Raw genomic sequence first — 57671 nt, 5'->3', positions numbered from 1 at the left:
GCGTCGCGGGTCCGGCATCCGAACGTGGTCGAGATCCACGACCTCGGATGCGAGGGCGAGGTCGTGTACCAGGCGATGACGCTCGTCGACGGCGCCTCGCTGGACGAGTGGCTCGCGGGCGCGAGCCTCCCCGTCGCGGTCGCGATCCGGATCGCGCTCGACGTGCTGCGCGGGCTCCACGCCGCGCACGAGGTCCGCGGCGACGACGGCGACGTGCTCGGGCTCGTGCATCGCGACGTCTCGCCGTCGAACATCCTCGTCGGCCTCGACGGCGTCGCGAAGATCTCGGACTTCGGCATCGCGAAGGCGAAGGAGCGGCTCGCGGAGGAGACGCGCGCGGGCGCGATGAAAGGCAAGCGCGCGTACGTCGCGCCGGAGCAGCTCGACGGCTGCGCCGCGACGCGCCGGAGCGACGTCTTCGCCGCCGGCGTCGTGCTCTGGGAGATGCTGACCGGCGAGTACCTCTACGGCAAAGGCGGCCGCGCGTCGCTCGGCCTCGCGCGCCTCGCGGTCCCCGATCCGCACGCCATCCGCGCCGAGGTGCCGGGCTCGATCACGGCGGTCGTCCTCCGCGCGCTGCGCGAGGACCCCGAAGACCGCTACGCCACCGCCCGCGAGATGGCCGACGCGCTCGAGGACGCGGCGCACGCGGAGGACCTCGACGCGTGCCACCAGGACGTCGCGTCGCGCCTCGAGCTCGACCTCGGCCGCACGCTGCAGCGCCGCCGCGCAGCCCTCCGCGACGCCCTCCGCCGCGGCCGCCCCGCCCCTCCGCGCCCGCGCCCCGCCGCCGAGCAAGACGACGAACCAACGACCACGTTCGAGCGCTCGCACACGAGCCCGCATCCCCGCCGCGCCACGCCGAACCGCACCTCCGCGCGCCCACGCACCACCTCGAACACAACACCCCCGAACACGGGCCACGTCGACGCGCGCGCCTCCTCGAGCCCAGCGCACACGAACGCCGCGCGCGCCACGAACCCAGCGCATCCGAACGCAGCTCGCCTCGACTCGCGCGCCTCCTCGAGCCCAACGCACCCGAACGCCGCGCGCGCCACGAACCCCGCGCGCCCGAACGCCGCGCGCCACTCCACCCCAGCGCGCTCGAACGCGGGCGCGATCGCGATGCCGCGGAGCGACTCTGCGCTCCTCGTGCATCCCGCGCGGGCGGCGTGTGCGACGCGTCCGAGCATGGGGGTCGCGTCGCCGCTCGGTCGTGCGCGACGTGCGAGCGTCGAGTGCCTGCCCACCGCGGTGAGCGCGCAGCTGCCGCTCATGATCCCGATGCCGCCGGCGCCTCCCCCGCCGGCGCCGCGTCCGCCGCGGCTCGCGCTGCGCATCGCGGTCGCGCTCTGCGCGTGCCTCGCCGTCGTGAGCATCGGCACCGCCGCGTCGTCCTCGCCCTCGCCGCCCGCGGCGCTCCGCCACTGAGCGCGAGCGTGGCGCACAGCGCCGCCGTGACACGCGAGCGGGACAATGTGCATCGCGTCACGAGCGCGATCGTCCGCGAGCCCGCCTCCCTGCGCGCGATCCCGCCGCGGGACGCGCGCGGTATGGGCGATGCAACCGTCGGTCATCACCATGAAGAACATCTCCAGGATGATGACCAAAAGGAACCTGAACACCGTGCTCAAGGGCGTCATCGCGGCGATGCCTGCGATCCCGTACATCATGAAGCCGAAGAGGACCCCGATCGCCGCGTACGTGGTCGGCGGCATCGGCTTCGCGGCCCTCGGCGGCATCGCGGCGCTCTTCTTCTTCTCGCCGAAGACCCGCGTGAAGGCCCTCAACGTCGCGAAGGAGAGCTACGGCAAGGTCAGCGACAAGATCAGCCACCTCCACCCCGTCCAGAGCCTCCTCGAGTCGTCGAAGTCGAAGTCGGACGAGGGCCAGGTCGCGAACGGCTTCGGCGGCCACTCCGACTTCCAGCCCGCGACCACCGGCCTCTGAGCCGCCGCGACCGAACCCGCCCCCAACGATCCACAGATCCAACGAATATCCCGAATCGCATCGTCATGTCGTCGCCGCCGTCGTCTCGCCTGTCCCCGTCCCTCCTCGCCGAGCTCTACGAGCTGGAGGAGGACGCCTACCGCCTCGCGATCCGGGAGGCGAAGCGCATCGGGAGCGGACCTCCGGCGGCGGCGCTCCGCGCGGTCGCGGCGCACGCGAGCGAGTCGCTCGACGACCTGCGCACGAAGGCGAGGGAGCGACGCGTTCGGATCGGATCGTTGGGGGCGCTCGCGCTCGACACGCTCCACCGCCTCCGCGACGTCGCGGTCGATCCCTTCGTCGACCACGAGCACGCGTACCGCCGCGCGCTCACCGCGCTCCATCGCAGCATCGACCTCGTCCGGGTGGAGGAAGCCGCCGCGCGCGAGGAGGGCGACGACGCCCTCGCGGACTGGTGCATGCGCTGGCTCCGCACCCGCGAGCGGCTCGTCGGCGCAGCGTCCGACGAGCTCGCGTGGTTCGGACGACACCCCTTCTTCGCCCGTCTCGCGCCGACGTGATCGTGATACGAAGAGCGGAGTGAGGCGCCTCTCCCTCGCGGCGTTGGTCATGCTCGCCGGTTGCGCGGCGCCACGCACGCCGCCGCCGCCCGCGAAGCGCCCGGCGACCGCCGCGATGCAGGTGCCCGCCACGACGAAGCCGCGAACGCCGCCGAGCGGGGCGATCGTCTTTCGCGCCCACGGCTTCCCGTCCGTCGACGCCCCCGCGGTGGACGACGCCGTCCTCGACGCCGCCCTCGCGGGCGTGAAGTGGACGCGCGCCTCGACGACGTCGGAGCTCGTCGATCAGCTCCGCTCCCATCCCTACGACGTCCTCGTCCTGCCGTACGGGAGCGCGTTCCCGGTCGACGCGTGGAGCCCGATGCGCGAGTTCCTCGGCGGCGGCGGCGGCCTCGTCGTCCTCGGCGGCGCGCCGTTCCATGCGCCGATCAAGCACGAGAACGGCCGCTGGGTCGCCGCCGCGCGCTCGACCGCGTTCGCGCACGACCTCCACGTCGGCCCCGCCGAGGCGCTGAAGATGCCCGACGGATCGACGACGTGGGCGCTCACCGTGCGCCTCACCGACGAGCGCGAGTTCCCCGACGAGCACGGCAGCGCGGGCCCGCGCGACGCCGTCGTCCGCTCCCTCGCGCCCGTCCTCGACGCCGCCGGCGTCCCGCGCGGCTGCCGCCTCCTCGAGGTCGACCGCCTCCGCGGCGGCTCCGCCGGCGCGCGCTGGCTCTTCGCGACGACGGATCGGAAGCTCGAGGCCGGCGCGATCAAGTCGATGATCGAGCGCGCGCTGCAAGGCGCGACCGAGACGCGCGCGATCCCGATCCGGGCCTCCGTCGCCCCGGGCGAGACGGCCGAGATCGCCGTCACCGCGAGCGGCCCCTTCAAGCTCACCGTCACCGCTCCCACGGGGAAGCCCGTCTTCAGCGTCGTCCGCCCCGGATCCGGCAGCGTGAAGATCGACGCGAAGCTCGAGCCCGGCCTCCACCGCGTCGTGGTCGAGCGCGAGGCCGGCCCCGAGCCGCGCGTCGCGGAGAGCGGCTTCTGGGTGAAGGACGAGAAGCTCCTCGGCAGCGGCCCGAAGATCAACGTCGGCCGCGACTGGCTCACGAAGGACGGCCGACCGTTCCCGATCGTCGGGACGACGTACATGGCGTCGGACGTCCATCGTCACTTCCTCTTCGAGCCGAACCCCCACGTCTGGGACCGCGATTTTTCGGCGATGAAGAAGCACGGCGTCAACTTCGTGCGCACCGGGCTCTGGACGGCGTGGTCGCGCGTGATGTCGGAGCCCACCGGCGGCTCCGGCGCGCGCATCGTCGACGAGCGCGTGCTCGCCGCGGCGGAGGCCTTCGTCGAGACCGCGGCGCTCCACGGCATCGTCGTCTGCTTCAACCTCTTCGCCTTCCTCCCGCCGGCCTACGACGGCGCGAACCCGTACCTCGATCCACGCTCGCTCGAGGGACAGCGGGCGCTCGTCAGCTCGATCGCGCGCCGGTTCGCCGGCGTCTCGTGGGTCCACTGGGACCTCATCAACGAGCCGTCGTACGCGCCGCCCGCGAAGCTCTGGCGAACGCGCCCGATCGGCGACACGCACGAGGCGAAGGCCTGGCACGAGTGGGTCGACGCGCGGCACGGACGGCCGAGCGTCGCCGCGCTGCAGGCGCTCTGGGGCGACGCGACCGCCACGCCGCTCGCGCTCCCGACCGACGACGACTTCGAGGTCGGCGCGATGCAGGTCGGCCGCCATCCGCGCAAGGCGCGCGACTTCCGCGAGCTCACCGAGGACGTCACCGCGCGCTGGGCGGGGAACCTGCGCGCCGCGATCCGCGCCGCCGCCGGAGACGAGCTCGTCACGCTCGGCCAGGACGAGGGCGGCATCTACGAGCGCGCGACGCAGCAGCTCCTCGCGAACACGCTCGACTACACCGCGGTCCACACCTGGTGGAAGAACGACGACCTCCTCTGGGGCGGCGTCCTCACGAAGGTCGCGGGCAAGCCGAACCTCCATCAAGAGACCGGCCTCATGCGCCTCGAGCGGAGCGACGGCACGCCGTGGCGCACGCCCGAGGACGCCGCGCGGCTCCTCGAGCGCAAGCTCGGCTACGCGTTCGCGAGCCGCGGCGCCGGCGTCGTCGAGTGGGTCTGGAACGTGAACCCGTACATGCCGATCGACGAGGAGACCACGATCGGCCTCTTCCGGCCCGACGGCACCGCGAAGCCGGAGCTCGACGCGATGGCGCGCTTCGCGAAGTTCTTCGCCCAGGCGGCGCCGTTCATCGAGGACTTCGAGCCCGATCCCGTCGTCCTCGTCGTCCCGCACGCGCGCGCGTTCCTGGGCCTCCCGGGCCAGATCGACGCGACGAAGCCGGTCGTGCGCGTCCTCGCCGAGCGCTTCGGGATCGCGCCGTCCGCGATGAGCGATCTGCGGCTCGCGGCGAGCAAGCTCGAGGGCGTGAAGCTCGTGATCGTCCCGAACGCCACCGTCCTCGACGAGCCCGCGGCGAAGGTGCTCCTCGACGCGTCGCGCGCCGGCACGAAGGTCCTCTTCACCGGCGCGATCGAGGGCGACTCCTACGGCCGCCGCGCCCCTTCGCTCGACGCGCTCGGGCTCCTCGTGCCGACGCGCCCCGTCGCGATGCACGAGAAGACGGCGTGGAGCCCCAGCGGCAGCGTCGCGTTCGAGGAGCTCGCGCAGGAGAAGGTCCTCCGCGCCGACGTGCCCTCGCTCGGCAAGCTCACCGGCAACGTCTGGCACGAGCCGCTGCCGCTCGAGCTCACCCGCGACCGCGAGGCCCTCGTGCGGCTCCTCCGCGCCGCCCTCGAAGGCGCCCGCGTCCCCGCCGCATTTGCGGGTTCGGCCTCGGGTTCGAGCGAGGCAGGGGTCGCCGGTCGTGTCCTTCTTGCGTCGAAGCACGCGCTCGCCGTGCTGGTGAACGAGCGTCCCGAAGCCGCAAAGCGCACGCTCCTCGTCGACGGGAAACGCGTGGAGATGACGGTGGGCGCACGAGGATCGAGCCTCGCGATCGTCGACCGCGCGGCCGGCCACGTCGTCGTCACGATGCCCTAGCCGAGCCGGCACGCGCGCTGCACGGTCGGGCTCCGTGATGCGAGCTCGGCGCGCCGCTGCGCTTCTTCCCCTGTTCCTCTTTGCCTCCGCCGCGTGCCAGGACGAGCTCGCCCCGAACCGCGCTTCGTCTGCCTCCGATCCTTCGGCGCCGGCGCCGGTCGATCCCGACAATCCGGTCGATCCCTTCACGCCGGCGCCGGCGCTGCCGCCGGGCACTGCCCTGCCCGACGGCGGCGTCGTCCCGCCGCCCGCCGAGCCTCCTTACGTCTACGTGCCTTACGACATCAACCACGTCCTCTCGACGGGCCAGTCGAACTCGGTCGCGAACGACGGAAAGCCGATCCTCTCCACCTCGCAGCCGTATTCGAACCTCATGTTCGACGTCGGCGTCATGACGGCGTCGAAGTGCGGCGGCGACGGCTGCACGCACTACGACGAGCCGGCGGCGTTCGTCCCGCTCGTCGAGGGCGACAGCTTCTTTTACCCGGTCGAGACGATGTCCTCCGGCCTCGCCAATCAAACGACGAAGATGGGGCTCGCCCTCGGCGTCGAGCACACGATGCTCGTGAGCCTCCACGGCCGGAGCGGCAATTCGTATCTCTGTTTGCGAAAAGGCAGCTGCGACTGGTGGCCGACGAAGGGTTACGTTCAGCCCTTCGACGACGGCATGCGGCAGGTCCGCGACGCGAAGCGCCTCGCCGAGGCCGCGGGCAAGTCGTACGTCGTCCGCGCCGTCACCGTCATTCACGGCGAGAATGACCACTACGCGTATTCGGCAGGGAAACCCGCCTTCCCGATGCCGGGGACCGACGGCGTCTCGACGCTCGACGACTACGCCGACGCGCTCCTCGAGTGGCAACGAGACTACGAGACGGGCGTGCAGGAGATCACGGGCCAGACGGTCCCGGTCCCGCTGTTCCTCAACCAGTATTCGCACTGGAACGACGTCCCCACCTCCGTGATCCCTTACATGCAGATGGACGCCCATCTGCGCTCGAGCGGCAAGGTCACGATCGTGGGCCCGACCTACGTATTGCCGTATTCGAACGACTGCCTTCATTTCACCGGTCCGGGCGAGCGCTGGCTCGGCGAATATTTCGCCAAAGCCTATTCTGCGACGGTCCTCGAGGGCAGGCGCTGGGAGCCGCTCCGCCCGATCGCGGTCACGCGCGCCGGCGCGATCGTCACCGCGAAGTTCCACGTCCCTGCCCCGCCCCTCGTCTTCGACACCACCCGCGTGGACGATCCCGGCGACTTCGGATTCGAGTGGTACGACGAGAGCGGCGCGACGCCCGCGATCGCGAAGGTCGAGATCATCGCGACCGACACGGTGCAGGTCACCCTCGCGTCCGCCCCGACGACCGGCGGCCGCCTCCGCTACGCGTACACGTTCGAGGGCTGCGCCGGCTCGCGCACGCTCGCGCGCGGCAACCTCCGCGACTCCGACGCAACCCCTTCGCAGAACGGCCACGAGCTCTTCAACTGGGCAGTCCATTTCGACGCTCCCGTCCCCTGATCCGGAAAGACCATGCGCAATCGACACTCCCTCCTCCTCGGGATCGCGGTGAGCCTCGCGGCTTGCGGCAGCGACGCCGGCGACCCGATCTCCGCCACCGGCGCGAACAGCCCCCGCGGTGGAGGCGGCAGCGGCAGTGGCAGCGACGGTAATGGCGTCGAAGGCGACGGCGACGGCGTCGTGACCGGCAACGGCAGCGTCGACGGCTCGAGCTCGGGCGGCGCGCCGGCGAGCCCATATACCGATTTCGCGATCAACCACGTCCTCGTCACGGGCCAATCGAACTCGGTCGCGAACGGCGGCACGCCGGTGCTCTCGACGGAGCAGCCGTATGGCAATTTGATGTTCGACACGGGGGTCATGCCCGCCCGCGGCTCCAAGAGCGCCCCGAACGGGGTGCCGTGCGACGGCGCGGGCTGCGTGAAGTACGACGTCCCGTCTTCGTTCGTCCCGCTGGTCGAGGGCGATCTCTTTTTCAACTACGGCGTCGAGACCCCGGCGTCGGGACTCGCGAACGAGATCGCGTTCCTCGCCCAAGGCCACTACAAAGGAAAGATCCCCGGCCTCCCGGACAAACACGACGTGCTCGTGAGCCTCCACGGGCGGAGCGGTAATACGTATTGGTGCCTCCGCAAGAACGGCTGCAACTACAAGCCTGGATACAACCATCCCTTCGAGCAAGGGATGCAGGAGGTCGAGAGCGGCAAGTCCCTCGCCGCCGCCGCGGGCAAGTCGTACGTCGTCCGCGCGGTCGCGGCGATCCACGGCGAGAGCGACCACTACTCGTACACCGCCGGCGTCGCGGAGCTCCCGCTCGACGGCACCGACGGCACGCCGGGGAAGATCCAGACCTACGCCGACGCGCTCGTCGAGTGGCAGCACGACTACGAGACGAGCATCCGCGCGATCACGCAGCAGTCGCAGCCGGTGCCGCTCTTCATCTCGCAGATCTCCGGCTGGAACGACGCCAAGACGAGCGAGCTCGCGCAGCACCAGCTCGACGCCCACCTCGCCGCGCCGGGCAAGGTCGTCCTCATCGGCCCGGCCTACGCGTTCGCGTTCGCCTCCGACTGCCGCCACTACACGAACGTCGGCGAGAAGCACCTCGGCGAGATGTTCGGAAAGGTCTACGCAAAGGTCGTCCTCGAGGGCCGCACCTGGGAGCCGGTGCGCCCCCGGCACGTGACCCGCGACGGCGCCGAGGTCACGGTGCAGTTCCACGTCCCCGCGCCGCCGCTCGTGATCGACACCGCCCTCGTCGCGGAGGCCGCGAGCTACGGCTTCGAATACCTCGACGCGGCGGGCGCTCCGAAGCCGATCGCGAAGGTGGAGCTCGCCGGCCCCGACGCCGTGAGGCTCACCCTCGCCGCAGTCCCCACCGGCGCGGGCCGCCTCACGTACGCGCAGAACCAGACCCCGCTCACGTGCATCGGCACTCCCGCGGGCGCGCGCGGCAACCTGCGCGACTCCGACGCGACGCCCTCGCGCTCCGGCCTCCCGCTCTACGACTGGGCCGTGCACTTCGACGTCGCGGTGCCCTGACGCAAGGGTCCTGACGCGCCCTACTTCGCCTTCGGCTTCGTCTTCTGGAGCGGCGTCTTCCAGAGGTAGACGTAGTGCTCGCGGTCCTTCGTGACCTCGCGGTGGTCCTTCGCGATGACGGTCCACCACTTGACCGGCTCGACGCCTTCCATGTCGAAGTCGTGGGCGATGATGCGCGACCCAGGCTTCAGCTTCTCGAGCTGCGGGATGAGGCGCACGTTGAGCTCGGGCAAGAGGTACAGCGTGACGACCGACGCGGGCGTCAGGTCGACGCTGAAGATGTTCTTCTGCTCGAAGCGGACGAGGCTCTCGACGCCGTTCTGCTTCGCGTTCTCGTTCGACTCCTTGATGCGCTGCGGGTCGATGTCGAAGCCGACGGCCTTGATGCCGTACCGCTTCGCGGCCTGAACGACGATGCGCCCGTCCCCGCACCCGAGGTCGTAGAGCACGTCGTTCTTCTGGATCTTGGCGACCTCGAACATCTTGTCGACGACCTGCATCGGCGTCGGAACGAACTCGATGTCGGGCGTGTTCTCGTCGTCGGCCTCCGCGGAGGCGGTGGCGCCCGCGTCGACGACGGCGGGCGGCCCGGCATCCACGACGGTGACGGCCGGCGCCGAGGCCGGCGGCGTCGCGCTGGATGCCGCCGGCGGCGGGTTCTCTTTCGAGCATCCCGCGACCGCGACCGCGCATGTCCCGAGCGCGAGCGCCGAGAGCGCGCGCCTCATTCGTCCGCCTTCGGAGCGAGCTGAGGCAGGCGCTCGGCGAGCCGCGCCGTGAGCTTCTGGAAGTCGTAGCGGTCGGGCCGTCCGCCCTCGGGGAGGCAGGAGATGTCGAACGCGACGGCCTGCGCGCGCTTCCGCAGGCCGTCGGACACGCCGAGGCGATCGCCGAGCGTCCGGAGCACCTCGACCTCATCGGTCGACGCGACGCCGTCGAGCGAGGCGAGCCACGAGGCGAGGGCGTAGGTGAGGACCTGCTCCCACTCGGTCATGGTGCCGAGGTCGAGCTCGTCGAGGTTGGTCTTCTGCTTCGTCGCCCTCTCCACGTCGGCGAGGTCCGCGTCGGAGAGCCCGGCCTCCTTGGCGGCGCGGAGGAGCCCGACGGACTCGACGCGCTGGAGCGACCCGTCCGCCCAACCGATCGCCGCGAGCGCGAGAAATGAGGGTTTCGAGAGCTTCATGGCGCCGTCATACCATGATTTACGAGACCTCGACCGCGGCCAACTTGCGCTACGCCGGCCGAGAACCTATTGTGCGGGCTCACGAACGTCACGTTGGCACTGAGGACGGACACGCTCTCTCGAATTCACGGGGATCGCGGATCGACGACGGCTACGGACACTTTCGAGAGAGACACAGCAAATGAACAATCGTCTTTACGTGGGCAACCTGTCCTATGACACCGACAAGAACGCGCTCCAGACCGCGTTCGCCGAGTGCGGCGTCGTCACCGACACGCACGTGGTGATGGATCGCGACACGGGCCGCGCCCGCGGCTTCGGCTTCGTCACGATGTCGACCGAGGCGGAGGCGCAGAACGCCATCGCCAAGATGAACGGCTCGATGCTCGACGGCCGCTCCCTCCGCGTGAACCTCGCCGAGGAGCGTCGTGGCGGTGGTGGCGGCTTCGGCGGCGGTGGCGGCGGCTTCGGCGGTGGCGGCGGCGGCGGTGGTCGCGGCGGCTTCGGCGGCGGTGGCGGCGGCGGCGGCCGTGGTGGTCGCGGCGGCGGCGGCCGCGGCGGCGGCCGCGACTGGTGACCCGCCTCTGACCCAACGATGACCCAACGAAACGGCCGGCCCTCCCAGAGACGCCGGCCGTTTCCACGTCCACCCGCAAACCCGAGCGCCGCCCGTCGCATCGTCGGCGTGGGCCAAAACGAAGCACACACGCCAGTGTGTAGTTTTCTTGGGCGCGCACGACTCTCCAGCCCGCCGCGACGCCTTCGGTATGCGGCGTCGCGAGGATCTGCCTTTCCGCTACGCATCGCGCCCGCATCATCTTGCGCCGCGGACTGCAAGCGCGATGGTCCAGGCAGCGGAGACAGCGAAGACAGCGGGCAACGCACTGACGACGCCCGCACCGGCCGCCAGGGCGCTCGCGACCGCGACGTGGGTTGACGCGTCCGGCGCACCGGCGACCCCCGTACCGGCCGCCGCGCTCGCGACCGCGTACGGCGTACGGATGACGTCTGTACCGGCCGCTGGGGTGCTCGCATTCACGTCGTGAGTAAGCGTGGCCATATCCGGATTGGCGGTCGCCGGATCGCTTGCGGCCGCCTGCATTGCCGGGTTCGCCGATGTCGTTTCGGCTGGCAAGTCGAGCAAGCTCGGTTGCGCCCTGTGTTCGGCGGCGGCAGTCCGCCCTGCGCGCGCCTCCTCGATCTTGCACGTGATGTGCTCGGCGCCGAAGGTCTGCGCCGCGGCGAGCCGATTGTGCCCGCGGCAAAGGATACGGACGTTCTCGATCGTCCCGTCGCCGCCGAGGGCGCGGGGCTGACGATGATCGACCTCGAGCCACTCTCGGACCGGACAGCGCTCGCCGTCTGCGCTGACGAAGGTGCTGCCCTGCGTCCCGCTCATGGACCTCGCGCAGCGTCTCGCGCGAGACGTCGCTCGGATTCGCACGTCCCTTGCTCCTCCGCGGGCGCTTCGCCTTGCCGAGCTTCGTCTTCTCGAGGTGCAAGAGCAGCCGATCGAGAGCGCGCTCGATCACGACCGCAAGGTCGCCGCTCGGATTCACATGCCGCAGGAGCGCACGCGCCAGCTCGAGCTTGTCGCGCAGCTCCACCGCAGCCGTGAACATGATCTGGAAACGCTCGACCGAGAGCGGCAAGAGCTGCGCACTCGGCGATGGCGACGCGGACGCAGACACCGCTGGTGAAAGGGGCCAACGGCGCACCGGTCACGAGCTCGCGCTGCGACGTTCGCCTCCGTGAAGAGCCCGCGGAGCTGCAGCACGCCGGAGAGATGCATGCGTCCGTCACCGATCGCCTCGACGAGCTCCGGGAAGCGCGCGCCCAGCCGCGCCGCGGCGATCCGGCGGGACGCCTGGTCCTCGCTCAGCCCGAGCTTCCGTGCGCAGAAGTCGTGCATCGACGAGCATGCTTGCTCGAGGTGGAGCCGTCGTTTCTCGACTTCGATGAGGTAGGCAAGCATCGCCGCGACGGCGCTACGCTCATCACCAAGGACGCGCCGAAGCGCCGACAGGAGCTGCTCGTTCGTGAGGTCATCGATGCGCATGACGTCATCTACCACGCCATTTTTCAGCCTCTTCAGCGCCCCGAGGCCGCCCGCGCACGGGCACGGATCCGAAACGAGTCGTCGTCCTTTCGGAACGCGCACCACGTGCCTGCCACGCGCGGCGTGGGGCCATCGAGGAGGGGCCTTGCCTCGTCGTGCGCTCGTCCCCCCAAAATCCGTCAAGCGCCACGAACGAGGCGGATGCATTTCGCTCCCACTCGCGCTCCTCAACGGTTTTGCACATCGACGAACGAGCCCATCGCGCGCACCAGCAGGTTCTGGCAGGACCCATCCATGCAGTCCACCACGCTGGCGGAGCGAGCTCGGCCCTTCGCTGCGTTCCAAACCATCGTGCGCCGCGCGTGCGCGTGCGCGCTGCCTTCTTCGCCGCCGCCGAGCAGACGCAGGACCCTTCGAGCGCTCCTTAGCGAGCCGAGGCAGAGCGCGCAGCCGCGATACGCTTGCGTGACGAGGCGGAGCGCGCGGCGGTACGCTGCGTGACGAGGTCTCTGCCTGACGAGACCGCGCGCGTGCGCCTACGGCGATGCAACTTCCCACGCGCGAGCTACCTCGCGCAACGCCGCGCGCCCGCGCGTGGGCTCGCGGCGACGCGACTCTCCCACGCGAGCACCTCGTGCCCGCTACGCGGCCGACGCGCGCGCTTGCAACGACACGGCTCTCCCACGCGAGCCGCCTCGCGCCCGATGCTCGGCCGGGCGCGCGCGCTTGCTCTCCCACGCGAGCCGCCTCGCGCCCGATGCTCGGCCGGCGCGCGCGCTTGCTCTCCCACGCGAGCCGCCTCGCGCTTCGCGCGTGCTACGCGGCCGACGCGCGGGTGCGGGCGGCCTTCTTTGCGGCCGCTGAACGTGCGCGGGGGCCCTTCGTGCGGGCGGCTTTGCGGGCCGCGGCCGAGCGGGCGGAGGCGGGGCGCTTGCGTGCGGTGCTCTTCGCGTGGCGGGACAGCGCGCGTGGGGTCGCCGCGGCGGTGCCCTCCTTGCGGAGGGCCTTCGTCGTGGCGCGGGAGCGCGTGCGGGAGGGGCGCTTCGCGGCGGCACCCTTCTTCGCGTGGGACGAGTCGCGCTTTGCTTGCTTCTTCGTCGCGGACGAGCCGCGCTTCGGCGTGCCCACCTTCACGCCGGCGCGACGCGCCTTCGAGAGGCCGATCGCCACCGCCTGCTTCGTCGAGCGGGCGCCGTGTTTGCCCTCGCGGATGTGATGCATCTCCTCGCGCACGAGCTCGCCCGCCTGCGTCGAGGGCGACTTGCCCTCCGCCTCGGCCTTGCGCGCTCGCTCCGTCGTCTTCTTCTCCGGCATGGCTGTGTGCCTCCTCTCGGACGCGTGCAGCATGCATCGACGGTGCCGCGGTCACGACGTGTGGCGCGCGATCCCTTCGTGGAAGTGCGCGAGCGCGTGCTCGTACGACGCGAACACCACGTCCGTGTTCGCGCCCGAGGAAAGGCCGCGCTGGATCGACTCGCCCATCGCGAAGTCCTCGTCCGTCGCCCCGTAGAGGATGTCGGCGTTCGCCTTCCAGTAGCCGCGCGCCTTGTCGGACTCCGCGCGCTCCGGGATGAGGAGATACGACGCAACCTGTGCGCGGGTTGGGCCAATCGGCCACACGTTGAGCACCGCCGCGTGATCGGGCTGCACCAGGACGAGCGTGTTCGGGAACAGATGGAAGAGCACGTTCGCGTGCGTGCGCAGCGACCACGTCGACTCGTCCGCGCCCGCGAGCTCGCGGATGCTCCGCTTCGGGAAGACGTTGCGGAGGTGCGGGCCCACCCGATCGACGAGGCCGATGTTGTCGAAGAACATCGGATAGATCGAGTCCTTGTGCGTCGGGCGCAGGTGGTACGTCTCGAGGAAGATGTCGATCGCGAGCTTCCACGAGATGTCGCGGACGACCGCACGGCGATCGCCGTCGTGCGCGACCGCCGAGGCCGTGCCGAAGCCCTCGAGATCGTCCGCGAGCGGACCGAGCCACGCGCGCACGTCGAGCTCGTGGCTCGCCCCCTCCGCGAGCGCCTCCGGCACCGCGAACACGAAGCCGCTCGCGACCCCCGCCGCGACGCGCACGAGGCCGCGCGACGCCTTGTCGATGCACGCGAACCCTCGCTCGTGCGGCACCGTGACGAGCTGCCCGCGCCGGCCGTACGTCCAGCCGTGATACGGGCACGAGAAGGCGCGCTTGTTGCCGCGCGGCGCGTCCTCCACCCGCGTCCCGCGATGACGGCACACGTTGAGGAACGCATCGACGCCGCCGTCGTCGCGCCGCACCACGAGGAGCGGCGTGCCCGACGCTTCGTGCGTGAGGAAGTCGCCCGCGTTCGGCAGGTCCGAGACGTGCGCGATCATCAGCGGCAGCTCGCGGAACAGCGTGCCGATCTCGCGCGTCATGCGCTCGCCGTCGGCGTACGCGCCGATCTCGAGCGTGCGGCCGCTCGGGTCCGCGTCCGTCGTCTTCGCGTCGACGTGCGCGAGCACACGCTTCACGAGCTCGACCTGAAGGCCCTGCTTCACGGCTTCGCCCTCCGCGCCGGCAGCCCGAGCACGCGGCGCGCGAGCGTCATCGCGTCCTCCTCGTAGTCGCGCATCAGCTCCTTCTCGCGCCGCGCGCCGACCATGCGCTTCACCGTCGGCCACGCCGCGACGACGTAGCTCACCGCCCCGACGACATGAAGCACCGCCGTCTCCGGGTTCGGCACCGCGACCTCGGCCGAGAGCCCGGTCAGCACCGGCGCGAGCGGCAGCGCCATCGCGCGCGAGACGCGGGCCGGGTTGTCGAGCAGCTCGCGCACGAGGAGCCGCACCCTGCCGGGATGGGCGAGCGACCACCGCACGAGCGCGCGGAGCGCCGCCTCGAGGCCCGACTCGCCGTCGGCGTGAGCGCGCGCCCTCTCCATGTCGCCGAGGAGGGACGCCGCGATCTCGCCCAGGATCGCCGCGTAGAGCTTCTCCTTCTTCGCGAAGTGATAGACCACGCTCGCGAGCGGCAGGTCCGCCGCCTCCGCGACGTCGCGCATGCTCGTGCCGTGAAAGCCGTCGTCGGCGAACAGCGGCTCGCACGCGCGAAGGATGTGCTCGCGCGCCGCCTTCCCCTTCGGCGTGTGGCTCCGCGCGGGCGCCGAGACTTCCTGGCTCATGACGAAATGAGCCTAGCACAATTTCGGTACACTCGTTCGGAATTTCAGAGCGCGCTCAACGGCGCGTGATCCGGTTCCACACCGCGAGGCGCAGCGCCTCCGCCCTCCCGTCCGCGCGCCACGCCGCGCCCGGCAGCGCCGACGCGGCGGTGAGCCGGCCGATGCGGTGGAGCTCGTAGTCGACCGCCTCGACCGCCTCCTCCATCCGCGAATACCGATCGACGACCTTGCCGTCGACGCTCACCTCCCACACCTTTCCGCGCGCGCGCCCCGGCCGCTTGAGCACGAGCGCCTCGCTCGTGCGCCCGCGGCTCCGCTCGAAGTGGAGCCCGACCCCGTGCCGCCCGAGCGAGAACCACGCGTTCGGCGAGATCGCGCGCACCTCGCCGTCGGTCGCGAGCCCGAGCGGATCGAAGCGCGCCGCGCGCTCCTGGATCTCCTCGAGCGTGACCGCGCCCGCCTCCGCCTCGAAGCCGGGGTGATCGAAGAGGATGCGCTGCCACGCGCGGCGCGCGACCTCCGCGTCCTCCCCGCGGAGATCGAGATCGCGCGGCGCCCCGAAGAGCGACGGCAGCGTGCACAGGTCGAGCGCCGACAGATCGACGAAGTCGAGCACGAGGCAGTCCTTCTTCCCCGGCGCGAGCCGCGTCCCGCGACCGACGCACTGCGCGTAGAGCCCGTCCGATCGCGTCGGCCGCGCCATCGCGATGCACGAGACCTCGGGATCGTCGAACCCCTCCGTGAGCACCGCGACGTTGGTGAGCGCCTGCGTCCGGCCAGCCCGGAAGTCGGCGAGCGAACGCGCGCGCGCCTCCGGCTTCATCGCGCCGTGCACGATGCCGGCCGGCACGCCGACCGCGTTGAGCGCGCGCGCGAGGTTCATCGCGTGCCCCACCGTCACGCAGAACGCGATCGTCCGGCGATCGCGCGCGAGCTCCTGGATCGTGCGGGCGACGAGCGCGTTCCGCTCCTCGATGTCGACCGCCTCCGCGAGCTCCTCCTCGCGAAAATCACCCGCCCCCGCCGTGACCCGCGCGAGATCGGCCGAGGTCGCGACGCGGTAGCCGCGGAGCCGCGCGAGGTAGCCGTCCGCGACCATCTGCGGGAGCGTCCGCGTGTAGACGATGCGCTCGAACACCGCGTCGAGCCCCTTCCCGTCACCGCGCGCGGTCGTCGCGGTGAAGCCGAGGAGCGTCCCGTTCCATCCCGCCTCGAAGGCGCCGAGCGTCTTCAAGACGCGGAGGTTGTCGTCCGCGGCCGCGTGGTGGCACTCGTCGTAGACGACGAGCCCAAGATCGCGGCCGTGGAGGAACCGCGCGAGCCGCTCCTCGTGCAGCGATCGGATCGACGCGACGAGCACCTTCGCGTCGGCCGGCGCGCGCTCGGCGCCGCGCTCGATCGCGACGACGCCGCCGTCGCCGAGCGCGCGCGCGACCTTCTCCCGCGCCTGCGCGAGCAGCTCCTCGCGGTGCGCGAGCACGAGCACCTGCCGCCGCGCCATCCGCGCGAGCTCCGAGAAGATGACCGTCTTCCCCGCCCCGGTCGGGAGGCACACCACCATCCGCCGCGTCCCCGCGCGCCGCGCCGCGAGCACGGCGTCGATCGCCTCGCGCTGGTACGGCCTGAGCTCCACCGCCGCGACCGTACCACGCCGCGCCGGGCCCTCGATTCGTTTGACCTCCAACTAATTCGTCGCTACGTCACCGCTCGTGAACGCCGGTCCGAGCACGACCGCAGCGGTCGTCGCCTCGACCCTGCTCCTCCTCGAAGACGATCCCGCCCTCGCGCCGCTCGCGTTCCCGGAGGCGACGCCGTCGGTGGAGGCCGCCGTCCGCCACGCGCTCCCGATCGTCGGGCGCCTCCTCGACACGATCCCGTGGCCCGTCCTCGAGCGCGCCGCCCACGTCGCCGAGCGCCTCGTCTCGCCCGGCTTCGTCGCGCACTACGCGCTGCGAAAATTCGCGATCCGGCGCGCGCTCGCGCGGGAGACCGCGGCCGGATGCGGTCAGGTCGTCCTCGTCGGCGCGGGCTTCGACATGATGGCGGAGTCGCTCCCCGCCGCCGCGACGATCGTCGAGGTCGACCACCCCGCGACGCAGCGCCTCCGCCGCGAAGCCGCGTCGTCCCGCGCCGTCACGTTCGTCCCCCTCGACCTCGCGACGGGCGACCTCGCCGCCGCGCTCGACGCGACCGCCGCGCTCGATCCGGCCGCCGCGACCACGTTCGTCGCGGAGGGCCTCCTCATGTACCTCGCGCGCGACCGGGTGGAGGCGATCCTCTCCGCCCTCGCGCGCGGACCCGGCGCGCGGACCGTCATCCTCTCGATCGTGACGCCGGATCGCGCCGGCAAGGTGCGCATCCACACGCAGCGGCGCGTCGTCGACTGGATCATGCGCTGGATCGACGAGCCGTTCGTCTGGGGCGAGAGCGCGACCGAGCTCGTCCGTACGCTCGAGCAGCACGGCTTCGCCGTCGAGGAGCTCGTCACGACGATGGCGCTGCGCGACGAGCTGATCGCGCCCGACGCGAGGCGCTGCCTCCCGCGCTCGCCCGGAGAGATCGTCGTCGTCGCGAAGAAGCGCGCAGCGTAAGCTCGCGAGCCGCACATGGCCGGCCGGCAGCCCGCGATCCCGTTCATCGTCGTCACGGTCATCATCGACATGATGGGGATCGGCCTCCTCCTGCCGGTGATCCCCTCCCTCGTCGGCGAGTTCACGCACGACGTCCAGGAGCAGACCTACTGGTACGGCGCGATGGTGTTCACCTTCGGCTTCACCCAGTTCCTCTGCGCGCCCATGCTCGGCGCGCTCTCGGACCGCTACGGCCGCCGCCTCGTGCTCCTCCTCTCGATCGGCGGGCTCGGGACGATGTTCCTCCTCTCCGGGCTCGTGCGATCGCTCCCGATGCTGCTCGGGACCCGCATCATCGGCGGGCTCTTCGCGTCGAACATGTCGGTCGCGAACGCGTACGTCGCGGACATCACGAAGCCGGAGGACCGCGCGAAGAGCTTCGGGCTCGTCGGCGCCGCGTTCGGCGTCGGCTTCGTCCTCGGCCCCGTCACCGGCGGCCTCCTCGGATCGATCGCGATCCGGCTCCCCTTCTTCGTCGCGGCGGGGCTCGCGCTCCTCAACTTCGCGTACGGCGCGCTCGTGCTCCCGGAGTCGCTGCCGCCGGAGCGCCGCAAGCCGATCGATCTCCGGAAGGCGAACCCGTTCGGCGCGCTGGTCGGGCTCGTGCGCCTCAAGGGCGTCGGGCTCCTCGTCACCGTCATCGCGCTGACGAACCTCTCGCAGTTCATCCTCAACTCGATCTGGGTCATCTACAACGAGTACCGCTTCGGCTGGGGACCGCGCGAAGCCGGCCTCTCGCTCTTCGTCGTCGGCCTCATGTTCGCGCTCGTGCAAGGCGTGCTCCTCGGCCGGCTCCTCCGCCACCTCGGCGAGCAGCGGGTCGTCCTCCTCGGCCTCGCCTCCGGCACGTGCGCCTACCTCATGTACGGCTGCGCGACGAAGGGCTGGATGATGTACGCGATCTCGATCGCGAATTTCCTCGCCTTCGCGGTGTCGGCCGCGATCAACGCGCTCGTCTCGAAGGCGGCCGACGCGCGCGAGCAAGGGCTCGCGATGGGCTCCCTCTCCTCGCTCAACAGCCTCCTCACCGTGATCGCCCCCGCCCTCAGCACGCCGCTCTTCGCGCACGTGAGCCGCTACCCGACGGGCGACTTCCGCGTCGGCGCGCCGTTCTTCCTCGGCGCCACCTTCACCGCGACCGCGCTCGCGATCGCGGCCTTCCACTTCACGCGCGTCAAGAGCGCTCCACCTCGACCCGCCGCCGCGCCTTGAGGCTCACGTCGCGGCGGCGAGCGCCGGCTCCGCGGCCTCGTCTTCGGGCGGCGCCTCGCGCAGACGGAGCGCGATGACGAAACGTCCGCCCTCCTCGCTCGGGACCGCGCGCACGTCGCCGCCGTAGGAGCGCGCGAGCTCACGCGCGATCGAGAGGCCGAGGCCGGTGCCGTTCGGCTCGCGGCCGCGTGCCCCGCGCGCGAACGGCTCGAAGATGCGGTCCTCGTCCTCCTTCGCGATGCCGGGGCCGTCGTCGGAGACGCTGATCTCGAGGCGCCCGTCCTTCTCCGCCGCCGCGACGCGGACGCGCCCCTCGTCCGGCGAGAAGCGGACCGCGTTCTCGAGGAGGTTCCGCAAGAGCCGCGCGATGCCGGCGCGATCGCCGGCGACGAGCGCGTGGAACGGCTCCACCACGATGAACACGTGCCGCGCGCGCCCGACCGGCGCGACGTCGCCGACCGCGTCAAGGACGGCGTCCTCGATCGCGGCCTCGCCCTTCACCGGCGCGGCCGCCTTCATCCGCGCGAGCTGGAGGAGGTCCTCCGCGAGGCCGGTGAGCCGGCGCGCCGAGTCGAGCGCGCCGCGGAGCGCGCCCTCGTAGTCCTCGCGCGTCGTGCCGCGACGGAGCGCGAGCTCGAGCTCGATCCGGAGCGACGTGAGCGGCGTCCTGAGCTCGTGCGCCGCGTTCGCGATGAAGCGCTCCTGCACCGAGAGCAGCCCGACGAGCCGCTCGATCATCGCGTTGAGGTCGTCCGCGAGCTGCTGCATGTCGGCGTTGCTCGACGCGAACGCGACCCGCGCGCTCGTGTCGCCGCTCGCGACGCGCCGCGCGACCGCGCCCACCGCGGAGTGCTCGCGCGTGAGCCGCGTCGCGACCCCGAAGGCGACGACCGCCGCCCAGACGCAGCCGACCACGAACGCGACCGACATCGCGTGGCGGAGGATCATCGAGTCCTCCTCGAGGTCGTCGCGCGTCGTCGCGAGGAGGACGCGCATCGCGGTGCCGCCGACCGGGACCGTGATCCCGCGCATCGGACGGCCGTCGTGCTCGAAGTCGAAGCCCTCGCCGAAGCGGACGAGGCGCGGCATCGGCGGCGCGGACTCGGCGGTGAGGTTCGCGGTGGTGGAGACCGGCCGCCCGCCCGCGGCGTAGATGACGCCGTACTTCGGGAGCGGCCCGACCGCGTTCGCGGACGGCCCCGGCGCGTCGGTGAAGTCGAGGCTCCCCGCCGTCGCCTCGCGCGCCTCGTTCTCCGCCACGACGAGGAGCGCGCGATCGAGCTGCGCGCGCTGCGTCGACACGAAGAGGTGCCACACCGTCGCGAACGCGCCGCCCATCGTGAGCGCGGTGAGGACCAGCACCACGAGCGCCGTGCGGACGCGAAACGTCATGGCTCGATCCGATACCCTTGCCCGCGCACGGTCTGGATGATCCCCGCGTCGGCGCCGAGCTTGTCGCGGAGGCGGCTCATGTGGACCTCGACGACGTTCGTGACGATCTCGTCCGCCGCCCAGACGTTCTCGAGGAGCTCGAGCTTCGAGACGAGCGTCCCTGGACGCCGCGCGAGGTAGGCGAGGATGTCGAGCTCGCGCGCGGTGAGCGGCAAGAGGCGGCCGTGCGCGAACGCGTTGCGCCGCCCGAGGTCGATGTGGATCGGACCGACGTCGAACGTCGCGATCCGCGGCCCGCGCCGGCAGAGCGCCCGCAGGCGCGCGAGGAGCTCGTCGATCTCGAACGGCTTGGTGAGGTAGTCGTCGGCGCCGAAGTCGAGCGCGTGCACGCGGTCCTTCGTCTCGCCGCGCGCGGTGAGCATGAGCACCGGCCCGTCGAAGTCCGCGCGCCGCAGCTCCGTGCAGACGTCGAGCCCGTCGCCGTCGGGCAGCATCCGATCGATCACGGCGAGGTCGATCGCGTCCGCCGCCGCGCGCTTCGCCTGCGCCGCGTCCGTCGCGAGCGCGACCGCGTACCCCTCCGCCTCGAACATGCGGACGAGGAGCGGCCCCAGCTTCGGGTCGTCTTCGACGAGGAGGAGACGCGACGTCACGGCGGTATTCTAGGCCTTCGCGCGCGCGAAACCTTAACCCCGCGTAAGCTGCGCCAGCCGATCTCGGAGTAGGCTCCGCCCCGTGCGCCCCTGGCTCCTGCTCACGCTCGCGCTGATCGGCTGCCGCAAAGGCGGCGGCGAGCACAGCGACGAGCCCGCGCGCGACGTCCCTCGCCTCGAGGGCAACGTCATCGTTTATTCCGATGAATTCGCGAAACGCGCCGGCGTCGAGCTCAGCCCGGCGGTGCAGGCGCCGTTCAAGCCGGTGATCCGCGTGGTGGGGACCGTCTCGTTCAACCCGAGCTACGTCGCCGCGATCGGCACCCGCCTCCGCGGCACCGTGCGCCGCACGTTCAAGTACGAAGGCGACCTCGTGAAGGCGAACGAGCCGCTCGCCGAGGTCGAGAGCGCCGAGCTCGGCGAGGCCCAGGCGACGATCGCGCAGGTGGAGGCGACGCGCAAGGCGGCCGAGATCCACGCGCGGCGCGAGACCGAGCTCCTCGAGAAGGGCCTCACGACCGCGCGCGAGGCGGAGGTCGCCGGCGCGGAGCTCGCGACCGCGACCGCGACGCTGAACGCCGCGCAGCAGCGGGTGCAGGCCTTCGGCGGCAACGGCACGTTCGGCCTCTTCGTCCTCCGCTCCCCGATCGGCGGGCACGTCATCGAGCGTCACATCTCGCCCGGGCAATCGGTCGACGGCAGCATCGTGGGCTACAAGGTCGCGGACCTCGATTACCTCTGGGTCGAGCTCTCCGTCTTCGAGCGCGACCTCGCCGCGGTGCACGTCGACGACGAGGTCCAGGTCTCGCCGCTCGCCGAGCCGGGCCAGAAGATCGCCGGTCGCGTCGCGCACGTCGGCGAGGTCATCGACCCCGCGACGCGCAGCACCGAGGTCCGCGTCACGATCGAGAAGCCGCGCTACCACCTCCGCGTCGGGCAGTCGGTCGAGGCGGTGGTGACGACCGGCCTCACCGAGCGCCAGGCCGTCCTCATCCCGGCCGAGGCCGTCATCTACGTCGACGGCAAGCCGACCGTGTTCGTCGGCGCGGGGCACGGCCGCGCCCGCGCGGCGACGGTCCGCCTCGGCGGCACCGACGGCACGCGCCACGAGGTGATCGAGGGCGTGAAGGCGGGCGATCAGGTCGCGTGCGCCGGCGTCTTCGCGCTGAAGAGCGAGCTCTTTCGCTGATGCTCGAGCGTATCGTCGCGATCTCGATCCAGAGCCGTCGCGTCGTCGCGGTGCTGCTCGTCCTCGTCCTCGCGTTCGGCGTCGTCGCCGCGCGGCGGCTCCCGATCGACGCGCTCCCCGACGTCTCGAGCGTGCAGGTCGACATCCTCACCAAGTGCGGCGGCCTCTCGCCGATCGAGGTCGAGCGCACCGTCACCGCGCCGATCGAAAAGGCCCTCAACGGCGTCCCGAAGAGCGCGCAGATCCGCAGCATCTCGCGCTTCGGCCTCTCCGCCGTCACCGTCGTCTTCGAGGACGGCACCGACATCTGGTGGGCGCGCCAGATGATCCTCGAGCGCATCCGCCAGGTGCAGGGAGATCTCCCGCCCTCGGCCGGGCTGCCCGAGCTCGCGCCGCCGTCGACCGGGCTCGGCACGATCTACAAGTTCGTCGTCCGCTCGGAGCAGCACTCCGCGATGCAGCTCCGCACGCTCCTCGACTGGGAGATCGGCCCGCGCCTCCGCAGCGTCCCCGGCGTCGTCGAGGTGAACCCCTTCGGCGGAGAGCTCAAGCAGTACCAGGTCATCGTCGATCCGCAGCGCCTCCGCGCGCGGCAGCTCACGCTCGGCGACGTGCTCTCCGCGCTCGAGGCAGCGAGCCTCAACGTCGGCGGCGGCTACGTCGAGCGCGGCGGCGAGTCGTTCACGATCCGCGGCCGCGGCATGGTCAAGAACGAGGAAGAGATCGGCGACGTCGTCGTCCGGAGCCCGAAGGTGGGGCCCGCCATCCTCGTGCGCCACGTCGCCGAGGTGCGCATCGGCGCGGCGCTCCGCTACGGCGTCGTCACGCTGAACGGCGAGCGCGAGGCGGTCTCCGCGCTCGTGATGATGCTCGCCGGCTCGAACAGCCGCGACGTCATCTACGCGGTGAAGGCGCGGATGCGCGAGATCGAGCGGGACCTCCCGCCCGGGGTCCGCGTCGAGGTCATCTACGACCGCGCGTCCTTCGTCGAGCAGACGCTCAAGACCGTGGCGACGAACCTCGCCGAGGGCCTCCTCATCGTGACGATCGTCCTCGCGCTCATGCTCGGGACGATCCGCGGCGCGCTCGTCGTCGCGGCGGGCATCCCCGCGTCGATGGCGATCGCGCTCTTCGGGATGCACGCGTTCCGCGTGACCGGCGACCTGATGAGCCTCGGCGCGATCGACTTCGGGTTCCTCGTCGACGGCCCGATCGTCGTGCTGGAGGCGATCATCGCCGCCACCGCCGGCCGCGAGCTCACCGGCGCCGCGCGCGCGAAGGCCTACGGCGACGTCGCCGCGCTCGTCGTGAAGCCGGTCGCGTTCGCGGTCGCGATCATCATGCTCGTCTACATCCCGCTCCTCACGCTCGAGGGCGTCGAGGGCAAGATGTTCCGCCCGATGGCGATCACGATGGCGTGCGCGCTCTTCGGCGCCCTCGTCTACTCCGTCGTCTTCTTCCCCGCCCTCCTCGTCCTCGCGGTGCCGCCGAAGCGCGGGCACGGTCCGGCGTGGCTCGAGCGGCTCGAGCATCGCTACGAGCGCTTCGTCGGCGCCGTGCTCGGCGCGCGCTGGCCGCTCCTCGGCCTCGCGACCGTCTCCTTCGTCGCGGTCGGCTTCGCGTTCTCCCGCGCCGGCGCCGAGTTCGTCCCGCGCATCTTCGAGGGCGACTGCGTCCTCGCGATGCAGCGCGCCCCGAGCGTCGCGCTCGAGGAGGCGCGGCGCCTCGACCTCCTCGCGGAGAAGGTCGTCCTCTCGTTCCCCGAGGCGGAGAAGGCGCTCGGCCAGAGCGGCCGCGCCGAGGTCGCGCTCGACGCGGTCGGCAACAACAACACCGACATCCTCGTCCCGCTCAAGCCGAAGAAGGCGTGGACGAGCGCGCGCGACTTCGAGGAGCTGAGCACGAAGCTGAAGGACCGGATCGAGACGCAGGTCCCCTCCACCTTCGTCTCGGTGTCGCAGCCGATCGAGGACCTCACCAACCAGCTCATCGCCGGCTCGCGCGCGGACGTCTCGATCAAGATCGTCGGGACCGATCTCGATCGCCTCGTCGACCTCTCGAACCACGTCGGCGATCTCGTCCGCGGGATCAAGGGCACCGGCGACCTCAAGATCGAGCGCATCCTCGGGCAGCCCACCATCACCGCGACCGCCGATCGCCAGCGCATGGCGCGCTATGGGGTGAAGGTCCGGCACGCGTTCGACGTGCTCGCGTCGTCACGCGAGGGCGTGCCGGTCGGCACCGTCTACGAGGACGAGAAGCGCTTCGACCTCCGCGTCTTCATCCCGCCGTCGCAGCCGAACGCGGAGGCGCTCGAGGACCTCTTCGTCGAGACCGAGAGCGGCAACACGGTCCCGCTCGCGGAGGTGGTGAGCTTCCAGGAGGGCGACGGCCCTTCGGTCGTGAAGCGCCTCAACCGCGAGCGGCTGATCCGCGTCGACGTGAACCTCCGCGGCCGCGATCTCGTCTCGTGGGTCGCGGAGGCGAAGGCGAAGGTCGGCAAGTCGGCCGGGCTGCCGAGCGGCTACCGCATCGAGTGGGGCGGGCAGTTCGAGAACTTCGAGCGCGCGTCGGCGCGGCTCGCGCTCGTCGTCCCCGCCGTCATCGCCGTCATCCTCGGGATGCTCTTCTGGATGTTCAGGAGCCTCCGCCCCGCGTTCGCGGTCTTCCTCCTCGTCCCCTTCGCGACGACGGGCGGCATGATCGGGCTCCTCGCGCGCGGGATGCCGTTCAGCCTCCCCGCCGCGGTCGGCTTCATCGCGCTCGGCGGCGTCTCGGTGCTGAACGGCGTCGTCATCGCGACGGCGATGCGGCGCGCGCTCGCGGACGGCAAGGACGTCCGCGCCGCGATCGTGAAGGGCACCGCCGGCTCGCTCCGCGCGGTCCTGACCACCGCCGCGGTCGCCGGCCTCGGCTTCCTCCCGATGGCGCTCGCGACGAGCGCGGGCTCGGAGGTGCAGCGGCCGCTCGCCACCGTCGTCATCGTCGGCATCTTCTTCAGCACCGTCCTCACGCTGCTCGTGCTGCCGGGCCTCCTCTCGCTGCTGGTGCGCCCCGAGACCGAGGCTTAGAGGAACGACGCGAAGTCGACCTCCTGCACGATCACGCCGCCCTCCGCGAGCGTGAACGCGGGGAGCTCCACCGGCGGCGTCCGCGGGTCGCCGCTCGTGTCGACGAGGTGCACGCGCGCGGCGTAGGTGCCGGGCGCGAGGACGGCCATCGTCGCGAAGGTGACGCATCGCTCCTGGAACGCCTCGAGCTCGCCGCCGGTGTCGGGGCTGACGATCGAGACGTCGATGACGGGCGCGCTCGCGGTCGCGCACGCGCGCGCGTCGCGCGATCCCGCCACCGTCCAGCGCAGCGTGAGGGTGCCGAGCGGCTCGGTCGCGGCGCTCGTGACGATCGGCTCCTCCGTGCCCTCGCTGCACGCCGCCAAGGCGATCGCGCCGATCAGACCACACCACCTCATCACGTCGCGAGGAGAAGCAACGCTCACGCCGCGCTGCACACATGTGGAAACCGGAGCGCGCGCGGGCGGCGCTGCGTAGCATTCTGCTCCAGCATGCGCGCCCCCGCTCTCCTCGTCCTCGCGCTCCTCGGCCTCCCCGGCTGCTACTCGAAGGTCACCGGCCACGACGGAAAATTCACGATCGCGTACATGAGCTCGGTCCAGATCGAGGACTTCGTGAAGCCGATCGCGCCGGGCGCGAAGCTCGACGTGCACGCGTTCGCGAACGGCGGCGCGGACGACGACGACGACAAGCTCACGATCCGCTCGGCGACGTCGTCGGCGCCGGGCGTCCTCGCGATCGACAAGGTCCGCGGCAAGACGCTGACGTTGCGCGGCGTCGCGCCGGGCGTCGCCGAGGTCACGATCGTCGCGCGCGGCCCCGACGGCGCGGAGCTCCGCGACAGCATGTTCTTCCACGTCGCGAAGCCGGCGCGGCACGCGCTCGAGCACGCGTGCACCGACGATCGCGAGGCGATCTACCTCCGCGGCGGCAACGTCGACGTCTTCCACGACCTGACGACGGCGGACGGCCGTCCCGTCATCGGCTACGGCGTCGTACCGGTCGCGGTCGAGCCGGCGGGCGCGCTCGAGCTCGTCACGCAGCCGCAGGCCGGCCGCCTCTATCGCTACCGCGGCAAGGGCGCGCGCGGCCAGGTCACCGTGCGCTCCACCGTCGACGACTCGAAGCTCACGCTCCGCATCGTCGAGCCGCGCGATCTGAAGGAGGCGGAGCTCTTCGCGCCGGCGCGCATGCTCGTGTCGCAAGAGACCTACGTCTGGGCGCGCCTCCGCGACGGCGCGACCGCGGTGTGCAACCAGACCGCGCTCACGCGGGCGCGGAGCCTCACGCCGGAGGTCTGCGCCGTGAGCGCGCGCCTCGACTCGCTCGCGGACGAGAACAGGAGCCAGCTCGCGACCGTCACCGCGCGCCGCTTCGGCACCTGCCGCGTCGAGCTGACGTTGCCCGAGCTCGCCGGCGGCAAGGGCGTCGTGCTCACGCGCGAGATCCAGATCGGCAAGGTCGAGTACCCGAACGACGACGCGGACGCGCGCTCGCGCTGGCCGCTCTACGCGTGGTTCGGCGCGCTGCAGGCGCTCGCGATCGGGCTCGTCGTGAAGGCGTTCCGCGCGCGGCGTCAGTGATAGCAGAGCGGCATCACCGGCTCCGAGGCCGCGACGATGCACGTCCCGCTGCCGCGGCAGTCGACGACCGAGCACGCGTCGCTCGTCCGCACGCAGTGCGCGCTCGAGAGCGACGGGAACGTCATGCAGATCTCGCCCGCCGCGCAGTCGGAGCGGTCGGCGCACTCGCAGCCGAAGCTCGACACGTCGACGTCGCCGTAGTCCCGCGTCCACGGGACCGGCTTCGGACACCCCGGCGTCGCCGGATCCGCGGTCGCGGCGGTGGCGGCGCCGCCCGAGCCGTCTCCGTCCGTGGACGTCGTCTTCCCTCCACAAGCGGTCACGAGCACGGCGGCGGCGAAGGCGGTGAGGCGCATTTTCCCGAGTGTGTCCGCGACGCCGTGCGACGGCTCGGGTAATTTCTCGCGCATGTCCGAAGAAGCCGCCGCCTCCGATCTGCCGGCCGTCCTCGTGAAGCCGTGGTGGCTCGAGCCGCCGAAGAAGGCCAAGGGCGCGACGACGGTCGAAGGCCTGACCCCGCTCCCGTACGAAGAGCGTCTCGCGCTCACGGAGGAGGACCGCGAAAAAGGAGCGGCGGCGGCGCGCTCGGGCCGCGCGTACTTCCGGAAATACCCGAACATCATTCGCGACATCCCGGCCGACGGCGCGCCGCAGGCGGACTTCGACGCCGTGATCGTGCGCGCCAACGAAGAGAGGCTCGCCCGATACAAGAAGGTCGAGGTGTGCATCCCGGGCTGGCTCGATTTCATGAGCGACGACGCCGCGGCCGGGATGGTCCGCAAGGTGTTCACGACGACGCCGGACCCGAAGTACGCGGACGCCGCCTACCTGCTGGGACGCTTCGGGATCGAGGTCTTCCCCTCCCTCCTCGAGAACGGAAAGGACCATCCCGAATACGCGGACGCGTACCAGCGAGACGCGGCCGAGAACGCGACGCTGGTCGAGTCGCCCCGCTCCGCCGCGCTCCTCGCCGCGATGGCGCAAGGGACGAAGGGCAAGAAGCTCCAGCCCACGATGGCGACGTACTTCGAGCGCTTCCCGGAGGCCTCCGCGATCGGGGTGCTCCCGCTCGTGCTCGCGAAGGCGACGCAGAAGGGCGCGCTGACCGCGTTCACGATGCTCGTCGACGACGGGCGCGACGCGATCGTGCTCGACGTCGCCAAGCGCTACGGCGACGCGGCGCTCGCGGCGACGGAGGAGCTCCTCGCGAACGTGCGCGCGCCGAAGAGCCCGCCGCCGATGAAGTGGTTCGACGAGGCCGCGATGCCGCCGGTGCTCCTCCGCGCGAACGGGCGTCACCTCCCCGCGAGCGCGGTGCGCCACCTCGCGACGCTGCTCGGCGTCTCCGATCCGCGCCGCCCCGCGCCGGGCCTCGCCGACGTGAAGGCCGCGTGCACGCCGGACTCCCTCGAGCGCTTCGCGTGGTCGCTCTTCGAGGCGTGGCTCGCGTCCGGCGGCGACGCGAAGGAAGACTGGGCGATGCTCGCGCTCGGCCATCTCGGCGGCGACGAGAGCGCGCGGAAGCTCACCGCCCTCGTCCGCGCGTGGCCGGGCGAGTCGCTCCACCTCCGCGCGGTGCGCGCCCTCGACGCGCTCGCGCAGATCGGGAGCGACGTCTCGCTCATGCTCCTCGACGGCATCGCGGAGAAGCTGAAGTTCAAGGCGCTGCAGGAGAAGGCGCGCGAGAAGATCGAGCTCGTCGCGAAGGAGCGGAAGCTCACGCGCGACGAGCTCGCCGACCGCATCGCGCCGCGCCTCGACCTCGACGACGACGGCGCGCGTGTCCTCTCCTTCGGCCCGCGCTCCTTCCGCGTCGGCTTCGACGAGCACCTCGCGCCGTTCGTCACCGACGAGACCGGCAAGAAACTCGGGGATCTCCCGAAGGCGAAGGCGACGGACGACGCGGCGCAGGCGAAGGCCGCGACCGACGCATGGAAGGCGCTGAAGAAGGACGCGAAGGCGGTCGGCGGCAACCAGACCGCGCGGCTCGAGCGCGCGATGTGCACCGCGCGCCGCTGGTCCGCCGCCGACTTCACGTCGCTCCTCGTCGGGCACCCGCTCATCGTCCACCTCGCGCGGCGCCTCCTCTGGGGCACGTACGAAGGCGACGAGCTCCGCGCGCTCTTCCGCGTGGCGGAGGACCGCACCCTCGCGGGCGCGGACGACGAGCCGTTCACCCTTCCCTCCGCGCTCCCGTCCGGCGCGACGGTGGGCCTCGTGCATCGCCTCGACCTCGACGACGTCGTCGCGCAGCGCTGGTCACAGCGCTTCGCGGAGTACGAGCTCATCCAGCCCTTCGAGCAGCTCGCCCGTGCGACCTACGTCGTCACCGACGGCGAGCGGAGCGCGCAGGCGCTCGATCGCATGAAAGGCGTGGAGGTCGCGACCGGCAAGGTCATCGGCCTCGAGGCGCGCGGCTGGCGCAAGGGCTCCCCGAAGGACAGCGGCTGGATCTGGGACATGGTGAAGCCGCTCGGCGGCGACCTGTACGCGGAGCTGCCGATCGAGGGCGGCTTCATCGTGAGCGCGATGTCGGAGTCTCCTCCGAAGCAGGGCCTCGGCGCGGTGCGCCTCTTCCGTCATCGCCACGCGGTGGAGCTGGGCGCGCTCACGCCCCTCGCATTCAGCGAGCTCGTCCGCGACCTCGAGAGCCTCCGCGACTGAGGTGTGGCACGAGTGCACGCGTCGTCCCGGCGTGTGGCAAGTCGTCACGCACGCACCGTGGCACGAAGGCGCGAAGCGCGAGTATCCCGAGCGGAACACGACGTGCACGCCGCTGAGGCGATGAAAGCTGCTGCGTCTTCGGGGCTCAGGCCGCAGGTCGGCCTCCGGGCCCTCTTGGTCGAGGACGACCCGACCGCCCGCGCCCTCTACGCCGACATGCTTCGAAGCGACGGCTTCCTCGTGACGGAGGCGGCGACGCTCGCCGACGCCGCGCATCGCATCGTGGAGCGGCCCGCCGTCCTCGTGCTCGATCGCCGTCTCCCCGACGGCGACGGCCTCGACCTCGCGCGCGCGGTGCGAGCGACGCGCGGCGCGACGGTGATCGTCGTCGTGAGCGCCGACGAGCGCCCGACCGCGCGCCGCGACGCGCTCGCGGCGGGATGTGACGGCTTCGTCGCGAAGACCTCCGCGCGCTTCCTCCTCGTCGACGCGATCCGCCGCGCGCTCGCCGCGCGCGCGGGCGCGAGCGCGGCGCCGGACGCGCCGACGGTCCTCGTCGTCGACGACTCGGACGACAACCGTCTGCTCTACGCCTCGAACATCGCGGAGGCGGGCTACCGCGTGGAGGAGGCGAAGGACGGCGCGGAGGCGCTCGAGCGCGTGCGGGCGCGGCGACCGACCGTCATCGTGATGGACCTCTCGATGCCGGTCCTCGACGGCTGGCAGACGACGCGCCGCCTCAAGTCCGACCCGAAGACGTCGGGCATCCTCATCATCGCGATCACCGCGCACACCACGATGCTGGGCCTCCGCCAGGCCACCGACGCCGGCGCCGACGCGGTCCTCACGAAGCCCTGCCTCCCGCGCGACCTCATCGGCGTCATCGAATCCCTGATGCCCGACGAAGAGCCGGCGGCGGTCGGCTGACGCTTCGACCGTTTCGCCTGTGTTCCTGCTCCGCCGCTCGAGTACCATGAGCCCGTTCGCGCCCAGCGGCTCGAACCGGAGGGTGCATGTCCATTCGGATCCGCGGTCGGCTCGGCGCTCTCGTCATCGTGGGGCTGACGGCAGCGTCGTGCAGCTCGGAGACGAGCAGCGGCGACGACGCAGGGACGCCGGCCGCTTCGCCGACGTCGGGGGTCACGGTGGGCGGCGCCTGCACACGCGACGGTGAGCTACGTTGCGGCTCGGGCGCCGACGGGAAGACGGACGGCTCGATCCTGTCCTGCGCGAACGGCGCCTACGAGAAGGTGTTCGCGTGCCCCGGGCTCCAGGAGTGCCGCGACGTCGCGACCATCACCGCGGTTCGATGCGGCACCGACTCGGCCAACGTGGACTTCGCCAAGGAAGGAGCGCCCTGCGGGGGCGAGGGCGCGGCGGTCTGCTCCTTCGATCGAAAGACCGTCCACTGGTGCGTCGGTGGCACCTGGGTGGTCGCTCAGCACTGTCCGCCGAGCGACTGCACCAAGCACAACACCGGCGGCCAGCCCTTCACGGCGTGCACGAACGGCGGCATCACGCCCGGCGACATGTGCAAGACCGACCTCGCCGGCGGCGTGACCTGCTCGACCGACCTGCGCTCGCTCCTCGGATGCCAGAACGGCCGCGCGGTCGTCGTCGAGGAGTGCCAGGCCCCGAAGGAGTGCTCGGTCACAGACACCGGCGCGCGCGGATGCCTCTGAGCCCGCCTCACGTTACGTCGTCGTCGCGTGCGCCGCCGCCTCCTCCGGCGACGAGAGACGAGCCGCGCTCGAGTGAGCAGATCGAGCGCCGGAGGAGCGTTCGCAGAGCACACGGATCCGAGACGACTCCGTCTCTACTGTCGGGCCTTGCCCGCGCGCTCGGCAGCGGGCGCTCGGACGGCTCATCACGAACGGAGGAACGACATGAACGGAGGAACGATGCACGACACGGTTGGGTGGCGAAGGCTCGCGACGGCGGCGATCCGCCGAAGCTGGCGGAAGCCTCTCGGAGTCGCGGCCCTGTTCGCGATCGTCTTCGTCTCGCTCTTGCCGGCCAAACCCGTGGAGGCCAACACGCCCGTGCAGCCCGGACAGAAGTGCCTGATGGGAGCCAACTGCCCAGCCGGGAAGTGTCTCATGTACACGACCTCGCCCGCCATACCCTCGGCGACGCACGGTACCTACTGCGCGGCGAGCAACAACGACGGGTGCGGCATGCCGGGACAGCCGTACGGAAAGCCGCGGATGACTCCGATCTGGGTCGGTGGGAAGAAGCACTACTGCGAAAGCAACCTGACCGGGTTCGTCCCCGCGAAGGCGAACGGGACGTTCTGCTCGACGGGCAACATGTGCGCGTCGGACAACTGCGGCCGAACCCTCGGCACGGAGAGGGCCTGCGCCCCGGCGGGCTTCGCGTGCGTGACGCCGAACGGCGTCGGCTTCAACTTGAACGAGACGAGGAGCATCACGGTCAACAACACGACCGGTTTGTACCGCTGCGACGCCTCGGCTGTCGTCCCGGTCTCGAGCGCTGGAAGCGAATGCCAGAACGCGAGCCAGTGCGCGGGCGCGAACCCCCAATGCAGCACGCCGACCAAAACGGACGGCGTCGCCATCTTCACGGGCGCTCTTGGCGCGAGGCGCTGCCACTCGACGAGCACCTGCCCGTGGACGAACGGAGCGGTAGCCAACATGCAAAAGAAGATCGACCTCGGCGGAACCGAGTACCGGTGCGTGTCTCAGGGAGGTCAGCGATGGCTTCGTCAGAAGGGCGCCGGCCAGGTGTGCACGTCGAACTCCGAGTGCTCGTCGTACAACTGCACGTTCACGAACACGTCGCAGGTCGACCGAAAGTGCTCGGCGACCGGGCCTGGCGCACCGTCGATCGGCGCCGCGTGATCCGACCCTGATCCTCCCCGAGCCGATGAGAGCGCTGGCCACGCTCGACCTGCGATCGCTCGCGACGACGCGCATCGCGGTCGGCGTCCTGATGCTGGCCGACCTCGTCGAGCGCTCGTCGCGGCTCTCGCTCGACTACACCGACGACGGCCTGCTGCCGCGCTCGTGGTTCGACGAGGCCGAGCGTGACCTCCCGCTCCTGTTCGTGCACGGGCTCGGCGGGAGCGCTGCGTTCGCCGTCCTCTGCATGCTGGCGTGCGCTGTCGCGGCGATGCTGCTGCTCCTCGGGTGGCGCACGCGGCTCGTGTCGCTCGTGAGCTTGCTCCTGTGGGCCTCGCTCCAGGCGCGAAACCCGATGATCGCGTACCACGGCGACACGGTCCTTCGCGTCGTCCTGTTCTGGGGTGTGCTCCTGCCGTGGGGGGCGCGCTGGTCGCTCGACGCCCGCCGCGCGCGCCGCCCGGGGCCACCGGACACGTTCGTCGGCCCCGCTGCCGTCGGCTTCCTCGTCCAGCTCGCCTGCATCTACGTCTTCAGCGTCGCGTACAAGTCGGGGCCCGCGTGGCGTGAAGACTTCGACGCCGTCACGCTGGCCCTGCGGATGCACGGCTACGCCACGCCCGTCGGCGAGGCGCTGCTCCGATATCCGCGCGTGCTCCGTCTGCTCTCCGTGGGCGTCCTCGCGCTCGAGTCGCTCGGGCCGCTGCTGCTCTTCGCGCCGCTCCGGACCGAGGCGGCGCGCCTGGTCGCCGCGGGAGCGTTCCTCCTTTTTCACGTCGCGCTCGGCCTCACGATGCGGCTCGAGCTCTTCACGCCGCTCATGCTCGCGGTGTGGATGGCGGTGCTGCCAGCGCGCTTCTGGCGCGCCCTCGGCGCGAGCGCGAGCGCCGCAACTCCCTTGTGCGCCCGTTCGCGGTCGATCGCGCGGATCGCCGTCGCGGCGACGACCGTGCTCGTAGTGTTGACCAACGTCGACGCGCTCGCGGCGTTCCGCGCTCGAGCCGACATCGAGTCTAGATTACCGTTATTTCCATTTGCATCGAGTATATCGATGAAACTTGGAATCGCGCAGGAGTGGTCGATGTTCGCGCCCGAGCCGGCCACGTTGACCGGACGCCTGCGCGTCACGACGGCGCGCGGTGACGGGACGCTCGTCGACGTCCTCCGCTCCGAGGTGGTGCAGACCGACGGCCCGCTCCCTGACGGACCGGATCGACCGCTCCGCGTTCGCCAGCAGGAGCTTCGCTGGAGCCGCTGGATGTACCCTCTCGCGGTCGAGCGCTTCGGGCTCCGCCAGTGTGCGTCGCTCGACGGCCGGCTGACCGTCGAGGTCGGCCTCGTGCCGACGCGTGAGGAGGACCGTGGCGCGGCGCCGGAGTGGGTCGAGCTCGTCTCCGTGACGTGCCCAGGTCAACGGCGCATCGACAGCATGATGACGAGCCCGCCGAGGAAGAGGAGCCCGAGCAGGACGAGCGCTCCGCAGCCGACACCCGCGAGCACGAGCCCGTGTCCACCGGCCCTGGCCGTACGGCGCGGGGGCGAGCGCGCGGGCGGCGGCAGCGCGTCGAGCGCGGTCGCCAGCGCGACGAGGTTCTGCACCACGACGACGATGAACGATCCGTCCGGCGGCGGCTGCCGAAACACCGCCGTCACGAGCCCTGGCCGCGCGCCGGCTCCCGGCGTGATCGAGATCCTTACGAAGCCGTGAGGCGCCGCCAGGCGCAAGAGCGCTCCCGTCGCGAGGCCCGCGCTCCGCAGGATCTCTGCGGACGCGGTGTCGTAGGCGAAGCAGCGCAGCCTCGCCGTCGCGATCTCCGGCCATGGCACCTCCATCAGCCCGTTCCCCGGAGGCTCGAAGGAGAAGGAGAGCTCTTGGTCGGCCCCGTGCACCACTTCGACGAGCGCGTACGGAGGATGCTGGACGTACTTGCTCCGCCCCGCGGGCATCGAGAGCACCTTGAGCCTCCGGCCGGCGAGCACGCCGGACCAGCAAATGCCGCTCAGCCTCTCCAGCCCGAGCGACCGCAGCGCGACGTGCCACGCGTTCACCGCTGCATCATCGCCCGCCGGGTCCGCCGTGGCGCGCGAACGGTCGACCGGCGAGCACTTCGAGCGCCGATCGAGCGAGCGGACGCCTGCCCTCCTAGCCGATCTCTCCGGCGCGCTCCCTGGCCGCGGCCTCGAGCGCGTCGACCTCACGCGCCGCGCGCTCGACGGCGGCGGCGAGGTGACGACGGTACGTGCTGTAGCCCATCGCCAGCGCCTTCGCGATCGCGAGCTGCTTTCGCTCCTTCCCGTGCACGAAGGTCGCGGTGAGGATCGCGGCCTCGCGCTCGGTCACGTGCCCCGCCGCCGAAACACCGCGGCAGACGTCGGAGAGCATTCGCGCGAGGGCATCCGGGGCCGCGGTCCCGTCGACGGTCCGCTCTTCGACGGCGGCGCACGTGAGGAGCGGGCTGTCGAGCTCCTCCGCCCGAGCGAATCGTGGGAGCACGCGCTTCACCTCGTCGCGGAGGGCCGCACCGAGGACGGGCCGCGAGCGCGGCGCGGGCAGCGTCCCGCGCATGCGTCCGAGCAGCGCGTGAAGCTTGGTCTCGCGGGTCTGGCGTCGCCAGTCGATGCCGATGACCGCCCAGTCGTGAAGGCCCAGCTCGATTCGTCCGTAGACGTCGAGCCATCGATCGGGGCGCGCGATGATCGCCTCCGCGTCGGCGTGGACGGAAGCGGACGCGACGACCGGTCTCGGTGGCCAGAAGAGCTCGCTGAACAGGACGTCGTGGATCGCCGAGACGAGGGGCGACCGCGCTTGGTGGTGGTCGACCGAGCCGAAGAAACGCGCGAGGAGGGCGCGCGCTTCTTGCTCGAGCGGACCTCCGGTGTGGCGCAGGCACTCGAGCCAATGCTCGACGATCGGATCTTCTACCGACCGCCGGCCCGCGACGTCGACCTCGATGAAGACGGCGTAGCCGCATAGCCGCTCGTCGTCTACGACGACCACGGCGCGCGCGTCGCCCGCGCTCCTCCACGCGGCCACGAGCCTTCCGTTCGGCTCACCGTCGAGCCGAGTCACGGACGCGAGGATCTCCGGCCAGTCGGCGTCCACGGCGGCGCGGCAGTGCGTGCGCCAGTCCGACGCCACTCCCGCGAGGATGTGCCGGGGCTCGGCGGCGAGGAGGCGCTGGAACGGGACGAGCAGCGGCGGGACCTCGTCGCGCGGCACGCGGGCGAGGCGCTTGGCCAGCGCGTCCTGGAGTCGATGCCTCGTTGTCCGCGCGTGATCCGGATCGTGGAAGAGCTCCTCCGCGGACGTGGCCTCCACGACGAGCGAATGGAAGCGAAGACCGGCCGGGGTCGCGGTCGTGAACGGCTGCGCGGCGAGCCACTGCACGGCCCGGCGCGCCTCGACGGCGTCGATCTCGAACGCGTCCGAGAGCAGCGACTCGGTCACGGGGACCGACATCAACCCTGCCCGCATCGCGTCGAGGTGCGCGCCCGTCGGACAGCGGTCGAGCAACGTCCGGACGGACGCGCGCAGCGGCTCGACGCCGACCGTCGGTTGCGTCTCGTGCTGGGCGGTGAGCCAGAGCGTGAGCGGATGGCCGGCCGCGGCGGCGACGACCTTCGAGACGCGCGGCTCTGCCACGCCGAGCGAGCGCGCCAGCGCGCCCGCCTCCTCGTCGCCGAGGGGACCGACGGGGATCTCCTCCGCGATCGCGCTCCACGCGGGATCCGCGCGCCATCGCCCGGGCATCGCCGCGCGGCTCGCGACGACGACGGTCACGCGCGCGTCGAGCTTCGGAAGGAGCCGATCTCGGAACCAGAGCCAGAGGGGCTCGAGGTGCTCGAAGCCGTCCACGACGAGCATCCCCGAGGGCTCTGCGGTCCGGGCCACCTCCGCGAACGCGTCCGCGCCGAGCATGCCGTCCTCGCCGTCGACCTGCGCGATACGCTGCCCGCGAGCCTCGAGCTCACGGACGACGCGCGCGACGAGCGTGGACTTGCCGATGCCGCCGGGGCCCACGAGCCAGTACACGCGCTTCCGGGCCGACTCGCCCGCGCTCGTCAGGAGCGCGACCTCACGTTCTCGCCCGACGAACGTCCGCGCGCGGATCTCGTCCATCGTGTCTCCGAGCGTACGTCCTCCTCCGTGCGGGCACATGGCACCGCATCGTACGTCGGCTCAGAGACGGACGCAGAGGTCTTCGCGACCGACGGCCACAGCGACGGCGTTGTGGACCTCGAGATCGTCGAGGAGCCCGTCCGCCTGCTCGAAATCGTGCACCGCATCGCCCTCGCGAACGAGGTACTCGATCGACGCCTGGACCCAACGTCGCTCCGGCCCCAGCGCGCTCTGCTCGACGGCGTCGAGGAGATCGAGCGACGCGCGCTGGAGGCGCCAGGCGAGCGAGACGTTCAGCCGCGGGTAACGCGCCGCTGCTCGCGTGACGGGCTCGACCCAATCGGTGAGCTTGCGCCGCAGCGCCGTCGGCTCCTCCACCGGCTCCGCGAGCAGGGCCTCGAAGTACGGCGCCACGCGCTCGGAGAGCCCGAGCTCGACCGCGGGGCCGTGTCGTCGCAAGAACGCCGTCACCGACTCACGCGGGCTCGCGAACCGCGCGCGAGGCGCCGTCTTGCGCGCCTCGACGTTCGCGAAGCGCACGGAGACGTCCCAGTCTCGCCGCTCGTCGAAGAGGCTCAGCATCGGGACGAGCGGATGGTCCTCCCCTCGCCGCGCCTTCTCGAACAGCGACGCGCGCCACGCCGCGAACGGGACGAGCCGGACGGCGTGCCCGCGCGCGGTCATCGCGGCGGTGACGTCGCCGCTCGTGAGCGAGTCGGGATGAGTGACGTGATGGATGCGCGCCGGCCCCGGCCTGACCGCGCGGAAGAGGTCGACGATCCACGCCGCGACCTCGTCGACGCCGAGCACGTTGATCTCGAGACGCCAGTCGGGCACCGCGCCGAGCTCGAGGCACGTCTCGAGCAGACGGGTGAAGAAGTCGCCGACGTTCCAGCGTCCGCCGGCGGCCCGCCCGCAGACGGCGGCAGGGCGCGAGATGGAGACGGGGAGGCCGCGCTCCGCGGCGATCTGGACGAGCCCCTCCGCGACCCACTTGCTCTGCGCATACCCCGTGGCGAGGACGCCTCCGTCCGGTCCCCGCACCTCACGCGCGAGGCCGTCGTCGATCGACGAAGGCGTCACGGCGTCGACCGTCGAGACATAGTGGAACGCCTTGGGGCGACCGGTGCACGCGAGGCGCAGCGCCTCCGCCGTGCCGATCACGTTGACCGGACGGAGCGCGGCGTAAGGGCGGACGTGGTTCACGTAGGCCCCGTTGTGCAGGACGGCGTCGATCTCCTCCGCGAGCGAGCCGTACGTCGCGTCGTCGAGGCCGAGGCGCGGCGCGGCCAGATCGCCGCAGACGACACGGATCCGCGCGGCGTGCTCGGGCCTCCACAGGTCGTAGCGCGCGAGGTTGTCCCGCACGCGCGCGAGCGCCTCGCCGGCGTGCGGCGCGCGGACGAGGCAGCACACGGCGACGGAGGTCTCCGCGAGCAGGCGCTCGACGAGGTGCGCGCCGAGGAACCCGGTCGCGCCCGTGACGAGCACCTCGCGCCACGCGCCGGCGTGGGCCGCGGCGCCGGAGGGCGCGATCGACGGATCGAGACGCACGTCGGCGGCGAAATCGAGCGCCTCCGGCCCCGCGACCTCGCCCGCGCGGATCGCGCGAATGCACGCCGAGACCGCGCGGACCGTCGGCCGCTCGAAGATCTTCGCGAGCGGCAGCGCCACGCCGGTGGCCTCGTGGAGACGGACGCCGAGGCGCGCCGCCATGAGCGAGTGTCCGCCATGCTCGAAGAACGAGTCATCGAGGCCGAACGCCGCCACGCCGAGCGCCTCGGCGAAGAGCCGAGCGACGCTCGCTTCGAGCGGATCGCTCGCGGACGGATCGACCACCGCCGGACCGGGCGCCGCCTCCTCCAACGACGTCCGCTCCAGCGCCTTGCGATCGATCTTGCCGTTGGGGGTGACGGGCATCGCGTCGACGACCACGAGACGCGCCGGCACCATGTACGCCGGCAGCGCGGCGCGCATCGCGGCGAGCGCGACGTCGGCGTCGAACCCGCGCGCGTCCGGCTCGACGAACCCGACGAGGAGCTCGTCCCTCGGCGGCCGACGCACGATGACGACGGCGCTTCGCAGGCCGCCCGGCTGGCTCGCCAGCGCGTGCTCGATCTCGTCGAGCTCGATCCGGTGCCCGCGGAGCTTCACCTGACGATCGCGCCGGCCGACGTACTCGAGGGATCCGCCGCGCGACCACGCGGCGAGGTCGCCGGTCCGATACATCCGCCCGCCGTCCACGAACGGATCGTCGACGAACGCCGCCGCCGTGAGCTCGGGCTGGCCGAGGTAGCCGCGCGCGAGCGCGACCTCGCTCCCGATGCATAGCTCACCGACGATCCCCGGCGGGGACAGGACTTCGCCGCGGCCGAGCACGTACGCGCGCATGTTGAGGAGCGGCCGTCCGATCGGCGGCGGTCGCTCGAGCTCGTCGCGGACGATCTCCAGCGTCGCGCAGACGGTCGTCTCCGTCGGCCCGTACGCGTTGACGAAGCGGCGCCCCGGACCCCAGCGCCGGACGAGCTCGATCGTGCACGCCTCACCGGCGGAGATGATCGTCTTCACCGGACACGCGGCGGGATCGAGCTCGTGGAGGATCACCGGCGGGAGCGTCGCGATCGTGACGCGCTCGGAGACGAGGAGCGAGGTCAGCGCGGCAGGATCGGCCACGCTCTCTCGCGGCACGAGGACGAGCGTGCCGCCCGCGGCCATGAGGGCCATCGCGATCTCCCACACCGACGCGTCGAAGTTGGTGGACGCGAACTGGAGCACGCGCTCCGCCGCGTCGACGTGGAGGAGCTCGCGCAGCGATACGACCAGGTTGCAGAGCCCGCGGTGGACCAGCTCCACGCCCTTCGGACGCCCCGTCGAGCCCGACGTGTAGATGACGTAGGCGAGATCGTCGGGGCCGGTCGGCTCACCGCCCGGAGGTCCCACGTCGCCCGCGATCCGCGCCGCGGCGACGTCCACCGTCTGGAGGCCCGCGACGCCCTCGAGCGCGGCGGGCAGCGCCCCTTCGACGAGGACGTGACGGAGGCCGCTGTCCTCGAGGAACAGACGAAGCCGCTCCGGCGGATACCCCGGATCGAGCGGGACGTAGGCCGCCCCCGCCTTCCAGGCGCCGAGGATCGCCGCGACGAGCCCGAACCCGCGATCGAGCGCGAGCCCGACGCGCCGGCCGCGGCCGACCCCGGCGGCGCGGAGCGCGCCGGCGACGCGCGACGCCCACGCGTCGAGCTCGCCGTAGCGGAGGCTCTCGCCGCGGAAGCGGAGGGCGATCGCCGACGGGCGGGCGCGGGCATGCTCCTCGAAGAACGCGTGCGCCGGCCCGTCGTCGATCGCCGCGCGCCGCGTGTCGTTCCAGCGATCGAGCGCCACGCGCTCCTCCGCGGTCCGCATGTCGAGGCGCCAGAGGTCGGCCCGCGGATCGGCGACCGCCGCGCGCAGGAGGACCACGAAGTGCCGCGCCATCGCCTCGATCCGGTCGGCGTCGAAGAGGTCGGCGTCGTACTCGAGGTAGCCGCGGACGCGATCCCGGCCTTCGGTGAGGAGGAGCCCGAGCTCGACGCGCGCGCCGGTCGACGGGTGCTCGTGGATCCGCGCGCGGACGCCCGGCACGGTCCACGCTTCCGAGGCGTCGGCGCCGAGCGCGAACGCGGCGCGAAACGGCGGCGCCCCGGCGTCCCCCGTACGCAGCGCGGCGGCGATCGCGTCGAGCGGCACGTCGCGGAGGGCGAACGCGTCGAGCACGGCGGTCTGGACCGCCGCGACGAGCGCGGCGAAGTCGCCGGCGCCGCCGAGCGACACGCGCACGGGCACGGTGTTCACGAAGAACCCGACGACGCCGAGCGTGTCGGGATGCGTGCGCAGCGACACCGGCGTCCCGACGACGACGTCGTCCTGCCCGCAGCAGCGCGCGAGCAGCAGATCGAACGCCGCGAACAGCACCATGAAGCCCGTCGTCCCGAGCCGGCGCGCGACGCCTCGCACCTGGGCGGTGAGATCCACGTCGAGCTCGATCGCGACGGAGCCACCGCGCGTGGAGAGAGCGCGCGCTCGCGGCCGGTCCGTCGGCAGCTCGAGCGGCGCGGCGTCCTCGAGCCTGGAGGTCCACGCCGCGAGGTGGGCCTCCGCGTTCGCGGCGGCCTCCTCGAACGCGACGGCGTCGACGAAGCGGCACCTCGCCTCTGGAGGGAGGGCCCCGTCACCGCGCCGATGGCGATAGAGCGCGGCGAGCTCGCCGATCGCGATCGCGAGCGACGGTCCGTCGAACGCGATGTGATGGACCACGACGACCAGTCGGTGAAGACGAGGCCCGAGCTCGAAGAGCGCCCAGCGCAGCGGGGGCTCCGCGTCGAGCGCGAAGGGGCGGCGGAGCAGCGCCTGCATCCGGCGTCGCGCCGCGTCGAGGCGCTCCGCCGCGGGCAGCGACGAGAGGTCCTCCACCGCGGGCGGCGCGAGCGCGCCCTCGGGCCAGAGCCGCGGCGAGAGGCCGTCGCTCGACAGCCCGGTGCGCAGCGCCTCGCAACGCGCCGTCAAGTCGACGAGCGCGAGTGAGAGCGCCCGCGCGTCGAGCTCACCCTCGAGCTCGACGTCGTAGCCGAGGTTGTACGCCGAGCTGCTCGGATCGAGCCGCGCCAAGAGCACGAGCCGTTGCTGCGCCGACGAGAGCGCCGGACGCTCGGTCCGCGCGATCCGCGCGGGCGGCGACGCCGGCGCGGACCCGGCGTCGATCGCACGCGCGACGGCGTCGACCGTACGAAGCGCGAAGAGCTCGGGCAGCCCGAGCGCGCTCGCGCGCTCGTCACGTACGGCGAGCAAGAACCGCATCGCGGTGAGGGAGTCGCCGCCGAGGTCGAAGAAGTCGGCGTTCGCGCCGACGCGATCGCGGCCGAGCAGGAGCGCCCAGCGCGCGGCGATCCATCGCTCGGTCTCGGTGCGCGGCTCGACGAGGTGCTCGTCGGCGTCGTCGAGGGCCGGCGCCTCCCGCGCCGCGAGGACCTTGCGGTCGATCTTGCCGCTCGGGCCGAGCGGGATCGCGTCGACCACGTAGCACGCCGCCGGCACCATGTAGGGCGGCAACCGCGCCGCGAGGTGCTCGCGCAGCGCGCCCGCGCGGAGGGAGGGATCGGCGAGCACGAGATAGGCGACGAGCACCTGCGCGCCGCCGGAGCGCGTCGCCACGAGCGCTGCGCTCTGCGCGACGGCGACGTGCGCCTCGAGCGCCGCCTCGATCTCGCCGAGCTCGATCCGGTAGCCGCGGAGCTTGACCTGCTGGTCGGCGCGGCCGAGGCACTCGAGCGTCCCGTCCTCGCGCCACGCGACGAGGTCGCCGGTGCGGTAGAGGCGCGCGCCGTCCGCGGCGAAGGGGCTCCCGACGAAGGCGGCCTCGGTGAGGGCGACGCGCTCATGGTAGCCGTCCGCCAGTCCTTCGCCGCCGATGTACAGCTCTCCGACGGCGCCGCGCGGCACGAGGCGGCGCCTCGGATCGAGCACGTAGACCTGGGTGTTGGCGATCGGGCGCCCGATCGGGACCGACCGCTCTCCCTCGACGTCCTCCGGGCGGACCCGATGTGCGGTGGACCAGACGGTCGTCTCCGTCGGCCCGTACATGTTCCAGACCTCCGCCACGCGCGGCAGGAGCTCGCGCGCGAGCTCCTTGGGGAACGGCTCGCCGCCGCAGAGCGCGCGCAGCCCGCGCGTCCCGTCCCAGCCCGCGCCCTGGAGCAGCCTCCACGTCGTCGGCGTGGCCTGGAGCAGCGTCACCGGCTCGGCCTCGAGGAGACGCCGGAGCGCGCTCCCATCCATCGCCTCCGCGGAGGTGGCGAGGGTCGAGCTGCCGCCCGCGTACAGCGGCGCGAACAGCTCGAGGAGCGAGATGTCGAACGAGATCGTCGTGACGGCGAGGACGCGATCGGTCGCGCCGAGGCCGAAGAGATCGACCATCGACGCGAGGAAGTTGACGAGCGCTGCGTGCGAGATCCGCACGCCCTTCGGCTGCCCGGTCGATCCGGAGGTGTACATCACGTACGCGAGCGTGCCTCGCCGCGGGAAGGCCTCGCCCTCCGAGGTGAGCGCGTCGGAGAGCGTGATCGTCGAGCCGCCGAAGAGCCCGTCGAGCGATCGGGGATCGTCGGTGACGAGGACGGACGCGCCGGCGTCGCTCAGGACGTACGCGAGCCGGGCGCGCGGGTGCGACGGATCGAGCGGGACGTACGCGCACCCCGCCATCCACACCCCGAGCAGCGCGACCACCATCTCCGGCGTCCGCGTCGCGCACACGCCGACGCACGCGCCTGGCTCGAGCCCCTCGGCGATCAGGCGCGCGGCGACGCGACGAGCGGCGCGCGCGAGCTCCGCGAACGTCAGCCGGCGGTCGCCCTGCGTGACGGCGACGCGTCCTCCGTCGAGCTCCGCCAAGGCGAGGACCTTCTCGTGCACCTGGGGCAGGTGCGCGAGCTCGAGGCGCGGCCCCTCGGCGTCGCCGAGCAGCGCGCGCTCGCTCGCGTGCGCGAGGAGCGGCAGATCGTCGAGCGGGAGGTCCTCGCGCGCGAGGGCGCCGAGCGCCGCCACGAGCGACTCTCCGAAGCGGCGCGCCGCGACCGGCAGGAGGCGACCTGGATCGAAGAGGAGCGCGGGCGACGGTCCGACGAGATCGAGCACGAGCTCCGGTCGAACCTCGCCGTCGGCGCGACGCGCGACCTCGACGCGTACGCCGACGCGGAGCCCCGGCGCTTCGTCGAGCGGCGGCGCGACCGAGGCCGGGCGCGTCATCGCGCGCGCGACCGCGTCGCGGACGGTCGACGCGGTGCGCCCTTCGTCGATCGCGAGCTCGACGAGGTCGACCCCGTCGGCGAAGAGCACGGCGACGTCCACGCTCGACTGCCTCGAGAGACGCGCCGCCACGGCGCCGAACGCGATCGCGATCGTCGTCCTCTCCGCGTCGTCCCCGACCGCGAGCTCGATCCGTTCGTACGGCCGTCGTGCTCCTCCGGCGCGGGCTCCGGGCAAGTCAATCGTGCGCCACTTCCGTCGATGGGCCATTTTCTCCGTCGCTTCCGTCGCTTCCGTCGCTTCCGTCGCTCGCGTCGCTCGGCGCGAGCGCCGCAGCCATGACACGCTCGCATCATCCCTGCGCTCGCCGCTCGCTCGTTTGCCGCTCGATATGCTCGATGTATGGGCAAACCGAGCGACGAACGAGCGCCGACGGAGCAGGCGGAGCGCGTCGAGATCGACGAGCTTCGGGCGCACCATGAAGACGCGTTCGCTCCTCATTCTCTCCGTCGCGCTCGCCGCCTGCTCCAAGGACGGCGCCGGCTCCGGGCCCGCGCCGAGCACGAGCGCGTCCGCCGCGCTGCCGGCCGTCGACACCGCGCTCGCCGATCACGTGAAGGCCCACGTCGACAAGTGCACCGTGAACGTCGAGCAAGGCCAGGCGTACTCGTGCAAGGACGGCGTCGTCGACGCGCTGTCGAAGCACGTACGAGAGCGCAAGCCGGCGGCGTTCGCGTCGACGATGATCGCGCTGGTCCGGAAGAAGGACGACGCGAAGACTTCGGCTGTCGCGGTGGCGCTCTTGGCCGAGCAGCTCGACAACCTCGGCGACGAGGGAAAGCGCAAGAACGCGACGAAGGAGACGGTCACGGCCGCCCTCGCTGCGCTCGAGGACGAGTCCGGCAACCGCGCGACGCGCCTGGCGGGACCTGTCGCGCAGCTCGCGACGATCGCGGCGATGTTCGATCCGCTCTACGCCGTCACCGACCCTCATCCGACGAAGGAGGCGCGCGACAACGTCTACCGGCATCTCCTCGTGTTCGGCCGGACGAAGGCGCTCCCAAAGCTCAAGGAGGTCGCCGAGAAGAAGCCGGCGCACGCCGCCGCCGCGCTCGACGCCGTACCGCGCATGTCGAACGCGACCGACGACGAGAGGTCGGCCGCTTGCCCGTGGGCGGAGGGCTATCTGAAGAGCGCCGACCTCGGCGTCGCCGCGAAGGCCGCCGAGGCGATGGTCTACTGCAAGGGCAAGCACATCGACGCGCTCGTCGCGGAGGCAGAGACGCGCCTCGAGAACAAGGCGTTCAAGAACCCGTTCGCGATGGTCCTGCGCGAGCCGTGCGCCCAGCTCGTGGCCGGGGTGACGAAGCGGGCGGCGGACGACGAGCAGTGCGAGCGCGTGTACGCGTTCCTCGAGAAGGTGGCCAACGACGCCGGCGCCGACGACGCCACCCGCGGCGCCGCGCTCTTCAACATCTACTACCAGCGGCGCGACGAAAAGACGTTGAAGCTGATGCGCAAGTACGAGAACCACCCGAACAAGGAGGTCTCGAAGCGCGCGAAGGAGGCGATCACGTCGCTGACCACGACCTACAAGCTCAAGGGATGAGCGACCTCGAACGCGTCGTGCGCGTGCTCCTCGTTCGGCGGGACGATCCCGGAGTGCGCGCCGAGCTCGAACGCTACCGGCGACTGCTCAGCGACGACGAGGTGGCGCGAGAAGGCCGTCTCCACCTCGACGCCGACAAGGAGCGCTTCGTCATCGGTCGCGCGCTCGTTCGCCTCCAGCTCTCGCGCCTCCTCGGCGGAGACCCGCGCGAGCTGCCGCTCGTGACCAACCCCTACGGCCGGCCCGAGCTGGCCTCGTCCGTGCGGACGCCCATCGGCTTCAACGTCTCGCACGCCGACGACCTCGTCGTCTGCGCCATCACCGGCACGCTGGACGTCGGCGTCGACGTCGAGCGCGTGGAGCCGCGGCGCACCTACGGCCTCGCGCATCGGTTCTTCGCCGCGCGGGAAGTGGCGGATCTCCAGCGTCGAGACGAGGCCGAGCGAGCGCGCGTGTTCTTCGACTATTGGACGCTGAAGGAGGCGTACATCAAGGCCCGTGGTCTCGGCCTCGCGCTTCCCCTCGATGCGTTCGCGTTCACGCTGCGACCACCGCACCCGCCGACGATCAGCTTCGATCCCTCGATCGACGACGATCCCGACACCTGGCAATTCGCGCAAGCGTGGCCCACCGAACGACACCGCCTGGCCGTAGCGGTGCGTCGCCCACCAGGGCGCGATCTCGACGTGCTGCTGCAGCTGACGGCAGCCCGCTCGCCCTGCGCGCTACTGCGCCCAGACCTCGAGCTGCGTCGACCGACCTGCGCGCACGCCGCCGTAGTCGAAGTCGATCTGACGGATCGCGCGCTTGTCGCCGGGGAGGTCGATCGCGCGTGAGGTCACCCCTTCTCCGAAGGGGATGCGGCGCGCGGAGGTGAAGGTCGTCCCGTCGTCGAACTTGATCGTGACCTTGTTCAGCTCGAGCTTGCCGAACTTGATCACGAACCGCACCGACGTGAAGCTCCCCTGATCGGCGCTCGCGTAGACGGAGTCGTGCTTCCCGTCCTCCGCGAGGACCCGCTCGCCGAGCTTGACCCATCGATCGAGCGGCTCGGCCGTCGCGTCGCGCGCCTCCGGCTCGGCGGCTCCGGAGGTCGCTTCGGCGCCGGCCGAGGCCGGGTTCGCGGACGGGGCCCCACCACACGCCACCACGAGCGCGAGCCATAGAAGGAGCGGAGCTTTCACTCCCCTCCTTCTATCAGCTCCTCCCGCGCCTCTACGCTACATGACGTCGAAGTTTGAGAAGGCGAGCGTCCAGACGCCGTCCTTCGTCATGAGCGTGTAGCGGCCGGTGATGTCCGTGCTCTCGCCCTTGAGGTGCACGTTGGCCAGCACCTCGCCGTCTCCGCTCGCGCGCGTGTCGTCCGGCACGTCGTCGTACTCTTCGCCGCTGTCGTTCGGGAAGTCGAGCGACATGTCGAAGCCGACGTCGCCGGGCGGCGTCACGAGCTTGCACCAGGTGGCGGGATCGTCCGCCTTGGCGCCGCCGAGGTCGTCGCGCACGGCATGCTGGCCGTCGATGGACGAGAACATCGCGTGCGACAGGTGCTCGCCGAGCGCCTCGCCGCTGAGGTCGGTGCGGAGCTTCATGCCCTCCCCCTCGGTCCACACTACCGGCGGACAATGATCGAACGCCGTCGCGAAATCACCGCCGGAGAACGCGCGGAGAAACGCGTCGATGCGCGCTTTGATGTCAGCCTTCGTCGGTGCTTCGTTCCACGTTTGTGCCATCCCCGCATGGTACGACGAAGCGCACGCGTCGGTTTCAACATCGAGCCGAACCTGATGCCGAACGTGACATGGCGCGCTTTCGCATCGAGCCACCGCGACGTGGAGCGCGTCGATGCAGGCGTCGCCGCCGCTCGTCTCGTGCGCGAGGAGATGCGCGATGAAGACCGAGCGGAAGGTCGCCAATAGCGACGAGAGCGGCGGCGGTTTCACGAGAGGACACATCCCATTGCCGAACGCGGTCGATTTCGACGTCCTGCCATCGCTTCGCGTGTCTCGAGCCGAAGCGTTCGTAGGATCGAGTCCCTTCACCTCCTTCACGAGCATCAGCGCGACGATGGCGCTTCCGGCGACGACGCTCCAGTCCGCGCGGAGCGACGACAACGTCAGTGGTCGCTACCGGCGTAGATCCACATGGGCTCCGTCTGGCCTGCGCGCACGAACCCGCACTTCTCGTAGAACGGGATCGCGCGGCCGTCCGCCGTCAACATCTGCATGTGGAACCCTGCGTAGCGGGCCATGAGCCGCTGCATGAGTGCTCGGCCAATGCCGCGGCCTTGGTAGGCTGGCAGGACGAGGAGATGCGGATAGTAGACAACGAGGTGACCGTCCGAGATCGCGTTTCCCAGGCCGATGAGGCGCACTCCCTCCCACGCCGTGACGAGGGCGTGGGACGCCGAGAGCGCCGCGAGCAGCGCGTCAGGCTTGGTTGCGGCGGACCAATCGTTCTCCCGATAGAGGGCGAGCACGGCCTCGCGCGGTAGCTCACGAGACTCGCGATAGTCGATCGTCATGCGCTGCAGGAAGACATCGTGGGTGGGGGACAACGGGGCAAGCGCGCCAAACCCCATTACCACAGAACCCGACCCCTGCGGCTCCCCCATCCCGCATCCGCCCGTGGCAACGAACGGCCCCTGTCTTTTCCGATGCGAAAGTGGCGACCCCAACGGGTCGAAAGGACGCGGAGAGCACTGGACTGTCGGCACTTCGTTCAGCGCAGTCATGGAGCAGCTCATCGCTGCTTCGAGCGATTCTCCTCGGGAAGCTCCCGAGCGAACGCGACATGGCACGCGGGCTCCGTCGCTGGCTCAAGAAGGCGGGCGTGGACCGCGCCGAGCTCCACGAGACGACCGCCACGACGAAGGGCGATCACGTGGGCATGATCTCCGCGCGACCGGGCTCACGTGGATGGCCGTTCGAGACAACGAGCCGCTCCGCATCATGCAGCGCGCCGGTCACGAGCGCTTCGAGTAGGTCCGCGAGGCGGAAGCGATACGCGAGGGCTTCGGGTCCCTGCCCCAAGCATAAAAAAGGGGCCGAAGCTGTCACCGCTTCGACCCCTGTCTATCGCTGCTCTAACTTCTCGTAACTATTGCGGGGCGGACGGGACTCGAACCCTGGCTTTCCGACGGAAATTGACGAGGAAACGGCGGCTGTTTCGGCGAACGACTCGAGCGAACCAGCGATCGCTTCTGACGTCGCCCCGACCGAATCGGACGCGGCGCGAACGGGCAGATCCGAAACCGTCGAGCAGCCCACGATCGCTACGAACGACGACGGCGCGAGTCACGACCTCTTCGCCGATATCGCCGCCGCCGCTGCCGAAGAGGTCGAGAATGAAGACGACGACGACGAGGAAGGGGTGCTCCCGCGCCCGACGCACGACCTCCCGGGGGAAGCGGTGGCCAAGCTCGCGTCCACGATCGATAGAGCGATCGCGGCGGAGAGGTGGGCGCTGGCGGACCGGCTCATGGCGCAGCTCGAACGCCGAAGGGGTCCCGATTCAGGAACAGGATCAGGAACAGAAACAGGAGCAGCGGCAGCAACAAAAACAGCCCCCCATCAGGAGCGCGCTGGCACGCGCGTGGGCTCCGCCGGTGGCGGCGGAGATTCTTCGTTCGGCTCCGTCGGCTTCGCTGGTTCGTCCGGTGCGTTGAACTACGCCGTGCAGGCCTACGAGCACACGATCACGAAGACGAAGGGCAAGCCATATGCGTTCCCGCTGACCACGGCGCGCGACGACCCTCGCGCGATGCTCGCGGACACGCTCGATCGCCTCTACCTTCCCTTCCACCGCACGACCAACCCCACCGTCGCCGCCATGTGCAGCGACGTTGCCGCGTGGGTGGCCGAGCTGGCCGAGAAGAATACCGACCCGAAGTATCACCGCAGCTTCCACCCGGAGAAGTTCCGCGAGTGGAAGAGCGGGCAGAGCGACGACGACGAAGACGACCTGTTCGCGGACTTGCCGGGTTGGAAGCCGCGGGAGGCTGCCGAATGAGCGCCGGAAGCAGGGTCCCCGGCCCGCCGCCCACCTCGCCCGGAACGCCGGACACCGTGTCCCCCATGGTGCCGGGCTCGCCGGTCGTGATCGTCGACGTGTCCTCGCCGCACGCGGGACATGCCGGCGTCGTCGTCGCGTGCGCCGGGCCTGATGCCGTCGTCGTCCGCATCGATGCCGAGATGCAGCCCGCGCCGATCGTGTTCCGGCTCGCCGCCCTCGCCCTCGATCGCATGCGCGCCGTCGACGTCTCGGAGGGCATCCGCGGTCACGGCGGAGGGTCGTCGGGTCCGGCACCCGTCGCCCCGCCCTCGATCGCCCGCGATCTCCGGCGTTCCGCGGAGCGTTTCGGTCCCGCGTCCAGCGAAACCGTCGCGGCCGCGACCGCCAACCCGACTTACGGGGCCGACCCAGCGGCCGCCGTTCTTACCCCCGAGGCAACCGTATCCCGCGCTCTCGACCTCGGAGACCCCGCATGACGCCCCAGACCAACACCGTTTCGACCCCGCGGCGAGCGCCCCCACGACGCGCTTCTTTTCGTTGTGCACCGTGTGCGGCAGGTCAACGGACGACAAGGGCGCGTGCAGGAATTGCGAAACCAAGGCGCGTGCGCGCGCCGATTCGGAGGACACGACCATGATCGAGAACGCAAAGAAGAAGCAGAAGGCATTCACCGACCACGATGTATGGCAGACGCCCACGGAGGTCGCCGCCGCCGCCGCTCGCCTCGATGCCGAACAGGGCCGCGGCCCGCTTCGCCTCGCCTCCGACGCGGAGCGCGCGCGTGAGATCCGCGCCGCGCACGACGGTCGCGCCGACGCGGACGACGACAGCGATCCGGAATTCGACGCACGCTACGCGGAGTTGAAACGCCGCAATCGCGTGCATGCTGACGCGCGTGAGCGCGACGAAGCGCACGATGCCATCGCGATAGCGAAAGCGGCTCAGGAACGCTGGACGAGCGACGCCTGGAAGGCTCGATGATCGCGTGATGTAGAACCACCGCGATATGTCTTCATTCGCAAGCCGGATCGACTCGCGCCTTACTTTCTTCGTTGGCGTGGCGCACCCGAACGAACGAGCGAACCCGAGCGCGCGCCAGCGACAATGGTGCGCACGGCCACTTCAAGCAAGTCGCTCTTCAGCTGGCCCGACGCAGGCGCGTTCCAGGCTTCGATGACTGCCGAGAGCATCCTCAGGAGTAGGCGCGGGTCAGTACCCTTCGGAAGTTCGCCGCGTGCGATCGCTCGCGTGACCATCGCATACCAATCGGCGCTGCGCTCTTTGACGGCGGCGTCGATGGCGACGCTGACCTCCGGATCATTCTTCTCTGCTAGCAGCCGTGCCCAAGCTTTTCCCTCAACGCGATCCTTGAAGCCCTCTTTGCGCCGGAAGGCCTCGACCAAGTCACGCTCGAGCGAGCCCGTATCGGGCAACGGCACGTCATGCACGAACCTACGCATCCACTCGACGGCGGCCGCTACGAGCACCGCCTTGCTCGGCCAACGCCGGTAGATCGTCGTCTTGTTGAGTCCGGCCGCCGCGCTCACGACATCGATCCGGAATGCCCGGTAACCTGAATCGGCCAGCTCCGCGACGGTGGCTAGGAGCGCTTGCCTCACGACGCGTTCGCTGCGCCCGCCAAGGACGCCCCTCGTTCGACGCGTCTCGATCCGCTCGGTCAAGTCGGCCAGGATAGCACGTCGACCGGATGGCAAGAACGAGTTGCCATCTTGCCTGGCTGCGGTAGTTTCAGAAGGCAACTGCAAGTTGCCTTCTAGGAGGTTGCATGGCCTGGTTTCACCTCGTTGCTCACTCTTTCTCGGGCGCCTTCTCGGCAAACTTCGTTCCTCATTTCGTCTCGGGTGTCCTTGGACGCACGTTTCCGACGCCCTTCGCTTCGCCACCGTTCCGCGGGCAATCGTCTTCGGGCGTGAACGTCCTCTATGGGCTCGGCAATCTCGGTGTCGCGTACGCGTTGCTCATGCGGGTGGGAGACTTCGAGCCAAGAAACGCGGTCGATGCGGGCGCATTTGGTCTCGGGCTCGCGGCTTGGTCGCTCCTGATAACGCGCTCCCTCGCGCGCATCCAACAAGCGCCGTCTGGAGAGGCATGACGATCTCTTTCGCGCACGACAGTCGGCATCTCGCGGAAACGTACGATCGGCTGAGCGATCTCCAGTTCGAAGGAGGCAAGAGTCTCGTCGAGCGGCTCGGGCTCGGCGATGGCATCCGCGTCCTGGATATTGGTTGCGGGACCGGACGTTTGACGCGGTGGATCGGAGAACGTCTCGACTCGACAGCTAGCGTCGTGGGGATTGACCCGCTCGAGGAGCGGATCGGCATAGCGCGCGCGCACGGTGGCGGCACAGCAGGCTTCGAAATCGGGCAGGCGGAAGATCTCGGCGCCTTCTGCGACGCGAGCATGGACACCGTCGTCATGGCTTCTGTCTTTCATTGGCTGTCGGACAAGGCAAAGGCGCTCGCGGAGATTCGCCGCGTCTTGCGACCGGGTGGGCGCGTGGGAGTGACGACCAATCCTCAGGAACTCTCCGGCGCGGGCACCATCTCTCGAATGCTGCGCCCCTTGCTAGAGCGAGCGCCTTACGCCGGACGCGCAGACCTCTCCGCACTCACTGGTGGCACGCGCGCTTGCACGTCAACCGACCTCGTGCTCTTGGTCCTCGAAAGTGGGCTCGAGTTGGTCGAGCTTCACGTCACCTACCGCGCGAGCGAGCACGCGAGCGGCGAGGCCGTGCTCGATTTCGTAGAGGCCAGCTCGTTTGGCAACTTCTTCTGCATCGTCCCTGAGGACCTGCGCGCCTCGCTTCGCCGAGATCTTGCGACGGCGTTCGAAAGCGAGCGGGGGCCCGGCGGTATCGTCGTTCGGGGCTGGGAGGCGCTCCTGGTGGCGAAGCGGCTCTGATGCGGGGGCGCTTCACATCGAAGTCGTGAGCGTGCTCCTTCGAGGTCCTGTCCGTCTTGCGGCGCCGCGTAGTGTTCTTATGTCAAACCGCAGCGTAGCGCTCGCGAAGCGGGATGCACCGGGAGGCGAAGGGCGAAGGCATCGTGTGCGAGATGCCGAGCGAGCGCGACATGAGCCGCGGCTTGAAGCGCTGGCTGAAGAAAGCCGGCGTCGAGCGCCGCGAGCTTCACACGACGACGGAGACGACGAAGGGCATCACGTGGCACGATCTCCGCGCGACCGGGATCACGTGGATGGCGATCCGAGGTGACGAGCCGCTGAAGATCAGCGCGCGCGCCAGGCACGAGGATTTCGAGATCACGCAGGAGTACATCCGCGAGGCGGAGATCCTCCGCGACGGCTTCGGAGACGTCTTCCCGCCCCTGCCGACGCCCCTTTTCGGAGCCACAAAAGTGCTTCACCCGGGTTTTGGCCAGGAAAGCCAAAACTCGGGTGAAACATGGCCAATTGCTGGGAAAAACCAGCGGGGCGGACGGGACTCGAACCCGCGGCCTCCGGCGTGACAGGCCGGCGTTATAACCGACTTAACTACCGCCCCAGATGTGATGCTTCGTTCTTCGTGCGTGCGTGATTCAGGGTAGGCGGGACAGGGTTTGAACCTGCGACATCCGGCATGTAAGGCCAGCGCTCTGCCGCTGAGCTACCCGCCCAATCGGAGAGGCCAAGCTCAATAGCGTGCCCCAGGCCCCCCCGTCAAACCATTCTTCGCGGGAAGTCGCGCGGCGTCGCCGCTTGACAAATAGAACGACCGTTCTAATTTGAGCGGAGTGACGAAAGGAGCCGAGACGCGGACCGCCGTGCTGGACACGGCGATCACCCTCGCGAGCACGCTCGGGCTCGAAGGGCTGACGATCGGCAAGCTCGCCGAGCAGGTGGGCATGTCGAAGAGCGGGCTCTTCGCGCACTTCTCGTCCAAAGAGAACCTGCAGGTCGCCGTCCTCGAGGCCGCGGTGGAGCGGTTCGTCTCCCTCGTCGTCGTGCCCGCGCTGAAGAAGCCGCGCGGGGAGCCGCGGCTCCGCGCGCTCGTCGACCTCTGGCTCGCGTGGTCGAAGCAGGACTTCTTGCCCGGCGGATGCGTGCTCCTGATGGCCAGCGTCGAGCTCGACGATCGGCCCGGCCCCGCGCACGACCTCCTCGTGTCGGCGCAGAAGGACTGGCTCGGCACCCTCGCCGGCGCCGCCCGCATCGCGATCGAAGAGAAGCACTTCCGCAAGGACCTCGACTGCGAGCAGCTCGCCCACGAGCTGTTCTCGATCGCCTACGGCTACCACTTCCTCCGCCGCATCGTCGACCCGACGACGGCGGAGAGACGCGCGCGCGCGTCGTTCGATCGCGTCCTCGCCGACGCGCGCGCAACCAAACGCTGACACCGGCATCGGACACGAACAGGAGAAGCCTCATGAGCGGTTCCGCCACGTCTAAAAATAGCACGATCGTTCGTTCTAAGAATCGGAGCTTGGAGGCCACCCGCGCAGGCCTGCGGTGGCTGTCGCCCCACGCCCCGAGCCTTGCTGCGATGTGGGCGGAGCGCCTCTTCCTCACCGCGCGGCGGCACGAACGACCGTTCTGGGAGAAGACCGCGCTCGCCGGCGCGCGCCGTGCCCGCGTCGACGTCGAGGGCGGCTGGCTCCCCGCCTGGACCTGGCGCCCCGCCGGCGCCCCGCGCGCGCGGCTCTTCGACACGCCCAAGACCGTGCTCCTCGTCCACGGGTGGGAAGGCCGCGGCTCGCAGCTCGCCGCCTTCGTGCCGCCCCTGCTCGCGGAGGGCCTGCGCGTCGTCACCTTCGACGCGCCCGGACACGGCGACGCTCCCCTCCCCCGCGCGTCCGTCGTCGATCACGCCCACGCCGTCGCCGCGGTCGCGAAGCAGCTCGGTCCGATCCACGCCGTGATCGGTCACTCCGTCGGCGGCGCCGCCGCGCTCCTCGCGACGCGGTTCGGCCTCGAGGCGGAGCGGTTCGCGCTCATCGCGCCGCCGCGCACCCCCGCGAAGTTCGTGCAGACCTTCTCGAAGGTCCTCCGCCTCGACGACGGCGTGCGCGACGCGATGGTCGCCCGCGTCGAGCAGCGGTACGGGCTCCGCATCGCCGACCTCGACGCCCTCCACGACGCGACGAAGCTCTACGCGCCGCTCCTCGTCGTGCACGACAAAGACGACACCGTCGTCACCCCCGCGACCGGACGTGCCCTCGCCGACGCCGCGCCGTTCGGGATGTACCTCGAGACGAGCGGGCTCGGACACAACGCGATCCTCCGCGCGCCCGAGGTGCTCGGCGCCGTCACCCGCTTCGTCGCCGCCGGCAGCGCGCCGTCCTTCGCCGAGACACTCGACGGCGAGCTGTTCCTCCGCGACACGCGCTGGTGAGCCGCGTACGCTCGGCGTCATGCGCCCGCGGAAATTCCTCCTCATCACGAAAGCGCTGACGACCGCCGGCCTCATCACCGCCTGCAAGAAGGAGGACGCTCCGCCACCTCCGCCGCCGGGCAACCCAAAAGGATCGATCGCGTACGAGCAAGACGCGGCGCCCACGCCCACGCCCACGCCACCCCCACCGCCGCCGCCCGCGAACCCGAAGGGCGTCCACTACGACGCCGAGGCGCCCCTCCCGCCGCCGACCAAGAAGTGACGCGCGAGCCGTTCGATCTCGAGTGGCTGGGCGGCGTCGCGGAGCACCACTTCCGCAAGGTGCGCCCCGGCGTCGAGGAGATGCCGTGGGGCACGCTCGACCCGAGCCGCTACCCCGCCGCGCTCGTCGATCGCTCCCGCATCTCGTGGACCGAGGCCGCGTACAACGAGTACTGCACCGCGTCCGCGTTCGCCGATCTGATCGGCGCGATGCTCGAGGCGAAGGCGCCGATCGACCTCGTCGGCATGGCGAGCGACTTCATCGCGGACGAGATCCTCCACGTCGAGCTCACGAGCCGCATCGCGATGGAGCTCGGCGGCGGCGCCCCGTACACGATCGACTTCACGAACCTCCACGCGCGCCCCGACCCCGCGCTCTCCCCGCTCCAGCGCGCGAACCAGCTCGTCGTCCACGTCTGCTGCGTGGCGGAGGCGTTCAGCCTGCCGATGCTCGCGAGCGCGTTCGGCTCCGCGACGCACCCGCTCACGAAGGCCGTCCTCGAGCGTATCGTGAAGGACGAAGCGCCGCACGGCCGCCTCGGCTTCCTCTGGCTCGCGTGGGCGGAGGACCGCCTCGACGACGCCGAGCGCGCCCGCCTCGCCGGCGTCACCGTCGACACGATCGCGAGCCTCGCGCCGCTCTGGCAAAGGCTCCAGAGCCGCGTCACCGACGGCCTCACGACCGAAGGCTACCGCCTCGAGCACATCCGCGAGCTCGGGTGGACCGAGTCCTCCCTCTACAAAGAGCGCGCCCGCCGCGCGATCGAGGACGACGTCCTCGCCCCCCTCGCGCGCTTCGGCATCGTCCCCGATCGCTCCCGCATCGCGCCCCTCGTGAGCGACTGAGCGACGAACCGTGACCGCCATCCGCCTCGAGAACGCCGACGTGCGCATCATGGATGAACGCGGCACCCGCGTGCGCGCGACGGTGGTCGGCGGCGCGACGATGCACGGCGGAATCTGAAAGCACGCGCGCGCGTGTAACCGCCGCCGGCGCGCTCCCGTTCGTCGCGGCATGAACCGCACCGCTTCGCTCTTCGTCCTTGGCTTCCTCTCCCTCGTCGCATGCACGAAGGCCTATCCCAAGGCCCCCGTCGATCCGCGCAACGTCGACGGCCCCGTCGACTGCGCGCCGGAGGAGCTCAAGGCGAACGAGAAGTGTTTCGCGCACGCGAAGGACGCCTGCGACTCGCTCGGCTGCGCCGAGGGCTGCGACATCCATCGAAGCCGCACCTCGAAGTGGGTCACGTGCAGTAGCAACCGCGCGAGCTCGTCGATGCTCACGCGCTGCGACGGCATCGCGGGCTGGCAGTGCCCGGAGGACATGGTCTGCGCCGACGACCCGCGTCCCGGCGCGTGCAAGGCCGCGAACGCCCTCGACTGCACCGGCGTGTGCGTGACGATCGCGCGCTGCGAAGGCTACTCCGGCTGGGCGTGCCCCGAGGGCATGGTCTGCGCCGACGATCCGCGCCCCGGCGCGTGCAGCCGCGAGCGCGACGACGACTGCGCCGGCATCTGCGTGCGCGAGACGCGCACGAACCGCCGCCCTGCGCCTACTCGTCCTTGAACTTGCACGTGCCGGCGCGGCACGTCAGGCCCGAGTGGTTGCAGCTCGTGCCGTTGCAGCAGTCCTGGTTCCAGGCGCCGCACGTCGACTCGGTGCACGATCGCGCGTCGGTGCCTTCGGTGCCGGCCGCCATCGGCGTCGCGGCGGGCACCGTCTTGCAGCCGCGCCAATTCTGGTGCTCGCAGCAGCACTTCATCGCGTCGATGCTCGCGCCGTACTCGGCGTAGAAGCCGGCGGTGTCCTCGAAGCCGTGCTCGAACGGCATGTAGCGCTTCAGCGCCTCGTCGCGCTTCGACTCCTCCGACGAGCTCCACGGGAAGCTCCAGCCGACCGCGCGATCGAACCAATTCCCGCACTGGCTGTCGGTCCCCATCTGATGGCACATCGTGCACTTCTGGACGCCGAGCTCGCCGGAGGGCTCGCGCACCGGCCCCGTCTTGAGGAACTTCTTCGGGTTGCGCCCCTGCCATCCGAGCGGGAGGTACGGGCGGTTCGCGCGATCGCGCGGGAGGTAGTCGACGCCGTCGATGTTCGTCGAGTCGATGAACGGATCATGCATGAACGGCCCGGAGTCGTGGCAGCCGACGCAGCGCATGTAGTCGGGGCGCTGCCACGCGTTCTTGCCGTTGCGGAGCCACTCCGAGCGGTGGAGCGAGTCGCTCTCCGAGAACGGCGGCGTGACCGGCAGCTCGTCCCACACCGCGCTCGCGGCGCCGGGCTGGGTGAGGTCCGTCTCGTCGTCCGGCGCGGGGAAGTGGCTCCCGAAGTACGGGCTCTTCGCGTGGAAGAAGCACGCCTTGCCGGTGCGCGTGTTCGTCATCGTGAGGACGACCTCGTTCGAGTCGTTCCACAGATCGAAGAGCCGCTCGCGCTCCGACGCGCTCATCGACGCCGGCGCCTCTTCGTACGCGCGCCGCCGCGCGTCGGCGAGCACGCTCCCGGTCGGCTTCGATCCGTCGGACCGGCAGTGGATCGCCGCCGTGATGTCGTTGTTCCCCGGATCGGGCTTGAAGACGTTGAGCCGGTAGTAGGGGTCGCAGCGGCTCTGGAGGTAGTTCGGGTTGTCGCAACCCTCCGACGTGTGCCCGCCGCCGCCGAACATCCGGTCCCACGTCTCCGGCTCCGTCGCGAGGTCGTGCTTCGTGACGTTCCCGTCCGCGTCGCGCCGCGAGAGCGTGAGCAGCGCCTGCCGCCCCGTCGCGACGCGCGACCCGTCCGCCGCCGCCGCGTCGAAGCAGCTCATGTACGCCATCTTCACGCGCGGGTTCGCGAACCCGAGCTGCTCCTTGCAGTACTCGGTGTACGCGACCATGTCCGCGTCGATGTCCGCGCAGACGCCGCCCGAGCACCCGAGCTCGCCCTCGCACCGCGGCCCCGTCGCGCAGCACGCCTGCCCCGCCCCGCCGCAGTCGCCGCCGACCGCGTTCTCGGCGACGTCGGTGCGTTCGTCGACGTCCGTGCTGCACGCGCTGACCGCAGCCGCCACGAGGATGGACCCAACGAGCGCGAGACCGAGCCGGTTCGTCATGTGCGCGCACGTACCACCGCGCCGCCGCCCTCGCACCCTTAAATCATCAATGATTCAGCACAGATCCATCCACTTTCCACGGAAGATCCCAAACCATCCATCCCCCGAGGCCTCGCGCCGGATCGCGCGACTCAGACTCGGGTTTCGCCCTATCGGGCAAACCCGAGTCGGTCATGCGGCCT

49 protein-coding genes, 2 tRNA genes and 1 pseudogene (1 of these 52 running past the window's edge) are annotated in these 57671 nt (G+C 71.0%); 30 read left to right on the top strand and 22 right to left on the bottom strand.

What is annotated here, in order from left to right; translation table 11 throughout:
• The 6 genes from KF837_39420 to KF837_39395 all read left to right on the top strand — a co-directional run.
• On the top strand, positions 1 to 1431 hold the 3' portion of the coding sequence (locus KF837_39420) for a protein kinase (protein ID MBX3233459.1). Its footprint begins 201 nt before the window's first position; the window shows 1431 of its 1632 coding nt (coding positions 202–1632); its start codon lies off the left edge, out of view; the stop codon is at positions 1429 to 1431.
• A 168-nt stretch (positions 1432 to 1599) separates the two neighbouring features.
• On the top strand, positions 1600 to 1950 hold the full coding sequence (locus KF837_39415) for a hypothetical protein (GenBank protein ID MBX3233458.1): 351 nt from the start codon (positions 1600 to 1602) through the stop codon (positions 1948 to 1950).
• 65 nt (positions 1951 to 2015) lie between these two features.
• A complete protein-coding gene (locus KF837_39410) occupies positions 2016 to 2510 on the top strand; it encodes a hypothetical protein (protein ID MBX3233457.1) in 495 nt (164 codons plus the stop codon).
• A gap of 19 nt (positions 2511 to 2529) precedes the next feature.
• Positions 2530 to 5571 carry a hypothetical protein gene (locus KF837_39405; protein ID MBX3233456.1) on the top strand — a complete coding sequence of 1014 codons (3042 nt, stop codon included), beginning with the start codon at positions 2530 to 2532 and terminating at the stop codon, positions 5569 to 5571.
• A gap of 34 nt (positions 5572 to 5605) precedes the next feature.
• Entirely contained in the window at positions 5606 to 7087 is a 1482-nt protein-coding gene (locus KF837_39400; protein MBX3233455.1) for a hypothetical protein, read from the top strand.
• A gap of 12 nt (positions 7088 to 7099) precedes the next feature.
• Complete coding sequence (locus tag KF837_39395; protein MBX3233454.1) at positions 7100 to 8629, top strand: hypothetical protein; 1530 nt, start codon at positions 7100 to 7102, stop codon at positions 8627 to 8629.
• 20 nt (positions 8630 to 8649) lie between these two features.
• Here KF837_39395 and KF837_39390 read toward each other — a convergent pair whose 3' ends face one another.
• Positions 8650 to 9357: a methyltransferase domain-containing protein gene (locus tag KF837_39390; GenBank protein MBX3233453.1), complete on the bottom strand. Its 708-nt coding sequence runs from the start codon at positions 9355 to 9357 to the stop codon at positions 8650 to 8652.
• Positions 9354 to 9812: a hypothetical protein gene (locus KF837_39385; GenBank protein ID MBX3233452.1), complete on the bottom strand. Its 459-nt coding sequence runs from the start codon at positions 9810 to 9812 to the stop codon at positions 9354 to 9356. The genes KF837_39390 and KF837_39385 overlap by 4 nt, the downstream gene beginning before the upstream one ends.
• A gap of 181 nt (positions 9813 to 9993) precedes the next feature.
• On the opposite strand from KF837_39385, the gene KF837_39380 reads away from it, so the two are divergent.
• Positions 9994 to 10389: an RNA-binding protein gene (locus KF837_39380; GenBank protein ID MBX3233451.1), complete on the top strand. Its 396-nt coding sequence runs from the start codon at positions 9994 to 9996 to the stop codon at positions 10387 to 10389.
• A gap of 237 nt (positions 10390 to 10626) precedes the next feature.
• On the opposite strand, the gene KF837_39375 is transcribed toward KF837_39380, so the two are convergent.
• The 6 genes and pseudogenes from KF837_39375 to KF837_39350 all read right to left on the bottom strand — a co-directional run bounded on the left by KF837_39375 (position 10627) and on the right by KF837_39350 (position 16641).
• Positions 10627 to 11211, bottom strand: a complete 585-nt coding sequence (locus tag KF837_39375) for an HNH endonuclease (GenBank protein ID MBX3233450.1) — start codon at positions 11209 to 11211, stop codon at positions 10627 to 10629.
• Between the two features lie 156 nt (positions 11212 to 11367).
• A complete protein-coding gene (locus KF837_39370; protein ID MBX3233449.1) occupies positions 11368 to 11871 on the bottom strand; it encodes a hypothetical protein in 504 nt (167 codons plus the stop codon).
• 816 nt (positions 11872 to 12687) lie between these two features.
• Positions 12688 to 13185, bottom strand: coding sequence for a transcription elongation factor (locus tag KF837_39365; GenBank protein MBX3233448.1), 498 nt, complete (start codon positions 13183 to 13185; stop codon positions 12688 to 12690).
• 51 nt (positions 13186 to 13236) lie between these two features.
• Entirely contained in the window at positions 13237 to 14391 is a 1155-nt protein-coding gene (locus KF837_39360; protein MBX3233447.1) for a Rieske 2Fe-2S domain-containing protein, read from the bottom strand.
• Positions 14388 to 15014, bottom strand: a complete 627-nt coding sequence (locus tag KF837_39355) for a TetR family transcriptional regulator (GenBank protein MBX3233446.1) — start codon at positions 15012 to 15014, stop codon at positions 14388 to 14390. Before KF837_39355 ends, KF837_39360 begins: the two co-directional genes overlap by 4 nt.
• Before the next feature lie 55 nt (positions 15015 to 15069).
• Positions 15070 to 16641 (bottom strand): annotated as a pseudogene (locus tag KF837_39350) (DEAD/DEAH box helicase).
• Between the two features lie 82 nt (positions 16642 to 16723).
• On the opposite strand from KF837_39350, the gene KF837_39345 reads away from it, so the two are divergent.
• Together KF837_39345 and KF837_39340 are read left to right on the top strand one after the other, a co-directional pair.
• Entirely contained in the window at positions 16724 to 17605 is an 882-nt protein-coding gene (locus KF837_39345; GenBank protein ID MBX3233445.1) for a class I SAM-dependent methyltransferase, read from the top strand.
• 15 nt (positions 17606 to 17620) lie between these two features.
• Positions 17621 to 18856: an MFS transporter gene (locus tag KF837_39340; GenBank protein MBX3233444.1), complete on the top strand. Its 1236-nt coding sequence runs from the start codon at positions 17621 to 17623 to the stop codon at positions 18854 to 18856.
• A 3-nt stretch (positions 18857 to 18859) separates the two neighbouring features.
• On the opposite strand, the gene KF837_39335 is transcribed toward KF837_39340, so the two are convergent.
• Together KF837_39335 and KF837_39330 are read right to left on the bottom strand one after the other, a co-directional pair.
• Positions 18860 to 20248 (bottom strand): HAMP domain-containing histidine kinase, encoded by a 1389-nt coding sequence (locus KF837_39335; protein MBX3233443.1) that lies wholly within the window; start codon positions 20246 to 20248, stop codon positions 18860 to 18862.
• Positions 20245 to 20901, bottom strand: a complete 657-nt coding sequence (locus KF837_39330) for a response regulator transcription factor (protein MBX3233442.1) — start codon at positions 20899 to 20901, stop codon at positions 20245 to 20247. The genes KF837_39335 and KF837_39330 overlap by 4 nt, the downstream gene beginning before the upstream one ends.
• Positions 20902 to 20983: 82 nt before the next feature.
• Here KF837_39330 and KF837_39325 point away from each other — a divergent pair, with 82 nt between their 5' ends.
• Both KF837_39325 and KF837_39320 read left to right on the top strand, forming a co-directional pair.
• Complete coding sequence (locus tag KF837_39325) at positions 20984 to 22090, top strand: efflux RND transporter periplasmic adaptor subunit (protein MBX3233441.1); 1107 nt, start codon at positions 20984 to 20986, stop codon at positions 22088 to 22090.
• Positions 22090 to 25161: an efflux RND transporter permease subunit gene (locus KF837_39320; GenBank protein MBX3233440.1), complete on the top strand. Its 3072-nt coding sequence runs from the start codon at positions 22090 to 22092 to the stop codon at positions 25159 to 25161. The genes KF837_39325 and KF837_39320 overlap by 1 nt, the downstream gene beginning before the upstream one ends.
• Here KF837_39320 and KF837_39315 read toward each other — a convergent pair.
• Positions 25158 to 25562: a hypothetical protein gene (locus KF837_39315; GenBank protein ID MBX3233439.1), complete on the bottom strand. Its 405-nt coding sequence runs from the start codon at positions 25560 to 25562 to the stop codon at positions 25158 to 25160. The genes KF837_39320 and KF837_39315 overlap by 4 nt on opposite strands.
• A 90-nt stretch (positions 25563 to 25652) precedes the next feature.
• Here KF837_39315 and KF837_39310 point away from each other — a divergent pair, with 90 nt between their 5' ends.
• Positions 25653 to 26744: a hypothetical protein gene (locus KF837_39310; GenBank protein ID MBX3233438.1), complete on the top strand. Its 1092-nt coding sequence runs from the start codon at positions 25653 to 25655 to the stop codon at positions 26742 to 26744.
• Here KF837_39310 and KF837_39305 read toward each other — a convergent pair.
• Positions 26738 to 27100, bottom strand: coding sequence for a hypothetical protein (locus KF837_39305; GenBank protein MBX3233437.1), 363 nt, complete (start codon positions 27098 to 27100; stop codon positions 26738 to 26740). The two genes, KF837_39310 and KF837_39305, sit on opposite strands and share 7 nt — an antisense overlap.
• 52 nt (positions 27101 to 27152) lie before the next feature.
• On the opposite strand from KF837_39305, the gene KF837_39300 reads away from it, so the two are divergent.
• The 3 genes from KF837_39300 to KF837_39290 all read left to right on the top strand — a co-directional run bounded on the left by KF837_39300 (position 27153) and on the right by KF837_39290 (position 31090).
• Entirely contained in the window at positions 27153 to 29408 is a 2256-nt protein-coding gene (locus tag KF837_39300; GenBank protein MBX3233436.1) for a DUF4132 domain-containing protein, read from the top strand.
• Between the two features lie 120 nt (positions 29409 to 29528).
• A complete protein-coding gene (locus KF837_39295; GenBank protein MBX3233435.1) occupies positions 29529 to 30335 on the top strand; it encodes a response regulator in 807 nt (268 codons plus the stop codon).
• An 86-nt stretch (positions 30336 to 30421) separates the two neighbouring features.
• Entirely contained in the window at positions 30422 to 31090 is a 669-nt protein-coding gene (locus KF837_39290; protein MBX3233434.1) for a hypothetical protein, read from the top strand.
• A 557-nt stretch (positions 31091 to 31647) separates the two neighbouring features.
• Here KF837_39290 and KF837_39285 read toward each other — a convergent pair.
• Positions 31648 to 32064: a hypothetical protein gene (locus KF837_39285; GenBank protein MBX3233433.1), complete on the bottom strand. Its 417-nt coding sequence runs from the start codon at positions 32062 to 32064 to the stop codon at positions 31648 to 31650.
• Between KF837_39285 and KF837_39280 the strand changes: the two genes are divergently transcribed.
• Together KF837_39280 and KF837_39275 are read left to right on the top strand one after the other, a co-directional pair.
• The gene (locus tag KF837_39280) at positions 32063 to 32269 is read left to right on the top strand and encodes a hypothetical protein (GenBank protein ID MBX3233432.1); all 207 of its coding nucleotides are present in this window, start codon (positions 32063 to 32065) and stop codon (positions 32267 to 32269) included. The genes KF837_39285 and KF837_39280 overlap by 2 nt on opposite strands.
• Before the next feature lie 25 nt (positions 32270 to 32294).
• Positions 32295 to 33977, top strand: a complete 1683-nt coding sequence (locus tag KF837_39275) for an HTTM domain-containing protein (GenBank protein MBX3233431.1) — start codon at positions 32295 to 32297, stop codon at positions 33975 to 33977.
• A 435-nt stretch (positions 33978 to 34412) separates the two neighbouring features.
• Here KF837_39275 and KF837_39270 read toward each other — a convergent pair whose 3' ends face one another.
• Together KF837_39270 and KF837_39265 are read right to left on the bottom strand one after the other, a co-directional pair.
• Complete coding sequence (locus tag KF837_39270; protein MBX3233430.1) at positions 34413 to 36389, bottom strand: ATP-binding protein; 1977 nt, start codon at positions 36387 to 36389, stop codon at positions 34413 to 34415.
• A gap of 60 nt (positions 36390 to 36449) precedes the next feature.
• Positions 36450 to 43403: an amino acid adenylation domain-containing protein gene (locus tag KF837_39265; GenBank protein MBX3233429.1), complete on the bottom strand. Its 6954-nt coding sequence runs from the start codon at positions 43401 to 43403 to the stop codon at positions 36450 to 36452.
• 241 nt (positions 43404 to 43644) lie between these two features.
• Between KF837_39265 and KF837_39260 the strand changes: the two genes are divergently transcribed.
• Positions 43645 to 44775, top strand: coding sequence for a hypothetical protein (locus KF837_39260; protein ID MBX3233428.1), 1131 nt, complete (start codon positions 43645 to 43647; stop codon positions 44773 to 44775).
• Positions 44776 to 44828: 53 nt separating this feature from the next.
• Positions 44829 to 45611 carry a 4'-phosphopantetheinyl transferase superfamily protein gene (locus tag KF837_39255; protein ID MBX3233427.1) on the top strand — a complete coding sequence of 261 codons (783 nt, stop codon included), beginning with the start codon at positions 44829 to 44831 and terminating at the stop codon, positions 45609 to 45611.
• Here KF837_39255 and KF837_39250 read toward each other — a convergent pair.
• Both KF837_39250 and KF837_39245 read right to left on the bottom strand, forming a co-directional pair.
• Positions 45501 to 45959 carry a hypothetical protein gene (locus KF837_39250; GenBank protein ID MBX3233426.1) on the bottom strand — a complete coding sequence of 153 codons (459 nt, stop codon included), beginning with the start codon at positions 45957 to 45959 and terminating at the stop codon, positions 45501 to 45503. The genes KF837_39255 and KF837_39250 overlap by 111 nt on opposite strands.
• A gap of 36 nt (positions 45960 to 45995) precedes the next feature.
• Entirely contained in the window at positions 45996 to 46364 is a 369-nt protein-coding gene (locus KF837_39245; GenBank protein MBX3233425.1) for a hypothetical protein, read from the bottom strand.
• Between the two features lie 33 nt (positions 46365 to 46397).
• Between KF837_39245 and KF837_39240 the strand changes: the two genes are divergently transcribed.
• Positions 46398 to 46691: a hypothetical protein gene (locus tag KF837_39240; GenBank protein ID MBX3233424.1), complete on the top strand. Its 294-nt coding sequence runs from the start codon at positions 46398 to 46400 to the stop codon at positions 46689 to 46691.
• Between the two features lie 197 nt (positions 46692 to 46888).
• Here the strand turns inward: KF837_39240 and KF837_39235 are convergent, their stop codons facing one another.
• The gene (locus tag KF837_39235; GenBank protein ID MBX3233423.1) at positions 46889 to 47353 is read right to left on the bottom strand and encodes a GNAT family N-acetyltransferase; all 465 of its coding nucleotides are present in this window, start codon (positions 47351 to 47353) and stop codon (positions 46889 to 46891) included.
• A gap of 521 nt (positions 47354 to 47874) precedes the next feature.
• Between KF837_39235 and KF837_39230 the strand changes: the two genes are divergently transcribed.
• The 3 genes from KF837_39230 to KF837_39220 all read left to right on the top strand — a co-directional run bounded on the left by KF837_39230 (position 47875) and on the right by KF837_39220 (position 49767).
• Positions 47875 to 48783: a hypothetical protein gene (locus KF837_39230; GenBank protein MBX3233422.1), complete on the top strand. Its 909-nt coding sequence runs from the start codon at positions 47875 to 47877 to the stop codon at positions 48781 to 48783.
• An 86-nt stretch (positions 48784 to 48869) separates the two neighbouring features.
• Positions 48870 to 49262 (top strand): hypothetical protein, encoded by a 393-nt coding sequence (locus tag KF837_39225; GenBank protein ID MBX3233421.1) that lies wholly within the window; start codon positions 48870 to 48872, stop codon positions 49260 to 49262.
• 157 nt (positions 49263 to 49419) lie between these two features.
• Positions 49420 to 49767: a hypothetical protein gene (locus KF837_39220; GenBank protein ID MBX3233420.1), complete on the top strand. Its 348-nt coding sequence runs from the start codon at positions 49420 to 49422 to the stop codon at positions 49765 to 49767.
• A 59-nt stretch (positions 49768 to 49826) separates the two neighbouring features.
• Here the strand turns inward: KF837_39220 and KF837_39215 are convergent, their stop codons facing one another.
• Positions 49827 to 50468 (bottom strand): TetR/AcrR family transcriptional regulator, encoded by a 642-nt coding sequence (locus KF837_39215; protein ID MBX3233419.1) that lies wholly within the window; start codon positions 50466 to 50468, stop codon positions 49827 to 49829.
• Between the two features lie 104 nt (positions 50469 to 50572).
• On the opposite strand from KF837_39215, the gene KF837_39210 reads away from it, so the two are divergent.
• Together KF837_39210 and KF837_39205 are read left to right on the top strand one after the other, a co-directional pair.
• The gene (locus KF837_39210) at positions 50573 to 50899 is read left to right on the top strand and encodes a hypothetical protein (protein ID MBX3233418.1); all 327 of its coding nucleotides are present in this window, start codon (positions 50573 to 50575) and stop codon (positions 50897 to 50899) included.
• The gene (locus KF837_39205; GenBank protein MBX3233417.1) at positions 50896 to 51708 is read left to right on the top strand and encodes a methyltransferase domain-containing protein; all 813 of its coding nucleotides are present in this window, start codon (positions 50896 to 50898) and stop codon (positions 51706 to 51708) included. Before KF837_39210 ends, KF837_39205 begins: the two co-directional genes overlap by 4 nt.
• A gap of 524 nt (positions 51709 to 52232) precedes the next feature.
• On the opposite strand, the gene KF837_39200 is transcribed toward KF837_39205, so the two are convergent.
• Positions 52233 to 52306, bottom strand: a tRNA-Asp gene (locus tag KF837_39200).
• A 40-nt stretch (positions 52307 to 52346) separates the two neighbouring features.
• Positions 52347 to 52418, bottom strand: a tRNA-Val gene (locus KF837_39195).
• A 117-nt stretch (positions 52419 to 52535) separates the two neighbouring features.
• Here KF837_39195 and KF837_39190 point away from each other — a divergent pair.
• From KF837_39190 to KF837_39170, 5 genes are all read left to right on the top strand, one after another.
• Positions 52536 to 53135, top strand: coding sequence for a TetR/AcrR family transcriptional regulator (locus KF837_39190; GenBank protein MBX3233416.1), 600 nt, complete (start codon positions 52536 to 52538; stop codon positions 53133 to 53135).
• A 149-nt stretch (positions 53136 to 53284) separates the two neighbouring features.
• The gene (locus KF837_39185) at positions 53285 to 54133 is read left to right on the top strand and encodes an alpha/beta fold hydrolase (protein MBX3233415.1); all 849 of its coding nucleotides are present in this window, start codon (positions 53285 to 53287) and stop codon (positions 54131 to 54133) included.
• 19 nt (positions 54134 to 54152) lie between these two features.
• Positions 54153 to 54395, top strand: a complete 243-nt coding sequence (locus tag KF837_39180; GenBank protein MBX3233414.1) for a hypothetical protein — start codon at positions 54153 to 54155, stop codon at positions 54393 to 54395.
• Positions 54392 to 55240, top strand: coding sequence for a ferritin-like domain-containing protein (locus KF837_39175; GenBank protein ID MBX3233413.1), 849 nt, complete (start codon positions 54392 to 54394; stop codon positions 55238 to 55240). The genes KF837_39180 and KF837_39175 overlap by 4 nt, the downstream gene beginning before the upstream one ends.
• Before the next feature lie 169 nt (positions 55241 to 55409).
• Complete coding sequence (locus KF837_39170) at positions 55410 to 55961, top strand: hypothetical protein (GenBank protein MBX3233412.1); 552 nt, start codon at positions 55410 to 55412, stop codon at positions 55959 to 55961.
• Here KF837_39170 and KF837_39165 read toward each other — a convergent pair.
• Positions 55948 to 57489, bottom strand: coding sequence for a hypothetical protein (locus KF837_39165; GenBank protein MBX3233411.1), 1542 nt, complete (start codon positions 57487 to 57489; stop codon positions 55948 to 55950). The genes KF837_39170 and KF837_39165 overlap by 14 nt on opposite strands.
• Positions 57490 to 57671: the final 182 nt, after the last annotated feature.

Source organism: Labilithrix sp. (genome assembly GCA_019637155.1).
Taxonomy (GTDB): domain Bacteria; phylum Myxococcota_A; class Polyangia; order Polyangiales; family Polyangiaceae; genus Labilithrix.
This window is presented reverse-complemented; position numbering and strand designations above follow the sequence as displayed.

Coding starts and splice junctions, on each gene's coding strand:
- KF837_39415 (MBX3233458.1), top strand. CDS start 1,600: ATGATGACCAAAAGGAACCTGAACACCGTGCTCAAGGGCGTCATCGCG.
- KF837_39410 (MBX3233457.1), top strand. CDS start 2,016: ATGTCGTCGCCGCCGTCGTCTCGCCTGTCCCCGTCCCTCCTCGCCGAG.
- KF837_39395 (MBX3233454.1), top strand. CDS start 7,100: ATGCGCAATCGACACTCCCTCCTCCTCGGGATCGCGGTGAGCCTCGCG.
- KF837_39390 (MBX3233453.1), bottom strand. CDS start 9,357: ATGAGGCGCGCGCTCTCGGCGCTCGCGCTCGGGACATGCGCGGTCGCG.
- KF837_39385 (MBX3233452.1), bottom strand. CDS start 9,812: ATGAAGCTCTCGAAACCCTCATTTCTCGCGCTCGCGGCGATCGGTTGG.
- KF837_39380 (MBX3233451.1), top strand. CDS start 9,994: ATGAACAATCGTCTTTACGTGGGCAACCTGTCCTATGACACCGACAAG.
- KF837_39375 (MBX3233450.1), bottom strand. CDS start 11,211: ATGAGCGGGACGCAGGGCAGCACCTTCGTCAGCGCAGACGGCGAGCGC.
- KF837_39370 (MBX3233449.1), bottom strand. CDS start 11,871: ATGCGCATCGATGACCTCACGAACGAGCAGCTCCTGTCGGCGCTTCGG.
- KF837_39365 (MBX3233448.1), bottom strand. CDS start 13,185: ATGCCGGAGAAGAAGACGACGGAGCGAGCGCGCAAGGCCGAGGCGGAG.
- KF837_39355 (MBX3233446.1), bottom strand. CDS start 15,014: ATGAGCCAGGAAGTCTCGGCGCCCGCGCGGAGCCACACGCCGAAGGGG.
- KF837_39340 (MBX3233444.1), top strand. CDS start 17,621: ATGGCCGGCCGGCAGCCCGCGATCCCGTTCATCGTCGTCACGGTCATC.
- KF837_39335 (MBX3233443.1), bottom strand. CDS start 20,248: ATGACGTTTCGCGTCCGCACGGCGCTCGTGGTGCTGGTCCTCACCGCG.
- KF837_39320 (MBX3233440.1), top strand. CDS start 22,090: ATGCTCGAGCGTATCGTCGCGATCTCGATCCAGAGCCGTCGCGTCGTC.
- KF837_39310 (MBX3233438.1), top strand. CDS start 25,653: ATGCGCGCCCCCGCTCTCCTCGTCCTCGCGCTCCTCGGCCTCCCCGGC.
- KF837_39305 (MBX3233437.1), bottom strand. CDS start 27,100: ATGCGCCTCACCGCCTTCGCCGCCGCCGTGCTCGTGACCGCTTGTGGA.
- KF837_39300 (MBX3233436.1), top strand. CDS start 27,153: ATGTCCGAAGAAGCCGCCGCCTCCGATCTGCCGGCCGTCCTCGTGAAG.
- KF837_39295 (MBX3233435.1), top strand. CDS start 29,529: ATGAAAGCTGCTGCGTCTTCGGGGCTCAGGCCGCAGGTCGGCCTCCGG.
- KF837_39290 (MBX3233434.1), top strand. CDS start 30,422: ATGTCCATTCGGATCCGCGGTCGGCTCGGCGCTCTCGTCATCGTGGGG.
- KF837_39280 (MBX3233432.1), top strand. CDS start 32,063: ATGCAAAAGAAGATCGACCTCGGCGGAACCGAGTACCGGTGCGTGTCT.
- KF837_39285 (MBX3233433.1), bottom strand. CDS start 32,064: ATGTTGGCTACCGCTCCGTTCGTCCACGGGCAGGTGCTCGTCGAGTGG.
- KF837_39275 (MBX3233431.1), top strand. CDS start 32,295: ATGAGAGCGCTGGCCACGCTCGACCTGCGATCGCTCGCGACGACGCGC.
- KF837_39270 (MBX3233430.1), bottom strand. CDS start 36,389: ATGGACGAGATCCGCGCGCGGACGTTCGTCGGGCGAGAACGTGAGGTC.
- KF837_39260 (MBX3233428.1), top strand. CDS start 43,645: ATGAAGACGCGTTCGCTCCTCATTCTCTCCGTCGCGCTCGCCGCCTGC.
- KF837_39245 (MBX3233425.1), bottom strand. CDS start 46,364: ATGAAGCTCCGCACCGACCTCAGCGGCGAGGCGCTCGGCGAGCACCTG.
- KF837_39240 (MBX3233424.1), top strand. CDS start 46,398: ATGATCGAACGCCGTCGCGAAATCACCGCCGGAGAACGCGCGGAGAAA.
- KF837_39235 (MBX3233423.1), bottom strand. CDS start 47,353: ATGGGGTTTGGCGCGCTTGCCCCGTTGTCCCCCACCCACGATGTCTTC.
- KF837_39220 (MBX3233420.1), top strand. CDS start 49,420: ATGATCGAGAACGCAAAGAAGAAGCAGAAGGCATTCACCGACCACGAT.
- KF837_39210 (MBX3233418.1), top strand. CDS start 50,573: ATGGCCTGGTTTCACCTCGTTGCTCACTCTTTCTCGGGCGCCTTCTCG.
- KF837_39205 (MBX3233417.1), top strand. CDS start 50,896: ATGACGATCTCTTTCGCGCACGACAGTCGGCATCTCGCGGAAACGTAC.
- KF837_39185 (MBX3233415.1), top strand. CDS start 53,285: ATGTGGGCGGAGCGCCTCTTCCTCACCGCGCGGCGGCACGAACGACCG.
- KF837_39180 (MBX3233414.1), top strand. CDS start 54,153: ATGCGCCCGCGGAAATTCCTCCTCATCACGAAAGCGCTGACGACCGCC.
- KF837_39170 (MBX3233412.1), top strand. CDS start 55,410: ATGAACCGCACCGCTTCGCTCTTCGTCCTTGGCTTCCTCTCCCTCGTC.
- KF837_39165 (MBX3233411.1), bottom strand. CDS start 57,489: ATGACGAACCGGCTCGGTCTCGCGCTCGTTGGGTCCATCCTCGTGGCG.